General features: G+C 64.0%; 55 protein-coding genes (1 of these 55 cut by a window edge). 17 read left to right on the forward strand and 38 right to left on the reverse strand.

What is annotated here, in order from left to right; genetic code table 11:
* Nucleotides 1–290: 290 nt before the first annotated feature.
* The 13 genes from HNO88_RS10280 to HNO88_RS10340 form a co-directional block, all read right to left on the reverse strand.
* Nucleotides 291–857: a helix-turn-helix domain-containing protein gene (locus tag HNO88_RS10280; RefSeq protein ID WP_184244782.1), complete on the reverse strand. Its 567-nt coding sequence runs from the start codon at nt 855–857 to the stop codon at nt 291–293.
* A gap of 522 nt (nt 858–1,379) precedes the next feature.
* Complete coding sequence (locus tag HNO88_RS10285; protein WP_184244784.1) at nt 1,380–1,856, reverse strand: ester cyclase; 477 nt, start codon at nt 1,854–1,856, stop codon at nt 1,380–1,382.
* A 67-nt stretch (nt 1,857–1,923) separates the two neighbouring features.
* Entirely contained in the window at nt 1,924–2,877 is a 954-nt protein-coding gene (gene pip / locus HNO88_RS10290) for a prolyl aminopeptidase (RefSeq protein ID WP_221419962.1), read from the reverse strand.
* 1 nt (nt 2,878) lies between these two features.
* Nucleotides 2,879–3,976: a pyrroloquinoline quinone biosynthesis protein PqqE gene (pqqE, locus tag HNO88_RS10295; protein ID WP_184244788.1), complete on the reverse strand. Its 1,098-nt coding sequence runs from the start codon at nt 3,974–3,976 to the stop codon at nt 2,879–2,881.
* The gene (gene pqqD / locus HNO88_RS10300; protein ID WP_312857048.1) at nt 3,973–4,338 is read right to left on the reverse strand and encodes a pyrroloquinoline quinone biosynthesis peptide chaperone PqqD; all 366 of its coding nucleotides are present in this window, start codon (nt 4,336–4,338) and stop codon (nt 3,973–3,975) included. Before pqqD ends, pqqE begins: the two co-directional genes overlap by 4 nt.
* Nucleotides 4,242–4,964, reverse strand: coding sequence for a pyrroloquinoline-quinone synthase PqqC (gene pqqC / locus HNO88_RS10305; protein ID WP_184244792.1), 723 nt, complete (start codon nt 4,962–4,964; stop codon nt 4,242–4,244). The genes pqqD and pqqC overlap by 97 nt, the downstream gene beginning before the upstream one ends.
* Nucleotides 4,965–4,972: 8 nt before the next feature.
* On the reverse strand, nt 4,973–5,872 hold the full coding sequence (gene pqqB, locus HNO88_RS10310; RefSeq protein WP_184244794.1) for a pyrroloquinoline quinone biosynthesis protein PqqB: 900 nt from the start codon (nt 5,870–5,872) through the stop codon (nt 4,973–4,975).
* A gap of 7 nt (nt 5,873–5,879) precedes the next feature.
* A complete protein-coding gene (pqqA, locus tag HNO88_RS22995; RefSeq protein ID WP_184245103.1) occupies nt 5,880–5,963 on the reverse strand; it encodes a pyrroloquinoline quinone precursor peptide PqqA in 84 nt (27 codons plus the stop codon).
* Nucleotides 5,964–6,547: 584 nt separating this feature from the next.
* Nucleotides 6,548–7,528, reverse strand: coding sequence for an SMP-30/gluconolactonase/LRE family protein (locus HNO88_RS10320; RefSeq protein ID WP_184244795.1), 981 nt, complete (start codon nt 7,526–7,528; stop codon nt 6,548–6,550).
* Entirely contained in the window at nt 7,525–8,361 is an 837-nt protein-coding gene (locus tag HNO88_RS10325) for a DODA-type extradiol aromatic ring-opening family dioxygenase (RefSeq protein ID WP_312857049.1), read from the reverse strand. Before HNO88_RS10325 ends, HNO88_RS10320 begins: the two co-directional genes overlap by 4 nt.
* A gap of 135 nt (nt 8,362–8,496) precedes the next feature.
* The gene (locus tag HNO88_RS10330; RefSeq protein ID WP_184244799.1) at nt 8,497–10,230 is read right to left on the reverse strand and encodes a pyrroloquinoline quinone-dependent dehydrogenase; all 1,734 of its coding nucleotides are present in this window, start codon (nt 10,228–10,230) and stop codon (nt 8,497–8,499) included.
* A gap of 154 nt (nt 10,231–10,384) precedes the next feature.
* Nucleotides 10,385–11,281, reverse strand: coding sequence for a LysR family transcriptional regulator (locus HNO88_RS10335; protein ID WP_184244801.1), 897 nt, complete (start codon nt 11,279–11,281; stop codon nt 10,385–10,387).
* A gap of 192 nt (nt 11,282–11,473) precedes the next feature.
* Nucleotides 11,474–12,364 carry a LysR family transcriptional regulator gene (locus HNO88_RS10340; RefSeq protein WP_184244803.1) on the reverse strand — a complete coding sequence of 297 codons (891 nt, stop codon included), beginning with the start codon at nt 12,362–12,364 and terminating at the stop codon, nt 11,474–11,476.
* A gap of 143 nt (nt 12,365–12,507) precedes the next feature.
* Between HNO88_RS10340 and HNO88_RS10345 the strand changes: the two genes are divergently transcribed.
* Complete coding sequence (locus HNO88_RS10345) at nt 12,508–13,161, forward strand: hydrolase (RefSeq protein ID WP_184244805.1); 654 nt, start codon at nt 12,508–12,510, stop codon at nt 13,159–13,161.
* Nucleotides 13,162–13,373: 212 nt separating this feature from the next.
* Nucleotides 13,374–14,708: an alginate export family protein gene (locus HNO88_RS10350; RefSeq protein ID WP_312857050.1), complete on the forward strand. Its 1,335-nt coding sequence runs from the start codon at nt 13,374–13,376 to the stop codon at nt 14,706–14,708.
* A 568-nt stretch (nt 14,709–15,276) separates the two neighbouring features.
* Here HNO88_RS10350 and HNO88_RS10355 read toward each other — a convergent pair.
* Together HNO88_RS10355 and HNO88_RS10360 are read right to left on the reverse strand one after the other, a co-directional pair.
* A complete protein-coding gene (locus tag HNO88_RS10355; RefSeq protein WP_184244807.1) occupies nt 15,277–16,221 on the reverse strand; it encodes a LysR family transcriptional regulator in 945 nt (314 codons plus the stop codon).
* A 49-nt stretch (nt 16,222–16,270) separates the two neighbouring features.
* Nucleotides 16,271–18,040 (reverse strand): monovalent cation:proton antiporter-2 (CPA2) family protein, encoded by a 1,770-nt coding sequence (locus tag HNO88_RS10360; protein ID WP_184244809.1) that lies wholly within the window; start codon nt 18,038–18,040, stop codon nt 16,271–16,273.
* 628 nt (nt 18,041–18,668) lie between these two features.
* Between HNO88_RS10360 and HNO88_RS22015 the strand changes: the two genes are divergently transcribed.
* The 7 genes from HNO88_RS22015 to HNO88_RS10395 all read left to right on the forward strand — a co-directional run bounded on the left by HNO88_RS22015 (nt 18,669) and on the right by HNO88_RS10395 (nt 23,118).
* Nucleotides 18,669–18,938: an SURF1 family protein gene (locus tag HNO88_RS22015; RefSeq protein WP_221419949.1), complete on the forward strand. Its 270-nt coding sequence runs from the start codon at nt 18,669–18,671 to the stop codon at nt 18,936–18,938.
* Between the two features lie 30 nt (nt 18,939–18,968).
* Nucleotides 18,969–19,754: an SDR family NAD(P)-dependent oxidoreductase gene (locus tag HNO88_RS10370; RefSeq protein WP_184244813.1), complete on the forward strand. Its 786-nt coding sequence runs from the start codon at nt 18,969–18,971 to the stop codon at nt 19,752–19,754.
* 204 nt (nt 19,755–19,958) lie between these two features.
* Nucleotides 19,959–20,456 (forward strand): FMN-dependent NADH-azoreductase, encoded by a 498-nt coding sequence (locus HNO88_RS10375; protein WP_184244815.1) that lies wholly within the window; start codon nt 19,959–19,961, stop codon nt 20,454–20,456.
* Nucleotides 20,453–20,749 (forward strand): GNAT family N-acetyltransferase, encoded by a 297-nt coding sequence (locus HNO88_RS10380; protein WP_184244817.1) that lies wholly within the window; start codon nt 20,453–20,455, stop codon nt 20,747–20,749. The genes HNO88_RS10375 and HNO88_RS10380 overlap by 4 nt, the downstream gene beginning before the upstream one ends.
* Nucleotides 20,742–21,635, forward strand: coding sequence for a pirin family protein (locus tag HNO88_RS10385; protein ID WP_184244819.1), 894 nt, complete (start codon nt 20,742–20,744; stop codon nt 21,633–21,635). Before HNO88_RS10380 ends, HNO88_RS10385 begins: the two co-directional genes overlap by 8 nt.
* A gap of 176 nt (nt 21,636–21,811) precedes the next feature.
* A complete protein-coding gene (locus HNO88_RS10390) occupies nt 21,812–22,108 on the forward strand; it encodes an OsmC family protein (protein WP_281384005.1) in 297 nt (98 codons plus the stop codon).
* A gap of 308 nt (nt 22,109–22,416) precedes the next feature.
* Nucleotides 22,417–23,118: a CPBP family intramembrane glutamic endopeptidase gene (locus tag HNO88_RS10395; protein ID WP_221419950.1), complete on the forward strand. Its 702-nt coding sequence runs from the start codon at nt 22,417–22,419 to the stop codon at nt 23,116–23,118.
* A gap of 248 nt (nt 23,119–23,366) precedes the next feature.
* Here the strand turns inward: HNO88_RS10395 and HNO88_RS10400 are convergent, their stop codons facing one another.
* The 4 genes from HNO88_RS10400 to HNO88_RS10415 all read right to left on the reverse strand — a co-directional run bounded on the left by HNO88_RS10400 (nt 23,367) and on the right by HNO88_RS10415 (nt 26,495).
* Nucleotides 23,367–24,365 carry a retropepsin-like aspartic protease gene (locus HNO88_RS10400; RefSeq protein ID WP_184244822.1) on the reverse strand — a complete coding sequence of 333 codons (999 nt, stop codon included), beginning with the start codon at nt 24,363–24,365 and terminating at the stop codon, nt 23,367–23,369.
* A 70-nt stretch (nt 24,366–24,435) separates the two neighbouring features.
* On the reverse strand, nt 24,436–24,675 hold the full coding sequence (locus tag HNO88_RS10405; protein ID WP_184244824.1) for a hypothetical protein: 240 nt from the start codon (nt 24,673–24,675) through the stop codon (nt 24,436–24,438).
* Nucleotides 24,676–24,958: 283 nt separating this feature from the next.
* Nucleotides 24,959–25,699, reverse strand: coding sequence for an SDR family NAD(P)-dependent oxidoreductase (locus HNO88_RS10410; RefSeq protein WP_184244826.1), 741 nt, complete (start codon nt 25,697–25,699; stop codon nt 24,959–24,961).
* 637 nt (nt 25,700–26,336) lie between these two features.
* Nucleotides 26,337–26,495, reverse strand: a complete 159-nt coding sequence (locus HNO88_RS10415; protein WP_184244828.1) for a hypothetical protein — start codon at nt 26,493–26,495, stop codon at nt 26,337–26,339.
* Nucleotides 26,496–26,759: 264 nt separating this feature from the next.
* Between HNO88_RS10415 and HNO88_RS10420 the strand changes: the two genes are divergently transcribed.
* A complete protein-coding gene (locus HNO88_RS10420; protein ID WP_221419951.1) occupies nt 26,760–27,059 on the forward strand; it encodes a hypothetical protein in 300 nt (99 codons plus the stop codon).
* A 194-nt stretch (nt 27,060–27,253) separates the two neighbouring features.
* Here the strand turns inward: HNO88_RS10420 and HNO88_RS10425 are convergent, their stop codons facing one another.
* The 6 genes from HNO88_RS10425 to HNO88_RS10450 all read right to left on the reverse strand — a co-directional run bounded on the left by HNO88_RS10425 (nt 27,254) and on the right by HNO88_RS10450 (nt 33,122).
* Nucleotides 27,254–27,541, reverse strand: coding sequence for a DUF1330 domain-containing protein (locus HNO88_RS10425; RefSeq protein ID WP_184244830.1), 288 nt, complete (start codon nt 27,539–27,541; stop codon nt 27,254–27,256).
* Nucleotides 27,542–27,597: 56 nt separating this feature from the next.
* Nucleotides 27,598–29,151 carry an aminomethyl-transferring glycine dehydrogenase subunit GcvPB gene (gene gcvPB / locus HNO88_RS10430; RefSeq protein ID WP_184244832.1) on the reverse strand — a complete coding sequence of 518 codons (1,554 nt, stop codon included), beginning with the start codon at nt 29,149–29,151 and terminating at the stop codon, nt 27,598–27,600.
* Nucleotides 29,148–30,551 (reverse strand): aminomethyl-transferring glycine dehydrogenase subunit GcvPA, encoded by a 1,404-nt coding sequence (gcvPA, locus tag HNO88_RS10435; RefSeq protein WP_184244834.1) that lies wholly within the window; start codon nt 30,549–30,551, stop codon nt 29,148–29,150. The genes gcvPB and gcvPA overlap by 4 nt, the downstream gene beginning before the upstream one ends.
* Nucleotides 30,552–30,578: 27 nt before the next feature.
* Entirely contained in the window at nt 30,579–31,700 is a 1,122-nt protein-coding gene (locus HNO88_RS10440; RefSeq protein ID WP_184244836.1) for an ATP-NAD kinase family protein, read from the reverse strand.
* A gap of 260 nt (nt 31,701–31,960) precedes the next feature.
* A complete protein-coding gene (locus HNO88_RS10445; protein WP_246381542.1) occupies nt 31,961–32,122 on the reverse strand; it encodes a hypothetical protein in 162 nt (53 codons plus the stop codon).
* 97 nt (nt 32,123–32,219) lie between these two features.
* Nucleotides 32,220–33,122, reverse strand: coding sequence for a zinc-binding dehydrogenase (locus HNO88_RS10450; protein ID WP_184244838.1), 903 nt, complete (start codon nt 33,120–33,122; stop codon nt 32,220–32,222).
* Between the two features lie 141 nt (nt 33,123–33,263).
* Here HNO88_RS10450 and HNO88_RS10455 point away from each other — a divergent pair, with 141 nt between their 5' ends.
* From HNO88_RS10455 to HNO88_RS10470, 4 genes are all read left to right on the forward strand, one after another.
* Entirely contained in the window at nt 33,264–33,878 is a 615-nt protein-coding gene (locus tag HNO88_RS10455; RefSeq protein WP_184244840.1) for an RNA polymerase sigma factor, read from the forward strand.
* 60 nt (nt 33,879–33,938) lie between these two features.
* On the forward strand, nt 33,939–34,853 hold the full coding sequence (locus HNO88_RS10460; protein WP_184244842.1) for a FecR family protein: 915 nt from the start codon (nt 33,939–33,941) through the stop codon (nt 34,851–34,853).
* 28 nt (nt 34,854–34,881) lie between these two features.
* Nucleotides 34,882–37,275 (forward strand): TonB-dependent receptor, encoded by a 2,394-nt coding sequence (locus HNO88_RS10465; protein WP_184244844.1) that lies wholly within the window; start codon nt 34,882–34,884, stop codon nt 37,273–37,275.
* Nucleotides 37,276–37,345: 70 nt separating this feature from the next.
* Complete coding sequence (locus tag HNO88_RS10470) at nt 37,346–40,564, forward strand: autotransporter domain-containing protein (RefSeq protein ID WP_184244847.1); 3,219 nt, start codon at nt 37,346–37,348, stop codon at nt 40,562–40,564.
* A 290-nt stretch (nt 40,565–40,854) separates the two neighbouring features.
* On the opposite strand, the gene HNO88_RS10475 is transcribed toward HNO88_RS10470, so the two are convergent.
* The 3 genes from HNO88_RS10475 to HNO88_RS10485 are packed head-to-tail and all read right to left on the reverse strand — an operon-like array spanning nt 40,855 to nt 43,916.
* Nucleotides 40,855–41,592, reverse strand: a complete 738-nt coding sequence (locus HNO88_RS10475) for an SDR family oxidoreductase (RefSeq protein WP_184244849.1) — start codon at nt 41,590–41,592, stop codon at nt 40,855–40,857.
* 56 nt (nt 41,593–41,648) lie between these two features.
* Entirely contained in the window at nt 41,649–42,503 is an 855-nt protein-coding gene (locus HNO88_RS10480) for a TauD/TfdA dioxygenase family protein (protein ID WP_184244851.1), read from the reverse strand.
* A gap of 15 nt (nt 42,504–42,518) precedes the next feature.
* Nucleotides 42,519–43,916: a hypothetical protein gene (locus tag HNO88_RS10485; protein WP_184244853.1), complete on the reverse strand. Its 1,398-nt coding sequence runs from the start codon at nt 43,914–43,916 to the stop codon at nt 42,519–42,521.
* A 350-nt stretch (nt 43,917–44,266) separates the two neighbouring features.
* Between HNO88_RS10485 and HNO88_RS10490 the strand changes: the two genes are divergently transcribed.
* Entirely contained in the window at nt 44,267–44,851 is a 585-nt protein-coding gene (locus HNO88_RS10490) for a TetR/AcrR family transcriptional regulator (protein WP_184244855.1), read from the forward strand.
* Nucleotides 44,852–45,044: 193 nt separating this feature from the next.
* Nucleotides 45,045–46,520, forward strand: a complete 1,476-nt coding sequence (locus HNO88_RS10495; protein WP_184244857.1) for an acyl-CoA reductase — start codon at nt 45,045–45,047, stop codon at nt 46,518–46,520.
* A 118-nt stretch (nt 46,521–46,638) separates the two neighbouring features.
* Here HNO88_RS10495 and HNO88_RS10500 read toward each other — a convergent pair whose 3' ends face one another.
* Together HNO88_RS10500 and HNO88_RS10505 are read right to left on the reverse strand one after the other, a co-directional pair.
* Nucleotides 46,639–47,049 carry a VOC family protein gene (locus HNO88_RS10500; RefSeq protein ID WP_184244859.1) on the reverse strand — a complete coding sequence of 137 codons (411 nt, stop codon included), beginning with the start codon at nt 47,047–47,049 and terminating at the stop codon, nt 46,639–46,641.
* Nucleotides 47,046–47,654 (reverse strand): pyridoxamine 5'-phosphate oxidase family protein, encoded by a 609-nt coding sequence (locus HNO88_RS10505; protein WP_184244861.1) that lies wholly within the window; start codon nt 47,652–47,654, stop codon nt 47,046–47,048. Before HNO88_RS10505 ends, HNO88_RS10500 begins: the two co-directional genes overlap by 4 nt.
* A 76-nt stretch (nt 47,655–47,730) precedes the next feature.
* On the opposite strand from HNO88_RS10505, the gene HNO88_RS10510 reads away from it, so the two are divergent.
* On the forward strand, nt 47,731–48,621 hold the full coding sequence (locus HNO88_RS10510) for a LysR family transcriptional regulator (protein WP_184244863.1): 891 nt from the start codon (nt 47,731–47,733) through the stop codon (nt 48,619–48,621).
* A 233-nt stretch (nt 48,622–48,854) separates the two neighbouring features.
* Here the strand turns inward: HNO88_RS10510 and HNO88_RS10515 are convergent, their stop codons facing one another.
* From HNO88_RS10515 to HNO88_RS10550, 8 genes are all read right to left on the reverse strand, one after another.
* Nucleotides 48,855–49,757, reverse strand: a complete 903-nt coding sequence (locus HNO88_RS10515) for a hypothetical protein (RefSeq protein WP_184244865.1) — start codon at nt 49,755–49,757, stop codon at nt 48,855–48,857.
* Between the two features lie 19 nt (nt 49,758–49,776).
* Nucleotides 49,777–51,513 carry a LysM peptidoglycan-binding domain-containing protein gene (locus HNO88_RS10520; protein WP_184244867.1) on the reverse strand — a complete coding sequence of 579 codons (1,737 nt, stop codon included), beginning with the start codon at nt 51,511–51,513 and terminating at the stop codon, nt 49,777–49,779.
* A gap of 78 nt (nt 51,514–51,591) precedes the next feature.
* Nucleotides 51,592–52,023, reverse strand: a complete 432-nt coding sequence (locus HNO88_RS10525; RefSeq protein ID WP_184244869.1) for a hypothetical protein — start codon at nt 52,021–52,023, stop codon at nt 51,592–51,594.
* Nucleotides 52,024–52,053: 30 nt separating this feature from the next.
* Entirely contained in the window at nt 52,054–53,496 is a 1,443-nt protein-coding gene (locus tag HNO88_RS10530) for a hypothetical protein (protein WP_184244871.1), read from the reverse strand.
* A 712-nt stretch (nt 53,497–54,208) separates the two neighbouring features.
* Entirely contained in the window at nt 54,209–54,604 is a 396-nt protein-coding gene (locus tag HNO88_RS10535; protein WP_184244872.1) for a hypothetical protein, read from the reverse strand.
* A gap of 20 nt (nt 54,605–54,624) precedes the next feature.
* Nucleotides 54,625–55,920 (reverse strand): DNA/RNA non-specific endonuclease, encoded by a 1,296-nt coding sequence (locus tag HNO88_RS10540; RefSeq protein ID WP_184244874.1) that lies wholly within the window; start codon nt 55,918–55,920, stop codon nt 54,625–54,627.
* A 28-nt stretch (nt 55,921–55,948) separates the two neighbouring features.
* Complete coding sequence (locus HNO88_RS10545) at nt 55,949–56,863, reverse strand: DUF1521 domain-containing protein (RefSeq protein ID WP_184244876.1); 915 nt, start codon at nt 56,861–56,863, stop codon at nt 55,949–55,951.
* Nucleotides 56,864–56,918: 55 nt separating this feature from the next.
* Nucleotides 56,919–56,935: the final stretch of a hypothetical protein gene (locus HNO88_RS10550; RefSeq protein ID WP_184244878.1), read on the reverse strand. It continues 418 nt past the right edge of the window; only the last 17 of its 435 coding nucleotides appear in the window; its start codon lies off the right edge, out of view; the stop codon is at nt 56,919–56,921.

Genomic DNA, 56,935 nt, shown 5'->3' on the forward strand with positions numbered 1-56,935 from the left:
CAACCGCATCGCCGACCACCCCAACCGTCAAATCGACGATCTCTTGCCTTGGAACTACCGCGCCGCCTGAGCAGAACCGCTCACCGGACGCTTACGATCGAGACCATGTTCACCTTGCGGCACACGGCATTGATTATGGCCGTCTCCGCTGCGCCGGTCTCCCGCCGTCGTCATGCTGCGCGCTCAGCGAAGCCCCGCCCGTATGGCCAAGTTTCTCGTCACGCCGACGACGCTTGACCCATTCGCTGACCACACGCAACGAGCCAGCAAAGCCACATGCCTTATCACCGCTACAGTTCGGCGCCCACCCGGCATCCTGCAGCCCACTCGGCCTCGAGCGTTAGCGACCAGGCATCCAGCGAGCTCTGGCGGCAGCGGCAAGTATTATGACGCTGGCCGCATAGAACCTTCCGGATTGTCTGACGCGAAACGCTAGTGATGCGGGCCACGGCCTTGATCGGTACGCCTTGCGCGCTGAGGTTCTCAATGCGCCGGTTGAGCGCCTCGCGCACCTCGGCGCCGTCCCACTGAATGCGTTCGGCACGGGTCAGGGTCGCCGGATTGACTGGGCCGCTGGGTCCAAGCGCTTGGCGCAAACTTGGCATTTCGGAACGGACAGCCGCCACGAACGCTGCCGACGCGTTTTCGGACAGTTGCCAGCGATCGGCCACCTGCCGCGCCTGAGGTGCCGCTTCGGTGGCGGCAGCACCATAGCCCAGCCCGCGATGCCGGCAGATGATCTCGACCTGTGGGTTGTTACGAAGCCTGGCCACTACGGTCTCACGCTGCCTGTCGGGCAAAAGTTCGATGGCTTGGCGACGTTCGAGATCGACGACGATGCTGCCGTAGCTGTCCACGCCGCCAGGCGAAATCATCGATGCCGATCACCCGCGCCGCGGGCGGGGTCTGTGCTGTCGGCTCTCCGCGTCGCAGAACACGCAGCATCGTGTCCCGGGACCATGGCACCGCCAGTCGTAGATACCGCGCGCGCAACGTGGGAGAGCGCCTCGGCACACGGCAAGCCGAAATGGAAGCTAATCACAGGAGGCTTCAGCGCCAGCAGTGTCGCGACATGTCGGGATCCTCGGCATTGGGCACACACGTGGGTTCGATTGCTAGGCGCGGATTCGCACTCATCGCATTTGACCCAGGAATCAAAAGAGAAAATTTAAAGAGGTCTAAGCCGAGGCACCCGACCAGAAACATGGACATAAAGATCTTATCCCTCATGATGTTAGGCGCACAATTCGAATCCCACCCTCTCTGCCAGACGCTGCTTTCGTGATCCCGTGATCTAAATATAAGACTGTGGTTTGGATCCGATTGTGTAGACGTGTGTCGGGCGGCGAAGGTCGGCGGCATGATCGCATAATAGTGCGTCAACGGCACGCGTTGAGCTGCTGCTGTATCGCAAGAGCGTCGAGGAGAAAGTTTTGCTCGATGAAGCGGCCGTCCCGTATTTTGTGGAACACGTGTTCGACGTATTCGACAGTCGCTCCGCTCGGAGGTGACCCGAGCCATTCTTTGACAGGGGTGCCCTTATTAAAGAAGCGAGCTGCGACCCGATCGCCGTCGATTGCAAGATCCTGAGGACGCCAGATCAAATCAGGAACCGCTTCGACGTGACCTTCGAGCACTGTAACCATTTGCTCCCGGGTCATCGGCTGTCCGTTTACGATCATGTCGTCATGCATGAACTCGCTGAGGTGCTCAAAGTCATGCGAATTAAGCGCGGCGATGTAGCGTTCAAATAAATCGCGCAGAACGACTTCTTTCATCGGCTTTTCCTCTCGATTGGTGAGTTCATGTGTGCCAGTCACGTCGAGTGCAGCTGGAGAAACATGGTCGAATAACATTCATTCCGCCGCGAGAGGGTGGATTGAGGCAACGAGGTTCATCGCTAGCCGCGATGCCGAATAGCACCTAGCTGGGTTCCGCTGCCGCATAGGCGTCCGTTGTCCGGATGATCTCATCGAGTATCTTGGGTTCAGACCAGGCATGGCCGGCGCCCTCAACCATTCGAAGTCTCGCCTGCGGCCAAGCGCGATGCAACTCCCAGGCGGTACGCGGCGGGCAAACCATATCGTATCGACCTTGAATGATCGTGCCGGGTATTGCCCGCAATCGGGCTCCCTCGCGGATTAATTGCCCATCTTCAAGCCAGCCGCCGTGAACGAAAAAGTGGTTCTCGATGCGTGCAAACGCGAGCGCGAAGCGTGGATCGGCAAAGCCAGCACTGGTGTCTGGATCCGGCATCAGCGTTAGCGTCTTCCCTTCCCACATCGCCCAGGCCTGAGCGGCCTGTGCCTGAACGGCCGGATCGCTGCTCGTCAGTCTGCGACGATAGGCAGCGCGAAGATCTTGACGTTCCGCTGCTGGGATGGGCGCCACAAACGACTCCCAGTGATCCGGGAAAATCTCCGAAGCACCCTGCTGATAGTACCAGTCCAATTCCCGCCGACGGACAGTGAAGACCCCGCGCAGCACAAGCTCGCTCACTCGGTCCGGGTGCTTCTGCGCATAGGTCAGCGCTAGCGCCGAGCCCCAGGAGCCCCCGAACACAAGCCACCGCCTAGCGCCGATGAGAGTACGCAACTGCTCCATGTCGGCCACCAGATGCCAGGTCGTATTCGCTTCCAGGCTGGCGTAAGGAGTAGACTTTCCGCATCCACGCTGATCGAACAGCAACAGATCATATCGTGCCGGATCAAACAGGCGGCGGTGGCGCGGCGAGATGCCGCCGCCCGGTCCGCCGTGAAGGAACACAGCTGGCTTGCCCCCTGGAGTTCCACAGCGCTCATAGTAGAGGACGTGGCCATCGCCGACATCGAGGAACCCCGCTGCGTAGGGCTCGACCGGGGGGTACAACGAGCGCAGATCAGGCATCGGCTACGCGTCGCATTCGACGAGGAACAAGGTCGAGCGGTGCATCGACAGCGGCAGCGACCGCCTCGGCCATCAGCGCGTGATCGGGCGATTGGGCGCACGCCGGATCGGTAGCCGTGGCATCACCTGCCAGGGCCAGCGCCTGACAGCGGCAGCCGCCCCAGTCGATCTCCCGCCGGTCGCAGCTCCGGCATGGTGCTGGCATCCACTCGGTGCCTCTGAAACGCCGGAACGCCTCCGAGTCAGTCCAGATGTCTTTAAGCGACATGTCTCGCACCGACGGGAACGCGAGATCGGTCAGCGTTTCCGCCGCATGGCATGGTAGCGCTTTGCCGGAAGGCGATATGTTGATGAAGCGTTTGCCCCATCCCCCCATGCAGGCCTTGGGACGCGCAGCGTAGTAATCGGGAACAACATAGTCGATGGCAATGCGACCAGCGAGCCGGGTACGGGCAGTCGTAACGACCTTGTTGGTCGCCTCCAACTGCTCGCGACTGGGTAGCAGCGCGCTCCGATTCAGCAGCGCCCAGCCGTAATACTGTACATGCGCGATCTCGATACGTTCAGCCTGAAGCGCTTCACCCAAGGCGATCATCGCTTCGACCCGACCGACGTTCTGCCGATGCACAACGAAATTGGCGGTGAGCGGGAGCCCGGCTTCACGAATGCGGCGCGCGGCCTCCAGCTTACGTGCGTGGCCGCCACGGTAGCCACCGAAGCGGTCACCCTCCGCCAGAAGGGCGTCCTGGAAGGAAAGCTGTATGTGGTCGATACGGGCGTGCAGCAGATCGCTCATCGCCGCATCGGACAGCAACACGCCAGAAGTGATGATGTTGGTATATAAGCCTGCGCTCGAAGCATGCGCGACCAGCTGGACGAGGTCGGCGCGCGCCATCGGCTCGCCACCGGAAAAATGCACTTGCAGGATGCCCAGTGCCGCCGCCTGGTCGAGCACCCGCATCCAGTCGGCGGTGGTGAGCTCGCCAAGCGGTGGGTCAAGCGCGATCGGGTTGGAACAATAGGCACATTGCAAGGGGCAGCGATGCGTAAGCTCAGCAATAAGACCCATGGGAGGCTGGGTATAGTTCATAGTTCCAGCGCTCCGCGTAGTGACAGGTCTTCCAGCGCTGCTGCCGTGTCCCGAACAATGAGCTCACGCGGTGCGTCGAACCGCGAAGCGAGATCGTCGGCAATCAACGCGATTGAGCGCTCGCCATCCACCAACTTCAGAATTTCCACTGCAACTTCATCAGGCATGTACAGCTTCTCGGGCGCTAGAAGCACCCAAGCCCTGCGAATCTGGTCGTACCGGAACCGGACGCCCCGACGGAAGCGCGGAACGCGAGACTCACCGATCATGCGGCGTCCGGTACGAATGCGCCGGGCGGCACAAAGCCGGGAGCGACATAGGCATAGTATAGGCCGTTCAGCTGAGACCATAGCACGTCGCATTTGAACCGGAGCGCCGCTAGCACCGCCGCTTGCTTCTCTAAGGTGACTGCCTCCGACCTGACATAGGCGAGGGCCCAAGCGCTGTCCTGCGGCGCCTGGGTGAGCCGGGGCGTAAAATAGGCCAGTGTCTCGCGAGTTATGAAGTCGTAGTGCTTCAACATGCCCGAGACACGCTCTGCGATGATTGCCGGCGCGAACAACTCCGTGAGCGAAGATGCGATCGCTTCCAGCAGCGTGCGATCCCGAACGAAATGGACATAAGCGCCCACGGCAAAGCGCGTCTCGGGGAGAATGCCGCCAGCGCTTTCCACCAAGGCCCTATCGAGCCCAAGCCCTTCTGCCAGCTTCAGCCAGCGTTCTATGCCTCCCGGCGTGTCGCCATCACCGTCATGGTCCTCGATGCGGCGACGCCACTCACGGCGTTGCGCAGTAGAGGGAAGACGCGCCATCAGCATCGCATCCTTGGTTGGTATGCTTGCCTGGTAATAGTAGCGGTTGAGCGCCCACGCCTGTACCTGACCGCGGGTGAGTTTACCGGAGTGGAGCAGCTGATGGAAAGGGTGGAGGCTGTGATACCGTTCAGCGCCGATCGCGCGGAGCGCGGCTTCTAGCCCGTCAGGGGACATCACCGCACTCAAAGCGAAAACTCCATGCCGTCCTCGGCGATGATCCAGCCAGCAGCCTCCGCTTCGGCTCTCTCGGGCGAGTCCGCCAGCAGGACAGGGTTCGAGTTGTTCATGTGAATGATAATCTTGCGGCGCACCGTGATCGATTGGAATGCAGCCAGCGTGCCATCGGGCCCGGAGAGACTCATATGCCCCATCCTTCGGCCCGTTTTGCTACCGAGCTTCGCGGCGACCATCTCATCGTCGCGCCAGAGCGTGCCGTCGAAGAACACCATGTCCGCGCCGTTCAGCCGCGAGGCTAGCTCGTTCGTCATGGCTGCACAGCCGGGGATATAGAAGAGCCGATGCCGCCCGTCCGACACCAGCACGCCAACGGTCGTTTCGTCGACCTGGATGGTCGGCATCGTACCCGCCTCCTCCAAGAAGAGCGGCACCTTCCCCGGGACGGCAAACAGCTCGAGGGTGCAGCCGTACGCGGTTGCTGGAGCGTTCGGCTCCAACGCCTGCCTTGCCACGATGTCCCGACCAAGTACGTCGAAGATCGGGTTGGCATCGAGAAATCCGTGGACGCGCGGTGTCGCAAGAAGGGTGAATGCGTGGCGCTCTCTCAATGTCAGGAGGCCGGCAATCGCGTCCACATCGCCGCCAGACAGGACAACTGCAGCGATTGGGCTGGAGCGCATTCCGTCGCGAGGGTGCAGCTTTGGCGTGCGGTTGAGTTGCTCGCGAAGGTCTGGCGACGCGTTGAGAAGGATCCACTGATTGCCGTCCGCGCTGATGGCGAGGCCGGCCTGGGTCCTGGGGAGCGCTGCAGGATCGCCAGCGCGGGCGCGGCGGCAACCGGGAGCATCGGAATTCCACTGGGGGAATCCTCCGCCGGCAGCGGACCCCAGGATCAAAACCTGCACTGATAACTCAGGCGTTGAGCTCGGCAGAGGCGTAGCAGTTGATTTCCGCGCCCAACGCTACTTCGACGATCTTGGGGGTGTTCCAGGTCATGAGCTTGCTCCATTGGTGTTGCTGGCGCGAGATAGTGCCACTGCCATCCCACAGAATGTGGCAGCAGCTGGGGGGTGATCACTCGCACGCTGACAATGACACCTCGTAAGGTGCGGCGGTAGCGCCGCTACCGTATACTCTCTGTCACAGGTGGCGGAACGCTGGGCGGATAGCACGTGTCGCATTCGCGCCTCATCTCTGCTGGTGAGCCTCAGACTTTCACCATGGCGGATAGTGACCGAAGCCGAGGGTCCTCATTGGAAGGGCACAGGCTTCGTTGCCGCGCTTGTTCGTCCCGAAACAGGAGGAACGGTAGTAATCGTTCCCCGGGGGGATGGCTGACGCTCGGGGGGGGGGGGCGCCCTTTGCGACCGCGCTTAAGACCTGTTGGTCCGTCGCTATCGTGAATCGGCGTGGGAGCGCGCCGAGCGAAAATCTGCCGTCAGGCTCAGTCTGTTCGATCCTCAGCAGTTTATCCGCGAGACCGGCACCGCACGATCCATTCGCGCGGTGGTCGCGACGACGAGCTTCAGGTTCTGAGCTGTTGGGCGGTCACCCTTACGGTCGCGAAGCTTGAGCTCGGATCAGTAGGAGGGGAGAGTGATCGCGTAAGCTTTGAATGGAGCAGGATCGGTCTCTGGCTTGTCGCGCAGAGAGAGCTTCGATTCGAGCGCCCAGAGTGTGTTTCCTACAATCGTCACACCAGCGGGCCCGACCAGTCCCGAGCGGAGTGTCTGCACGGCGACGGTGTCGCCCTTGATGGTCAGCAGGTCGATGGTTCCCCCACCTTCAGCCAAGACCAACTGGGTCGCATTCAGGCGGCGCATCCCGTCTGGTCGTGTCAGCAGGCGCGATGTTTTCAAAACCACCGGCATGCCCGCAGACCCATCGGCCTTCAGCTCGATGCGCATAAGCTTTCCGGAAGTGAAGCTGTTCACGAACAGCAGACGGTCCTGAAAGGCGAGACCGTCGGCACCCTCAAGGTCGTTCGACCTCGACCATTCGGTTAGCTCCTGGCTGTCGGCAGCCAGGCGCAGGATGCGCCCGCCGGCAGTATCGGCGACATATGCGGCCTTGTCCGGCCCGATAGCGATATCGTTGCATAGTCCGCTGCCGCCGGGCAGCGGATGTTTGCTGCGGAAGGCGCCAGTCTTGAGATCGTATCTGAAGACCGCCGGCTTGGCTGTAACCTGTCTCGGGGCCGCAGGGTCGAGGCGCGAAGAGCAGACCCAAAGAATGTTGGAGGCTTCGTCGGCCAAAACTCCGAACGTGTCGAGAAGACCGTTGTCACCCGCCGCTATCCATTGCGTCGCAACTGCGGCTCCTGGCACCGCCCTGAAGATTCCACCTGACCCGACCGAGCCGGTGATGATGGTTCCGTCTTCGGTCGAGGTAATGTTCTCAGGAAAGGATTTCGGGCCGTCGATGACTATCTCGGAGCGCGAGGGTCCGGGCTGCGCAGCGCAACTGGAGGCTCCGGCGGCGATTGCGGCCGCCATGAGCGAGACAAATGCAATCTGACGTCTCGCGTGCTGGACGCTCATGATGTGAGGCGAGCAGATCATAGATCGTTTCGTTCGTGAGGGGGTTCGCCGAAGCGAAAGCTCGAAACCGATAGGCCCCCGAAGAAATCCGATTGGTGGTAGCTAAGGGATGCAGGTTCGGCGCCCGCCGCTCCGGCCACGACCATCAGCGGCAGGAGGTGATCCTCGCGGGGATGTACCGCGCGGGCAGAGGGAGCCCCAGTCCATTGTAGCAGTCGCCTCTCGCGCTCGTGAGGCGGCGTGTCGAGCATCGTTTCCCGCAACCACGCGTCAAACTGTCGGGAAGGTTCGTGCCCGGCTCCCGTCTGCATAGCTTGCAGATTATGGTAACTGAGCCCGCTGCCAATGATCAGAACACCCTCGTCTCGCAAGGGGGCAAGAGCCTTACCAGCGGCGATATGCAGGGCCGGGTCGAAGCTGGCATGTAGTGAAACCTGGACGACACGAACATCCTCCTCGGGATAGAGGGGCTTCATGATGCTGAAGGTGCCGTGATCGAAGCCGCGCTGAGGATCGAGATCGGTAGGGAGCCCTTGAGCCGCCAACAACCCGGCCGCCCGCTCGGCCAGTGCTGGCGAGCCGGGGGAGCGGTATGCGATTTCGTAGAGGTGGGGAGGAAAACCGTAGTAATCGTATTCCATGCCCGGTCGCGCGGCAGTCGAAAGGGTAAACGCTTCCTTTTCCCAGTGGCCCGACACCACCAGCACAGCCTTCGGAATGTTGTCGAGTTCAGCGCGCATCCGAACGAGTGAGCCCTCGAGCTCAGCGAAATGCCGCCGAAACTCGCCGTCCATGTAGGGCCAAGGGCCGCCGCCATGGCTCACGAAGTACGTTGGGAGAGGTTGGTTCGTCACGATGAGATCCTGAGGCTCGTTACTGGGCTTCGATAGTATGCAGGAAAACGGCCCACCGTCCGAATTCTTGGATGGTCGAGGTGGGTTGCAGTGGAGCATCCGCCTCGGCCACGTGAACGGTGGGCGTACCGCGCGCTACTTCAAGCCGTAGACAACGATGCTGGTGCGCGTGACAGGTGCGGGCCAGGCTCCGCCGCCGTTTCCGATTGCCGCTGCTACAAGCTGCTTGTCTCCGACGCGGTAGGTGATGATGCCGCCGCCGATCGGCTGTCCGACCTGCTCGTTCCAAAGCTTCCTGCCGCTGGTGGCATCCACGGCGAAAAAGTTGCCGGCCAGGTCAGAGGCGAAGACAAGTCCGCCGGCAGTGGGGGTGACCCCGCCGAGAACCGGCTTCGGTGCCTCAAGCTTCCAACGCACGGCACCAGTGTCCGCGTCGTAGGCGGTAAGCCAGCCGCGAGCAGTCGACCACGGCATCATCGCCTCGGTCATAGGCTCCTTGATGCCGAGCCAGATGTCGCCGGTTTTTGGCACAGGTGCGTCCTTGGGCGTCAGCGTCACGCGTGAACACCAATCCACCGCACCCACGAATATCGTATTGAGCTTGGGACTGAAGGCCGCGCCATTCCACTCATTCCCGCCGAACATACCCGGGCAGAATTCCGTGGCTCGCTCGCGCGACAGCGGCACATCCACATTCTTGCGGGTTGTTGTTGGCTGGCCGTAGAGGAGCGGGAGACCTGATTGCAGATCGCCGCGATCGAGCACTGACAGCATGCCATCCTTGTTCGCAGAGGCGACAACGCGCTTGCCCCCAGCGGTCGTGAACAGCGCCGGGGGGCCGCTCAGACCCCAGTCGTGGTAATCCTGCTTCACGACCTGGTTGTGGGCGATACGCCGGCCGGTCTTCCCGCCGATGGCAATGACTGAATTGACGTAAAGGTTATCACCCTGCCGGAGCTCGCCGTCGAAGTCCGGAGCGGGATTGCCTGTCGGAACGTAGACGACGCCGGCCGCTTCGTCATAGGTGAGCGAAGTCCAAATCCCACCGCCAGACAGAGGGTTACCTTTCGGCATCTTCCAGGTTGCACGGATCTCGGGGGTGTCGGGCACGACCTCGAAACGCCAGAGCATCTTGCCGGTCTTCGCATCGAACGCGTAGGCGTGGCCGGTCACATTCGCGCGGTCGCCGCCGGCATTGCCGATGAACACCTTACCATCAGCGGCGATCGGCGCCATCGGGATGCTGACCCCGGGCCCGGCGTCAGGGATCTGAACATCCCAGAGCGTGCGGCCGTCCTTCGGAGAGATCGCGAGGACGTGACCCTCCATCGTTCCGCGGAACAGGACACCGTCGTGGTACGCGAAACCGCGGTTAGCGGTGATGACACCTTCTCCAGTCGGCACCGGATGCGTGATGTGCCAGCGTTCCTTGCAGGTCCCGGCATCAACTGCGAACGAACCGCCGGGGGTGGTGAAGTAGAGGACCCCATCGATCGCGAGCGGGCCGGTTTGAAAAGATGACGGCTCGGACAGGGCATACTCGCACTTGCGGACGAGCGATGCGACGTTTTCCCGGGTGATATCAGCGAGAGGCGAAAATCTGTCCCCGGCCAAGGTCCGGTTGTACGACGCCCAGTTCCCATCGGATGCTGCACCCGGGTTGTCTTGGGTGGCGGCGCAAGCGGTCATTGCGAACGACGAAAGCGTAAGAGTGGCAAGGTAGCGGAAACCGCGACGCAGGTTCGCGGGCCTTTTCGGATCGAGCATCAAAGCAATGCTCGACAGCATGGAACTGGTCTGCGGGCCTCGACGTGTATCGACAGCGGTAACTTGTGTCTGAGGTTCAGTGATGACGATGTTGTGGCGCATGGGAGCCCCCTTTCGACTGCGCACGCTATCGTCGATGAGCGCCTTTCTGTAGTCGCGGCAGACAGTCAACTGTGTCGCAAAAACAGAGACGCGCGGCATTGAGAAGCATCATTCGTGTGGGTCTGCCAAACCTCATCCACGCTCGCCTCGGCTGTCAGCCTGACGGGTAATTAGACAGACTATCTGGTGCTCCAAGACGCTCGATCAAAAGCTCGGTGAGGGCTCGGACCTTGCGCAACGGGTGTTGCCCGGGTGGGCGAATAACGAAAATGCCGTACACTGGCTGCGGATAATGAGACATCACGCGCACGAGTGCTCCTGATGCCAAATGCTCGACAACCAAGCCGTCAGGCAGGCAAGCAATGCCGAGACCCGCGAGCGCTGCGGCTCTGATCGCGACTCCGTTATCAGCCTTGAAGCGACCCTGAACATTGAGCGTGACGGTCTCGTTGCCATCCACAAAGTCCCACGGCTCGGTGCCTTGGAGTAGCGCCTCATGACTCAGCAAATCTTCCAGCGTCTCTGGTGACCCACGCCTCGCGATATAGTCCGGGCTGGCCACGAGCGAAGCATAGAGCGGCGCAATGCGCCTGGCGAGAAGCGTCGATGGTGCGGGACGTCCAAACCGAATGGCGCAATCGAACCCCTCCTCTATCAGGTTCACGTGCCGGTCGCTGTAACACGTCTGAATGTGCAAAGACGGATGCAAGCGCCCAAGGTCAGCTAGGACAGGGGCCAGGTGCGTCGGTCCAAATGACAGCGGCGCCGCGATGCGAAGTCGACCCCGGAGCTCTCCGTTCGGTACGATTGTCTCTCGCGCAGTATCGAGATCCGCTATGACCTTTGCGGCGTATTCTCGGAACGTCGCGCCTGCCTCGGTCAGGGAGGCCCCCCGTGTTGTTCGGGCAAGCAGCTGGATCCCGAGATCCGCCTCCAAGCGCATTAGCTGCCGGCTGACGATCGCTTTCCCGATACCGAGGCGACGGGCAGCAGCCGTCACGCCGCCGGCATCCGCGACCTCCACGAAGGTTCGTAGGTCCTGGGTGTTCACGCTCGTCCTCGAATCTGTGACGCAAAGTAGCGAAATACGATGCTAGGGTATCGACATCAGGGATGCCAACGTCACGTAGCGGTATCTGACTGCCTCCAGCATGCTCCCCTTAGCGCGGGGCCGCGCCTCCTTGATCACTGCTGGGCTGAACGATCGGCGGCATCTGTGTCGCGGCCTCCGGAACGCCAGTGGCTAGTTTACGCTTTGGTCGGCTTTGTGCTCGCTGAAGCACTCGATCAGCATTTCGGTGAGCACGCGCACCTTTCGCGAAGGATGCTGCCCCGGGGGACGGACAACATAGATGGCGAGTTCGGGGATCGGATAGCGAGGCATCACGGGCACCAGAACGCCGGAAGCTAGATGTTCCTTGATCAGGTCGAGTGGGACACCGGCGATGCCGACGCCTGCGATCGCGGCGGCGATGAGGGCGACGGCGTTATCTGCTTTGAATCGCCCCCGCGGCCGCATCGCGATGATCTTCTCGCCGTCCACAGTCGGCCACGTCTCCGTGCCTTGCATGACCGCCTGATGAGTGACGAACTCCTCTGGGGTTTCTGGAGATCCGTACTTCTCGATGTAGGCGGGCGATGCGACGTACCCCGCGCGGATGGGGCCGATCCTCCTTGCGATCAGGTTCGAATCGGGCAACGTACCGACGCGTATCGCACAATCGTAACCCTCGGTAATGAGGTCGACGAACCGATCTGTGTAGCATGAATGGATATGAAGTTCCGGATGGCGCGCCGCCATTTCGGCAAGGACCGGCGCGAAATGCGTCGGCCCGAATGACAAGGGCGCTGCGACGCGCAGGCGGCCCCGCAGCTCGCCCGCCGGACGGATGACTTCCTTGGCGACATCGATTTCAGCGATCACCCGGGCGGCGTAGTCCCGGAACGTCGCTCCGGCCTCGGTAAGCGCGGCGCCCCGTGTGCTGCGCGCAAGTAGCTGGACGCTCAACTCCGTTTCCAGTCGGACAAGGCGCCGGCTAACCATCGACTTCGAGATGCCGAGCCGCCGCGAGGCGGGCGTGACGCCACCTGCGTCAGCGACCTCAACGAACGTCCGCAAGTCTTCAATGTCCATCCAGCGTTCCCCGTCCTGCGACACAGCATGTCACCTGACGATGCTACCGCTGCGGATACCGGAATGGCAACACTTCAACCGGGCTCGCGTCTCGTTCGATGTCCCAGCAACCAATGCAAGCACCTGCAGAAGAGAGAACCGCCATGACTTTCCGCAATGGGCTCAATTCGCTTCTTCGTCCCGAAGATTCAGTGCTCCTTTTGATCGATCACCAACCTTATCAGCTTGCCAATACGAACAGCCACGATCCGCAGGCGGTCGTGAACAACACGACCGCTCTTGCGAAGGCCGCCAAGGTGTTCAAGGTCCCAACGATCCTGACCAGCGTCATCGCCAACCGGGGTGGGCTACTCTTCAAGCAGCTCACCGACCTGTTCCCGGATCAGGAGGTGATCGACCGCACTTTGATCAATACCTGGGAAGACAAGCCCACTGTCGATGCGGTCAAGGCGACTGGCCGCAAGCAGCTCATCATTGCCGGTCTCTGGACCGAGGTCTGCGTAGCTATGCCAGCGCTTCACGCGGCCGGCGAGGGCTGGGATGTAACGGTCGTTACTGACGCCAGCGGCGGTGCATCGGTCGAGGCACACCAGGTCGCCATTCAGCGCCTGGTCGCCGGCGGAGTGAATGTGATGACCTGGATGGCCGTGGTCTCGGAGTGGCAGCGCGATTGGGCGCGGACCGACACCGCGGAACTTCTCCCGGAGATCCTGATCGACCACGCCGGAGGTGCCGGCATCGCCTATCTGTGGGAGCAGCAACTCTTGAAGACGCCCGTCGATAACGACGCGGGCTGATCGGTGTGATTGGCGAGCATCGACAAAACGCGTTGCGGCAGCCTGCGGGCATGTCGATGCTCGCCACCCACCCCTGCAAGGTCGGACATGCGCCAAGGCGGCCGACTTTCGATGAGCGCGATCGAGGTGGAGTCCCTCGGCTGGCGAACGCCGGACCTTGCCTAATCTTCGTCGCGGCCGCCTCGATATCGCCTTCCGCAGTGAGTGCGCAGGTGTCGACCAATCTGGAACGCGCTCCGACGCTCACCATCGATCGCTATTCAGAAAACTGGTCCACTCTCGCCGATCCCGCAGCCCGGACGGGCGATTGGGCCGAGCCGTTGAAGTATATCCCGCTGAACGAGGATGGCTCCATCTATCTGACCACAGGCCTGGAGGCGCGTTCACGCTACGAAGGCTATGAGAATGTGAACTGGGGAGCGTCGCCGAACGACGATTACGTCTGGAATCGGCTGATGCCTTATGCTGATCTTCATGTCGGCAAGCTGCGATTTTTCGCGATGCCGATCCTTTCGGCTATCTCCGGAACAGACCGCCGGAAGGGACCTGCGGACGCTACCGGCGTCGACATGCTACAGGCGTTTGTCGACGTAGACATCCCCGTACCGAGCGGGGATGTGCTTCGACTGTCTGCTGGGCGAAAGCTGATTTCGCTCGGTTCGGGACGGTTTATCGACAGGCGCTATGGAACCGGCGTTCCGCTGCCGTTTGACGGTTTCGAGGGTATCGCCACCGGTAAAAGCCGCCAGTTGACTGGCTTCTACCTTCAGCCGGTCGACACGAAGCTGGGCGCGTTCAACGACCGACGCTCGCGCAGTAAAGCAGTCTGGGGCGTCTACGCCACACAATGGCTCAACGCGAAGCACACATATGGTGTCGATATCTACTATATCGGTCTGCGAGACCGAAACGCCGTTTTCGACCAGGGCGCCGGGAGGCAGCTGGCGCACACCATCGGCACAAGGTTCTTCGGAGACAATGGTGCCTGGTATTGGAACGCCGAGGCAGCGGTGCAGCGCGGCACATTTGCCGGTTACCGCTCGGCGGCCTGGGGCGTCGGGGCAGAGGCAGGGTACCGCTTCCGGAACTCGTCACTCCGACCAGAGATCGCGCTTACTGCCGATGTTGTGTCTGGCGACGGTAACCCGAACGACCGGAAGCTGGGGACGCTGAATCCGCTCTTCCCGAACGGCAAGTATTTCGGAGCCCTTTCACCTATCGGTCCGCGGAACCTCATTCATCTTCGACCTTCGACCACGATTCATCCGCGCAAGGACATCGCCGTATCGCTGACCGGAGTCGCCTATTGGCGTGAGAGTGTACACGACGGGATCTACGCCATCCCAGGGTTTCTGGTACGAAGCGGCAAGACCAGCGACGCGCGCTTCATCGGAAAGCAGATCGAGCTTGCCGCCAGCTGGCAGGCGACACCGAAGCTGAACCTCGCCGCATCGCTGAGCGCTTTCGACCCCGGCTCATTCATTCGTGATACCGGCCCGGCGCGCACCATCAAGATGGTCGGCGCCCAGACCACCTTTAGGTTCTGACCATGCCGCTATCGGCCTCTCACTGCGCGCTGCCCCGTGCAGCAACCGAGAAGAAGCCGGGATTGGCCGCCGCCACATCGGCGCGGCCGAGCGGCCTGCGAGTTCGAAACCTCCATCCTCAATTCAACGGACAACGCCTGTACCTGACCCCACTCCGCCCGACTTTCGTGTGGTCGCCCAATGGGACTACGACGACCAGAGGCTCGGATATCTCGCTTGTCAATCGCCGGTTCCGAAGCCAGTCTTGCCGAGGGATAAGCTGCCCGGTTGGAGCAGATGGTCGCGTCTTGGGGACGTCGCTCTCATGCAGGATCAGCCGTTCCGTCTTGGAGCGCACTCGGACTCGCGGTCGGCCTCATCTGCCATATCGTGGCGCAGGCGTTGGCGGAGGAGATGATCGCGCTCATCATCTCGGGTCTATCGTTCGTGCTGCTCGCGCCGCTCTGGCTCCCAGCTCAGAGCGCGCGCTGATCGCTACGATAGCTGCAGATGCGAGCGCAGATGTTCGTCCCGACGAGGCACCTTCCTCCCTATCGATGATCGCCGCGGACGCGCCCAGGCCTGGAGACTAGCCGGGCGAGTTCGAAGTTTGACCGAACTGAACGCCATTTGCCCAATCGAATTTAAAACGAACGCCTGCGGGGAAGTTTCGCCCGAAGCACTCGATCAGCATCTCGGTGAGAATTCGGATCTTGCGCGCCGGATGCAGCCCAGGCGGTCGGACGACGTATATACCAGCAGGGGGGAGTGGAAACCTGGCCATGACGTGCACGAGGCGCCCAGCGGCGATATGCTCGTCGACGAACTCGTTCGGCAACCGGCCGATCCCGATGCCCGCCAATGCAGCAGCAATCAACGCGTTCCCGTTGTCACTCTTGAAGCGCCCTTGCGGCCGTAAGGTGACCATCTTCTGTCCGTCCAAGCACTGCCATGACTCTGTCCGCAGCATCAGGGCTTCGTGGCTCGCAAGATCTTCTGGTGTTTCCGGTGAGCCGTGCTTGGCAATGTATTCGGGGCTGGCCACGAGCTTGCCGTGCAGGGGAGCTACCTGCCTGACGACCAGGTTGGAGTTTTCAAGATAGCCGAACCGAATGCCGCAGTCGAAACCTTCGCCGATGAGATCCACGAAATGATCGTTATAGCTGGTGTGGATCTGGAGCCGCGGATGACGTCGCGCCATCTCAGCGAGAATCGGGGCAATGTGGGTAGGACCGTAAACGTACGGCGCAGCGATGCGAAGGCGACCGCGTAGCTCACCTTGAGGAAGAATGGTTTCCTTCGCGATGTCGATGGACGAGCAGGCCTGGGCGGCACAATCCCGGAATGTCACGCCGGCCTCCGTGAGGTTGGCACCTCGTGTATTGCGCGAGAGCAATTGAATGCCCAGCTCATCCTCAAGGCGCATGAGGCGACGACTTACGATCGACTTGGACACGCCCAATCGACGCGCCGCTGCCGAGATACCCCCTGAGTCCGCGACCTCGACGAACGTGCGCAATTCTTCGATTTCCACTCAGCACCTCACTTTTTCAATTCCCATGCAGTGCCCAGTTATTCTTCGGTCACTGTCGGATATTCGCGCCTGCGGGAAGCAGCGGCTCCGGAACAGGTTGAAGAATGAGACGATCGCTGCCTGAGAAGAAGTGTCCCTGCGTCTGTTCCGAGAGGCGTTCAGTATCCCGGCGGCGAATGTCTTCGTCCGCTTCTGCGATGTCGGCTTCGGCAAATCCTAGGGCGCGCAAGCCTTCGGCCCCCATCAGATACGCAGACTCTACGGTTTCCCTGATCTGGTAATCGACACCTGCGCGGATCAGTTCGATCGCATGTCCTCTATCGCGGCTGCGGATCAGAAGTCGGGCCTGAGGCGCTGCGGCCTGAGCCAACGTGACGATCTGCATGGCCGCCTTCGCGTCATCGATGCAGACCATGATCGCGTCAGCTTCGCCGGCCCCTGAATGGTGCAACGTATCGAGCCTTGCACCGTCACCAAAGAAGACCTTGAACCCGTATCGGGCCGCGTCGCGGATCCGGTCGGGATCGTTGTCGATGACGCTCAGGTCGACCCCGCGGAGCAGCAGCAGCTGTGATGCAATCTGGCCGAAACGTCCGAAGCCGATGAGGAGAACCCGCCCCCTGAGACCTTGTGCGGCCTCCACGCCGTCCATCGTCGGCTTCGACCTTTGCAGCCGCGCCATGGCAGCGGCAAGAGCCGGAATCAGCGACATGGACAAGATTACCAAGGTGGCGAAGATCGCGTTCTCCCGTGCGTCGATCACGCCGCTCGAAACCGCCGAGGTGTAAAGCACGAAGGCAAACTCTCCCCCCGGCAGGAAGAGCGACGTGCGGTGCAGCGCCTGATGATTGTCGCCGCCGAACAGGCGGGCGACCGCGTAGACGACCACCGCCTTGGTGAGCATGAATGCTGCCAGCATCGCCAGCAGGAGCCGCCATTCTGCCGCGACCACGGAGAGATCGAGCGACATGCCGACCGCAAGGAGGAACAGCCCCATCAGCAGTCCGCGGAATGGCTCGATATCGCTCTCTATCTGATGCCGGTAGCTCGAACTGGACAGCATCACGCCGGCGATAAAGGCGCCCATCGCCATCGAGAGTCCGGCCAGGTCCATGAGCAAGGCGGCGCCGAGCACCACCAGCAGCGCGCCAGCCGTAAGCACCTCACGCGTCCGCGCCCGAGCGAGCAGCGCGAAGAAAGGGTTTAGGGCCCAGCGCGCTATGCCCACCAATAGCAGCAATGCGCCAACCGCGGTCAGGGCGCCGGTCCACCCCGCCGCCTCGCGCGCAAGCGGCGACATGAAGGCCACTGCCGCCAACAGGGGCACGATCGTCAGATCCTCGAACAGCAGAATCGCGACCGCTTTCTGTCCTCCCGCGCCGGATATCTCGCCGCGATCCTGCAGCACCGACATGATGACGGCGGTGGAGGACAGAACCATACCTGCAGCCGCGACGAATGCGATCTGGAGTGGCAGGCCGAAGACCAGCGCTCCGGTGGCCGTGAGCGCGGCGATCGCGAGCAGCACCTGCGCTAATCCAAGGCCGAAGATCTCACCGCGCATCGCCCACAGCTTGATCGGTCGTAGTTCCAGCCCGATCACGAACAGGAACATGACGACGCCGAGCTCGGAAAAGTGCAGGATCGACTGAGTGTCGCGGAACAGGGCCAAGCCGGAAGGGCCGACCAGCACGCCGGCCGCGAAATAACCAAGTACCGATCCGAGACCTAACCGCCGGAATAGCGGCACCGCGATAACGGCGGCACCCATAAGCGCTACCGCTGGCCCGATCGTCTGTCCCAAGCTGGCATCGGACATTACTTCACTTCCCCAAGAATTCTGTCCGCCACTTGACCCGGTCGGGACAACCGCGTTTGCCGACGTCACGCGTCCGACCTTAGGGGAAGCTCGCAGTGGCCCCAGAACATCTCACAGGCCTTACGCGCGCGGTAGGTTCGACATTTGATGAGCTGTGTCGCAGTTTGTGGAACGCCGACTAGGAGAACGCCCGACCCAATCGAGGGCAAGGGGGCTGTCACCCCTTCCAACACCGGTCCAAACTCTTCTGTGTCCTGCGGATCGTGGTCTGGGTTGGCGTTGCCGTTCGGGCGACAGAGATTACCAGTAGGTGACGCTATCGCGGCTCTGTCCAAGATGGCAGTTGAGCGGGCACATGATGCCTTGTCGGCTGAGCCCTCGCGAACACAATCCGGTTCAGGGCGGAAGGAGGATGGGCTGTGATTTTCCCTTGGCCGGAGCTCGGCTGGATTAAATCTTGCAGACGCGAGGAAGTTTACCCTCAGACCGAACGGGGCGCCGATGTCCGAAGATCGGGGCAGGGCGATCCGATCGGAACCAGATCGGCGACATGGAAAGAGAGAGGCGTTTCCTCGGAGCCGCAGACGCCGAGGCGGCTGATGCCTTCTACCCGGGTTGGGCGCATCTAATGGCCATCGTAGGTCGCGAGCGCGGATGGGCGCCACCGACGCGCGCGAAGTTCGCAGACATGGCGGGTCCTGAAGGCGCGTACCTGGTAGGCGCGCCCGAGACTGTGGCCGACAAGGTACTGCGGGCGAACGAAGCGCTGGGCGGCATTTCTCGGATCACGTTCCAGATGAGCACCGCGTCGGTTGAGCCGCCAGCAATGCAACGCTCGATTGAGCTACTGGGCGGAGAGGTCGCTCCGACGGTGCGAGAACGCTCTTTCACCAAATGATCTTTGCCTCTGCGAACAAGGGTGTCCGACATGCGTCCGCTTCTTAGAACATCTGGCCGACCGGTCGTCGTTACCAACGCAGGTCACGGCCTCGGCCGCGAGATCGCGCTAATGCTTGCGAAGAGGCGATCCATTGTATTCGGCACCGCCGGCTCGGCGCAGGAGGTGGAAGATCTACGCAGTGCCTCCAGCGGCCGTGTCAGTCTTATCGCCTGCGATATGCAACAGACGCAGATGGTGAATGCCTGGGCCGCCGGTGTATCGGAGGCGATCGGTAGATCCGGGCTCGATCTTCTCATCAATACGGCAGTGCATCTGCCCTCCGGTCCCCTCGAATTGCTGCCTCTCGAAGAGGTGCGGCGTGGCTTCGAGGCAAATGTCTTCGGCGGACTGGCGGTCATCAACGCTTTCCTACCCGCGCTACGGATGGCTCAAGGCCGCATCGTTCAGATCAGCTCCTCCGGGCGGGACGAGCCGCCGCCTTGTGTCGGCCCGTCGGATGCCTCGCAGGCAGCCGTGGAAGCTTTTTCCGCCGCATACCGGGCCGAGCTCAAGCCATTCGGCATCGACGTGGTCATCGCATCATTGTGTGATCTCGAGGCGACCTCAACAGGTCCGGCCAACGATTTAACACGGCTCGACGACAGCATGACGGCGGCCCAGCGCAAGCTCTATGGAAAGCTACTACGTGTCTGGATGAAGAAGCTTTCCGAGGGCGAGGCGAGGGGGGATCCCGCCACAGCTGCGGCGCGCGTGCTCGATCTCGCTTTCCAAGGCCAGGTGCCGGTCAAAGCAGCGATCGACACTCGAGCCTGACGGCAGGGGGGGTGTTCGCTGAGACCATAGGTGGCTTCGGCTAGGAGCGTGGCTTGAGCTGCGGCCGCTGAGCATCGCAAGCGCGGCATAGGATGCGATCGGCCAAGAGTTGCTCTTTCTGCGACACAGCTTGTCACGTTGCGCCGCTACTTAGCCCGTCGCCGAGATGTTACGCAGGGTTCTGCAATCGAGGTGGGGCGCCGGGTGAACCAAATTCTTGCGATCAACAGCAGCATCTCACAGCGTCTGCTAGCGACGATCCCTGACTTGCTGGTCAACCGGAGCGACCTCAGCGACGTTCCGGTTCCGCATCTGACCCCGGACACCGTCGCCGGCATTCGTGCTGTTGCAACAACAAAAGACGAGCTTTCTGCGCAGGGGCTGTCGGACGATCTGAGCGCGGAGCTGCAGGAGGCGACGATCCTCGTGATCGGGGCACAGATGTACAATTTCAGCATCTCAACGACGCTGCGCAGCTGGCTCGATCATGTGCTGCGACCGCGCGTAACGTTCTCGTTCAGTGAATTATGCCCGCTGGGACTGCTCAGAGGCATCCGGGCCATTGTGATCCAGGCGCGGGGCGGCCTCTATGGCGAAGGGCCGAGCAAGGTCCTGGACTTCCAGGAGCCGTATCTGAAGCTGCTTCTCGGCTTCGTCAACGCCGACCTTTTGGCTTTTATCAAGGGGGAGAACCTCGCGTGAACGTCGTCGAAGACAATCCTGCTCAGCATCGCTTCGAACTGCCGATCGATGAGAGCTACGAAGTTGCCGCTGCTTATTACCGCATGGACGGTGATCAGGTCGTCCTGACCCACACGATCGTGCCGGAGCGGTTCTCCGGACAGGGTCTGGGCTCACAGCTCGCCCGCGGCACCTTCGACGCCATCCGTTCGTCCGGGCGCAAGGCGGTGCTGCTCTGCCCCTTCATGGCGGCCTTCTACGCGCGCCATCTCGAATATGCCGATATCGTCGCGACGGAGACCCAGAATGATTGAACTCGTCATCGATCAGCGACGCCGCGATCTAGGCGGTGGCTTCGAGGTCGGCCGCGTCCTGCCCTTCGCCAAGCGGCGCATGGTCGGACCCTTCATATTCTTCGATCACTTCGGGCCCATCGATCTGGCCCCCGGCCTCGGCCCCGAGTTCGATGTCCGGGCGCATCCGCACGTTGGCCTGTCGACGGTCAGTTACCTGTTCTCGGGCGAGATCATGCACCGCGACAGCCTCGGCTACGAAATGCCGATCCGGCCGAAAGAAGTGAATTGGATGACGGCCGGCCGCGGCATCACGCATAGCGAGCGCTTCGAACATGCCCGCGCCGTCGGCGACCAGCTGCATGGCATACAGGCCTGGGTCGCGCTACCGCAGGAATTCGAGGAAAGCGCCCCGTCCTTCACCCACCACTCGGGCACCGACCTGCCGCAATGGGAAAGCGGTGGAGTGGTCGGTCATCTCATCGCGGGCAGCGCCTACGGCCTCACCGCAAGTGCCAAGACCCACTCGCCGCTCTTCTACGCGCACCTCGAAATGGAGCCTGGCGCGGTTGCAGAAGTCCCCGCGGATCACAAAGAGCGAGCGCTCTACATCGCGGCGGGCGCGATCGAAATCCACGGCAATTGCTACGAGGCGGGACAGATGCTGGTTCTGGGCGCGGGCTCATCGCATTTTACGGCCAAGAAGGCTTCGACCGTCATGGTTCTTGGCGGCGAGCCGATCGGAGAGCGTTTCATCTACTGGAACTTCGTCTCCTCATCCAAGGACCGGCTCGCTCAGGCGGCGGCCGACTGGAAGGCGGGGCGCATGAAGCTGCCCGATGCCGACGATGCCGAGTTCATTCCGCTGCCGGACAAGCCCGTTCCGCCTCGGCCAGCGGCGTCATGAAGCCTTCTGTGATCTGCAGCATCGCTTTGCGAGGAGATGTCGCGATTGGCCTTGCAAGCACACGGCCCGCCTCGTGGTTTTTGCAAAGCCAGGCCTCTGCAGCACCCGCCCCCCGGATCTCGTGATGGCGGCCCTTCGCACCTGAGTATCGGCGATCGAAACCGGGAAGAGCCCGTTTGCGGTCCGCATCGCTAGCCGAATGCACCGTCATGACCGTGCGCTGGTTTGCGCTCCAGCAAGGCTGGCCGGTCGAGCATATCGAGGTTGTGGTGGATCATGTGAAGACGGTGATCACCGGTGCCGCTGCACCAATCGATATATTCGACAAGACCGTCTCAATCAGCGCTCCGCTACTCGGCGCCGATCAACTGGCCCGGTTGATGGAGATCGCGGGCAAGTGCCCGATCCAGCGCGTCCTGGAGGGCGCGCCCCTGATCCGGACGAAGGCTGGAGTGTCGATGCCGGAGCACTGATGGCGCAGATCGCAATGATGATGAGATCGCCCCGGGCGCTCTAAAGCCTTCAGCCTTGCGAGCGCCCTGCGGACCGCGCTCCAATTCATGCGACGCCGTGGCGCGTCCGGCGTGCCGCGTTGCGGAGACGGCGACACAGCTTCGCAGACCAGGAGCTTGATGCCGAAGTACGTTGCTTCGTTCGAACCAGCCGGGCCGAGTAATAGCGTGCGAGGCGCTTGCCGCGAAGCCTGATCTCCATCGCCAAACTCCCGCAATGTTCGAGGGCGACCGACACCGGCAGCCGGCGCGCTGAGGTTCGGCCGATGATGAGCGAGGCGACGATGACGGACGGGGTTAGAACAATGCGGCCGGGCTGGCCCGAGATCGTGGCCGGTCTCGTGACGTTCGCCGTGCTGCTGTTCGCCTTCGCGCTGGGTTTCAGCCAGCTGCCCGCCGATCGGCCGGTTCTTCTGGGAGTTGTCGGTTCGACCGTGGGCGGCTTCGCCGGCGTGGGCGCATTCGTCGCCGCCTGTGGATTGAGGATCCGGACCCTTCCGCCGTTCGGTTTCCGGCGGGTTGCGTCGCGCTGGCTGGTCATAGCGGCCGGCATGGGAGTGGCCGGATATGGCCTCAACTACATCATCCAAATGGTCTATGCGGCGTCCTTCGGATACGACGATCCTCAAGGCATTCTCCACGCAGCCGCACGTGGCGGCGCGCTCCCGTTCTTCGCATCGCTGCTTGGAGGTGCCACGTTCACGCCTTTCGGAGAGGAGATCCTTTTCCGGGGCGTCGTCGCAAACGCCCTGAACCGCTACGGAGCATGGGCAGGCATTGGCGTTAGCTCGGTCATTTTCGGGCTCGCTCACGGGATCAGCGTAGTCCTGCCTGTCGCGATCATGGTGGGCGTGCTTGCCGCGATACTGTTCCGCCATACCGGCTCGGTCTGGCCGGGGATCATTCTGCATTGTGTCTACAACGGCTCGAACAGCGTCGCTTCGGTTTCGGGCATCAGTCCGGTTTCCTGAGGCGGACCTGGCGGGTCCTGCCGATGTCAGCCGAACACTGTGAGCCGTAGGCGTTCCCCGACGCGCGACACGGCATCTCATCGCGCGGAGCTACCCGCTCGATCGTTGAAGTGGCAAACCGTCACCATTCGCTAGCTGTCAATTTGACCAGGACCATCGGAGACGGGCGTGGAGAAGATCGGCCGAGACCTTTCAGAAATGCAGCGGGTTCAGCACCGGGGCTTGCGTATGCCGTCTGCATGCGCTCGTTACCTCTCGATGCACAATGTTCTTGCCGGATAGTCGAACGTGACCCGGCCCTCTTTCCAAAATGGAACGCCCAAGGATCCGTCAGCCGCACCGGATTCGAAGACCGACGCACCGGAGGATAGCGCGACGTCCAAATCCTGAATTTCCAACATGCCGATCTTAACGTGCGCGACTTTAGCGATGCTTCCCTGGATCTCACCACCCGTCCCGTGTCCGATCTTTTGTGCCTGACCGGACTGCACCAGCGCCTTTCCCGCGTCGCTCCTGACGAATGGCCCACCAATGATCATCGCCTGGTGCCTCGTCCCAAGATCCACCACAAGCTTGAGACGTGCCGGTTCGGAGGACGGGGTCGCACGCAGCTCTACCTCGACGACCGGCACATCATGGACCAACGACATGGGGATGGGCGCTGCGCATTTGGGCGAGCTTCCGGTCGGACCAAATGTGACACGCTGCCGCTTGTAGTCGAACGTGATCGTTCCGTACTTGAACGCTGGCGCGCCGATCAGCAACCTCACTGGAAAGCCGGCGGACGAAGACAATTGCTCAAGGTTCACGGAATAGGCGTCGATACCGTCGAACGCGATTGGCCCAACGATCAGGCTGGAGATATTAACCGGGAGAAGCTGTTGAGCCTGAGCTCCCCCTCCGGCCACCTCGCCGACCGAATGGCCGGCCCTCAAGCCGAGGGCGCGCGTGAATTCTCGGTCGATGACGATCGCACCCGCGCCGCTGTCCAGGACCGCAATTTCGCTCTGGCCGTTTATCGTCGCCGAGACGGTTACAAGGTTGTCCCGCAGGTGAAACGGAATGCTGGTTGGCCTCGATGGCCTTCTCGAAGGCATATCGGCGCCTGTTGCAGGGGACTGGGCAGGCGCAGCCGACTTTTCCTGAGCCGCTAGTCCCTGGACGGCCGCGGAAGCGAGGACAATGACGCCGAGCGAGAGAATACACCGCATTCTGAAAAGACCTTCTTGGTTATAATTTGGCGTCACGGTGAGGGCGACTTCGGTTCAGTCGGAAAGAGGGCATTTGCGGCCAGAAGTGCCGTCGCCTGGCACCAGCTCAGGTCGCCTTTCCTGCACGGCGCGTGCCGACCCCGATCGTCACGGTTGTTTTTAGGATGAGCCTTCCGTGCAACGACCTTCGATCGACCGCCTCCAGAATGGATGCGTCTAGTAGCGCGCGGGCATCTGCGTCGAGAAGTGCATATGGCCCCATGAACCGATGGAAGCCTTGCAGTTCCTCGAGGTAGGCCGCGCCTGCAAGCCCTTCCCAGACTGCCTCGATCTCGTCGACCGACACATCCTTGAGACCTGCCGCGGCGAGTTCCTCTCGCGGAACATGTGGCTCGCAAGCGGAAAGCCGTGGAGGAGAAGCAGCACCGGAGCGTCGGCGGGACCAGCCTCCCGATAAGAGATCTCGACGTTGCCCACCGTCTGCCTGCGATAATGAATGGCTGCCATGCGGCTCCTCGCTTGAAGTGCGTTGTCCGTCGGCCTGCCCCGGCGTCACGCCGGGCTTTTGCTTCTATGCAACGTGCCGGCCGGTCCCTGGAGGCCACCGAGCTCGCTGCTCTGATCAGGCGTTAGGCGATCGCGCCGCCATCGACGGTAAGAGCCGCGCCCGTGATCATGCTCGCGGCCGGGCTGGCGAGATAAGCTACCGCATTGCCAATCTCGCGGGGCTCTGCGTAACGTCCGAGAGACGTGAGACTGCGTTGGAAATCGGCCGCCTCACCGTCGGCAGGGTTCGAGTCCGTGTTGGTGGCCCCCGGCTGAATGAGATTGACGGTGATGCCCGTTGGGCCGAGCTCTCGCGACAGGCCGCGGGTAAAGGATGTCAGCGCTGCTTTCGACATCGCGTAGATCGTGATTCCGGGAAAGGGCACTCTCTCGCCCAGTGCCGACCCGATCGTGATGATGCGGCCACCATCTTTGAGGTGGGGAATGACAGCCTTCGCAAACAGGACCGGTGCCCGCACGTTGACGTCCATCACGCGCTGATAGTCGGCGAGGTCCAGATCCGCGATCATGCCTGAGTGGCCGATCGCTGCGCTGTTGACGAGAATGTCGACTCCGCCGAGCTTCGAAACGACTTCATCCACCGAGCGGGCGATCGCCTGCGGATCTGCGCTATCAGCTTGGATCGCGATCGCACGGCATCCCGCGCCCTCGATGGACTTCACGACTTTTTGCGCCTCTTCAGCTGCGCTTTGATAGGTGAAGGCAACGTCGGCGCCGTTTTCAGCCAACACCAGAGCGATCGCCGCACCAATTCCTCGAGAACCGCCAGTTACGAGGGCTCGTTTTCCATTCAGATCAATCATCAATCGGTCCTACAGTACCATGTCTGGTTCAAACCACCCGCGGTGGGCCGCGGGATCGGAAAGGCCCAAGACTTTCTTCTCCGCAGACTTAGCATTTGCGAACAGCATTATTAGCACCGGGAAGTGCCAAACTGTGTTGCGTAGGGAGGAACGCTGCGCCTTCCCCGATTGTACTCCAGATTTCCCTGTTCCTGACAAACGCTATGTTGGGACGACGTCCGATGTTCAGAGCACGGTCTGTCGGGATCCCGCCGGAAGAACGCGAACGGGTTAAGCATCTTGCGGAACATACTTGCCGCTTCAGCAATGCGATTTGGCGTCTGACTCCAGCCGCAACGCCGCGGATGATCACGCTTCAATTAAGTGGAATTGGAAGCAGACGGGATCATCAGCCGCACTATCTTTCCCCGAAGTTTCGCCAAAGGTGGAGTACGAGCTGACGGAGCTTGGAAGAACCCTGGAGCCTGTGCAGATGGGGTGAGCGGCTGAAGGAGCTTAGCGGTATGCCGCTTGAAAATGGTAGCTGCAGAAGCACCTTTCGCCAACGAGAGCTGAAAGCCGGCTCATCATCCGAGCGCGCCTCAGAATCGTCGTGAACCTATCGTCGCAGCCCAGATGCGGCAGCGCCCGCCAGCCTTCACACATGAATGATGCCGCTGATCACCCGACGATCGTCGACCTGGGCCACACCGCGCACCTTGTCCGGCAGCAGTGTCCGAAGCCGCTCAAACTGTGCCTCACGCAACCAGAACTCGCTTGAATTGACGATTCTGCCGCCGCAGAGCCTGAGTCGCATCCGCGCCGCTATGGCAACCTCGTTTATGGGTCTTGACCCGAGGCGCAGGCAGAGGGGGCATCGGGTGGTCCTGTGCCGGCTATCCATGTGTCGCCGGGTCGTGGTGGCCATGTTCGCGCAATCTTCAGCTGCTTTCTAGGCGACAGCCGGCACTGCGCTGGATCGATGTCGGGCGGCTCGCCCGATCCCATCGGAAGATTCAGAACTTTCGGAAGAGGAATAGAGATGATCAAAAGCCATTTCGCTAGGACGCGCCCGGCGCTGATGTCGATCGGCCTGCTCGCGATCACAGCCCTTTGCGTTGCCGAAGGTCCCGCGCATGCTCAGAGCCGCAAGCATCGCGAGGACGCGCGCACCTGCGCCAGCTTCGGGTCGAGCTATGGCACGCCCGAATACAGCAACTGCATGCTGGAGCAGCAGCGCCGACGGGACTTCAAGCAGCAGAAAACGCTGGAAGAGATGGCGCTCACCTCACAGATCGCCAAGGACGGCCAAATCATGGCCGAGCGCGCGCGGCGGCAGCGTTGTGACCGCAAACCGGATCGTCGGGAGTGTCGCCGTTGACTGCGGCCGTATCGACGCACAACTGAACAGGCGGTCGCGCTGTGGCCCGTGTCAGGGGCTCCCGCGCGACCGCCCAGGGCGCTCCAGGCGGTCCTCATCGTAACGTTGGGGTCGGATCTTCTAGTCCACGCGGCTTGCGTAAAACGAACACAATCTACCAATTTGCAAGGATCGATAAGTAGAGCCGAGATGCGCTAGGGTCCCTCGACGATAAAGCCGCGATAGCGCGCGCCCCGGAAGCGATGCTGTGCGGTCGCCTGATATTCGGGACTGCGATACCATGTCCGGGCCGCGTCCATATCCGGGAATTCAAGGATGACCGCACCCTCGATCCCGGCGCCTTCCAACGTCTCGATCGTGCCGTAGTCGGCGAGGAACTTCACGTCATGCCCTTCGAAGCTCGCATCGACCTTGGCGGCGTATTCTTCGAACTCAACGCGATCGAGCATCTCGTCTCGCATAAAAACGACATAAGCTGGCATGGCAACTATCCTTGCTCGGGTCTGTGAAGGGCACAGTTCATCTGAATGGTTTTGTCTTAGCCAGTTGCGGCCATCTTTCGCTTGAAGGCACGCCACGTCATGGACCGACTGGAGGGATCGTCGATCATACCAGGCTTCAGGCGGTGGACTGCTTGATTATGAGGCGAAGTCTTGACGAGTTCCGGATCCGAGTAGGCCTCGTCGGAAATGCGAGCGATCACGGCGATCCATCGATCGAGCGCCTCCTTGCCGTACATCTCGCCGGCTTCCGGCGTGAAAGGTTCGGGCAACAACCAGGGCTCGTGGCTCGCCCACAACGGATCGATCCCGAAGTCGGACATCCGGTTCTGTACGTCGTGGATGTCGACCCCCGTCTCCTCCTTCATCTGCTGGAACGAGTAACGCGTCATCTCCATCCTCGGCGTCGTGGCTTCGGGATGGGAGCGGGTCACGCCACGGATGGCGAGCAGGCCTTTCTCCATGTAGTTGTTGGACAGGACCGAGATGTCGGATGCTTGCGCAATGCCTTCCGCGCCCATCGAGCGGGTCCATGCGTAGGCCTTCAGCACAACTTGAACATTGCCCAGGAACTCCCGGATCTTGCCGACGCTTTGGGGCCGGTCGGCGTCGAGGCGATAGCGGTCGCCATCGCGCACGACCAAAGGTGACGGCAGGAACGGCGCCAGTTCGGAGGAGACCCCATAAGCGCCGGTCGCCGGGCCGCCGACGCCGCTCTTCGGCGCGCCGAAGGTCTTGTGCAGCATGAACATGCAGGCGTCGAAGCCGATCTCGCGAGCGCGCAACTTGGACATGGTGCCGTTGAAGTTGGCGGCGTCGTAGAAGGCCAGACCGCCCGCTTCGTGAACGATGCGCACCCATTCCTTCATGTCGGGATTGTAGACGCCCATGTCGTCAGGATTGTTGACCATGATTGCAGCGGTGCGGTTGGACACCACCGCTTTGAGCGCGTCGAGCGACGGGTAGCCGCTCTCATCGAGCATCAGGGTGATGACCTTGAACCCGGCCGCTGCGGCAGTTGCCGGATTGCAGGGGTGGGTCTGGATCGTCACGATGACTTCGTCGCGCTGTTCGAGCTCGCCCTTCGAAGCGTGATAGGCGCGTGTCACCGCGCAGTTCGTAAAGGCTGCCTCGGAGCCGCCGCCGGCCTGGAACACGAACTGGTCCATCCCCGACAGTTCGCGCAGCATCAGATCCATGTTGTGCACGATCTCGAGCGCGCCCTGCATGGTGTCTTCATGCTGCAGCGGATGGAGCTCCGTGATCTCGGGGCGCCAGGCCATCGCTTCGTTGATCTGGGGGTTGTACTTCATGGTGCAGGTGCCGAAGAGGCTTATGCCCATCATGCCGAGCGTCTGCTGGGAGAGGCGCAGATAGTGGTAGAGAACTTCGGGTTCCGACAGCTCGGGCAGGGCCGGCCTGTCCTGCCTGCGCATGGCGAAGGGGATCAGGTCCGACGCGTCGCCGACATGCTGCCGGATCTCGGGTTCCACTGCCGCGAAGAGCACGCCGCGGCGACCGGGATACCCCATGTCAAGGATCACGGGCTCGTTCCAGACGGGTGCCTGGTATTGCTTGAGTTCGACGCTCATCGTGCGATCACCTTCTGAACGGCGCCGACCAGGCGCTCGATATCGGCATGGGTGTGGACCTCGGTGACGCAGTAGAGTGCGCTCTGGCCGAGTTCCGGGAAGTCGGAGGAAAGGTCGTGGCCGCCGAAGATGCCTTCGGCGCGCAGCGCGTCATTGATCTCGGAGACGCTCTTTTTGGTGTCGTCGAAGTTGACGACGAACTCCTTGAAGAAGCCCGAGGGGAAGGAGATCCGGACGCCTTCGAGATCGCCGAGGCGACTCGCGGCATGGTGGGCGCGCTGCAGGATGATCTCGCCGATCTCGACGAAACCCTGCGGCCCCATCGTCGCCATGTAGGCGGTCGCGGCGACCGCCCACATATAGACGGAGTGACCGATCCAGTCCTTGCCGTTTTCGCGTTGATCGTAGGATGACTGCTCGAGCAAGGCGCGCCCGAACCCGTACTCGCCCGGCTTGATGGTCTCGGCGATATTGATGAACAGCGTCGGATACTCCGCGGCGTAGCGAGGTTCGTCGCGCGTCGCGATGAATCCGCCGACCCCGCCGCCGGCATGGAGGTGGATGCCGAGGGGCTGAATGGTGCCGACGACTATGTCGGCGCCGTAGGCCGAAGGCGCGGACAGCACGCCCAGAGAGATCGGGTCGACCCCCACGATGGTCTGTGCACCGGCCACGCGGGCGATGGCGGCGATCTCGGCGGCCTGATGCTCGATCACGCCAAGGTAGCACGGCACTTCGAAATAGACGGCTGCTGTCTGCTGGCCGAGCGCGGCCCGCAGATCGTCTAGATCGATCAGCCCAGTCGCTGGATCGTAGTCTACGAGCCGTATCGCTATGTGGTTCGCCATCTCCGGCGGTTCGCAATAGTTGCGGATGATCGACAGCCGCTCCGGGTCGATCGCGCGAACGACCGCCACTTCGTTACGGCCGGTAAGCCGAGCTGCCATTCGAAGGGCGTGGCCGGCGGCGGTGCCCCAACTACGCACGGGCATGCCGACCAGATCGAGGTTCAGCAACTCGCCAAGCTGGCTGCAGAACTCGAACCATGCCTGGTAGAGACCATGGTCGGAACTGGGCTCGCCATAAATGGAGGTAAGCCATTCGTTGCGGCGGACGATCTCGTCCACCGCCGCCGGAACGTGATGCTGCCAGATGCCAGCGCCAAGGAAGCTTAGGTTGTCCTCGGTAGTGCTGTTCTTCGAAAGGATATCGAGGAGGTGCCGGCGCAGTTCCCGCTCGCTTAAAGCTGGAGGAAGGTGGAGCGGGCGCGATAGACGGTGGTCCTCGGGGATCTGGACAAACAGTTCCTCGACGGTGGCAACCCCTATTGAATCCAGCATCTCCTGCTGAATCGCGGGGACCGAATTGGCCATATAGGGGTGGGCTGAAACGTCTCGCATGGACGAAGCTCCTTCATGAGGGATTGGTCAGGCTTGAACTCGAACGAGCGTGGTGCGGCCGGGGCCGGTGAGAACGGGAAGGTGGCCCGCAAGCATCGCGTCCATCTCCGGATCGCCGGTGTCGACCTGCAGTGCGCCGGTGGACAAGGCGATCAACTTCTGGACGGTCGAGATCACCTGGATTCGATGCCTCCCGACGCGCCTGATCACTTCCGCGCTGATTTGCTGATTGCCGCGTCCAAACAGGCTGCCCTGGCCACCGAGCACCCCGACGATGATCTCGGTCTCGCGCCCTTCCATCGCGCGCAGCAGCGCCTGCTCGTCGAGGTCGAGGCCGATCGACTCGCCGTTCAGGACGGCATCGACGCCGAGCAGTGTCGAGGGGATGCCCAGCGCGTCCGCGACGCGACGCGTGGTGGTGCCCGGACCCAGGATGTAGAGATGGTCGGGCCGCATTTGCGCTGCCACTTGCCGGGCCACCGCGTCGAGTGATTCAGTCTCGCCAGGCACGGAGCCGGCCTTGGCATTCTGAACGAGGCGGCGCTCATATGGGCTGCGCGCATGGCCATGGAGATGCGCCGATACCCGGCCGGCTCGGATCGCGTCCTCGTCGAGGTCCATCACCTCTGCGTCGCGCAGTCGCGCGCTTGGGTGGCGGGCAAGGAACAGTGCCGCGAGATGCCCGGCATTGGCCGGCGTCGTGCCGAACACCGCGGAGTGCATCTTCACGCCTGCCGGTACGCCAAGTAGCGGCACGCGATCACTGGTTGCGCTGAGCACATCACGCGCGGTGCCATCGCCGCCGACGAACAGGATCAGGCTGACACCACGATCTGCCATTGTCGCTGCGGCACTGGCGGTGTCGGTCGCGCTTGTCTGTTCCTGATCCGCGTGGTGGATCACCGTGACATCGAGCCCGGTAGCGCGCGCCGCTGCTTCGCCCATTTCACCTGCGGCAGTCAGGATGCGCAGTCCTGATATCTCCCTTAGGCGCGCCAGCGCTGCAAGCGCGCGATCCTGTGCTGCGGGTCTCGCACAGCGGCGTCGTGCTTCTTGAAGGATGTTGAGTCCATCCGTACCCTTCAGGCCAACTCGCCCGCCCATCCCTGCGACTGGGTTGATAATAAGACCAAGCTCGGGCCCAGACATCAGAGATGACACCGGCGAGGTTGGCTAGAGGATCGACCGAGATCAGCCCCTTGATGATATGCTGACATGGCAACTAGTCCTTGCTGGGGGTTTTCAGTCGGACAGGAACCGTCCTTTTGTAGTTGACGCAGGCCGATGGCAGGCACTAGTCGGCCAAAGCGTTCCAAAGCGTCGCAGAATTAGCAACGCGGTGTCGCGCCGACCCGGCGGTTGATCTGCTCGTCGATGAGCGGGTCGTGTCGGGCATCCGGGTGCGTCGTTCAGAAGCCCTCGACGACGATCTTGCCTCGCGCCTTGCCGCTCTCGAGCAGAGAGTGAATGTGCTTGAGAACGGCGGCATTGATCGGCGACAGGCGCTCGGTCAGCGTGGTGCGCAGCTTGCCCGCATGGAACGACTTCGCTTCCGATCTCGTCGAGAACATCGGTGACGGGTCGCCGGCTGAACTTCATCTCTCGTTCCTTGGTTGTGGATGGCCGGGGTAGGGGGGCGGCCGTCCACGCGACGTCTCAGGCGGCGAGTTAGGCGCCCGCCTCACCTGACACGTCGATCACGACCTTACCGCGCAGGCCTCGCGCCGAGCCGTTTTCCAGCAGCTCGTGCGCTTCGCCCATGCGCGCGAGCGGCAGGGTGGCGCCGATCACGGGCTTGACCAGGCCGCGCTCGACAAGGTCAGTGAGCGCGTCGAGCTTGCCGCGGTTCTGGCGAGTGAACACGAAGTGATAAGCCGCGTTCTTGCCCCAAGCCTCGATCAGGTTCTGCGGCTGCGCGATATCGACCAGGCTGACCACCCGCCCGGCATCGGCCAGGGCAAGCGGGCTCTGCGTGAGCGTGTCGCCGCCGATCGTATCGAAGATGACGTTCACGCCCGCACCGTCGGTCACCCGGGCAACCGCTTCCACATAGTCTTCCGCGGTAAAGTCGATCGCCTCGTCCGCGCCGAGCGAACCGCCAGCGCCGCCGTGTATCAGGATCGTCTCCCCGGCCTGCAGTTGCGCGCGCTGGACGAACGCTTCCCAGACCGTGCCGCCGACCAGCGTCAGGCTCGCCGCCTCGAGGTGTGTGAGATTCCTGGGCTTGCGGCCGACCAATTCAACATCGGCGACATGCTGCTCGGCATAAGAGCCCGCCTCACCGAAGATCTTTGGTGTGTAATAGACTTCATCGCCCACCGCGAACTCGTGAACGTCCGAGCCAAGCTCTTCGATGACGCCCGAGATGTCATGGCCGATGATCGCGGGCAACGGGACATAGTTTGTATAGTCGCCGCGGCGGATCTGGTAATCGAGCGGATTGACGGCGGTTGCGTGCACTCGCACCCGCACTTGGCGCGGGCCGACTTCAGGCACGGCGACATCGCGGAGCTCGAACGAGTGAGGGCCGCCAAAGCGGGTGAGGACAGCTGCCTTCATGGTCTTGGCCACCACGAAATCCTTTCGAGTAGATGTTGCCGGGCTTCATGGCCCGGGAATCATTCTGGATGTCGCCTATTTGCGTTAGTCGGGATGCTCCCGGTAGTCGGTCTGATTCAGGATCAGTTTCAATAAAACTTTGAAAGCGACGCGATGGACGTGAACGGCCCCGCGTGCGCGACTTGTCTCGCGGTCGTTTGCCCTTTGTTGCGGACCATCACTCCGCCTTGTAGCAGTATCACTACCGTGATTGTCGAACCGCCCCGAGCCGGCCTGGAAGCCGCCTTCCTTGATAACCGGGACAAGCTGCTGCGGTTCTTGCGTGCACGTGGGGCAGGGGATAGCGCCGAAGATCTGGTTCAGGAGGTCTGGCTTAAGATCGCCGCTGGTCCGCCGGGACCCGTAGCCGCGCCGCTTTCCTATCTTTTTCGCACCGCAGACCTGCTGATGATCGACCGCTTTCGCTCGTCCCGTCAGTCTGGCGTGCGCGATCGGGATTGGGGTGAGTTGAACGCTGGCGACCCGCCGGGGGTCGCCAACGAGCCCTCGGCCGAGCGCTCGATCGCCGCCGCGCAGGAGGCAGCAAGCGTGCTGGCCATGCTCGAACGACTTGGCCCGCGCGTTGCCGCGATCTTCCGCCGTCATCGCATCGAAGGCGAGGCTCAGAAAGTCGTTGCAGAGAAGCTGGGCATCAGCGTCAGCACGGTCGAGGCAGACCTTCGCACGGCCTATCGCGCCTTGGCGGAGTGGAAGGACAAGTCAGGATGAGCCATTTCTCATCAAGGTTGATGGCGCTCGTCTCCGTCTTCTGCGCAGAAGGAGCGCGCAATGGCGAGTGACGAAGTCCGGGAACAGGCGCTGGCCTGGGCGGTGCGCGCGGGCGATCCCGCGTTCGCCGACTGGAACGGGTTCATGCTCTGGCTGGAGACCGACCCGGAACACGCGCGCGCCTATGACGAGGTCGCCGCCGGAGTAGTGGATGCGACAGACCTGATCGCGGCGGCGGCGCCCGCGAATGACGACGTGGCGGAAGCGGTTCCAGGGCGCCGGCGTCCCTGGTTCTTGGGCGGCATCGCGGCACTCTTGGCGGTGGTCGCAGCAACCTGGGTTCTGCAAGCCGAGCGCCGGGACCTCTATACGATCGAGACGGCGACGGGCGAGACGCGCGTCGTCGCGCTCGACAGTGGCACACACGTCACGCTCGCCGGTGGTTCCGCGCTCGCGTTCGACCGCAAGGACACGCGTTTTGCCCGGCTCGACCATGGGCAGGCGCTGTTCACCGTGCGCCATGACGCAGCACATCCGTTCCAGGTCGCCGTCGGAGACGAGCGGCTGGTGGACGTCGGTACCGTTTTCGATGTCCGGCACGATGGCAAGGAACTGATCGTCGCAGTCTCGGAAGGGGCGGTGCAGTTCAACCCTGGTGACGCCGACGTACGCATATCTGCCGGCGAGATGCTGCGTCACACGCAGGGTTCGGCCAATGCCGTGCTCTCGCGCGTCCCGGTCGAGCAAATCGGCGAATGGCGCGAGGGTCGCCTTACCTTCGAGACCGCATCGCTCGACGAGGTCGCCGCGCAGCTGAAGCGCGCGACCGGGATCGACTATGCCGCGCACGGCAGTGGCACGGTCTCAGGCTCGATCCTTACCGCCCCCTTGCGCAAGGATCCCGCCCAGCTAGGCCCGCTACTAGGCGTGTCCGTCCGTGCCGAGGGTGGGCGCTGGGTGATCGGCGCGCGCTGAGCCAGTGCGTTGTGCTGCAGCCTCCCTGATGGCCACGGCTGTCATGTTTTCGGCCATTGCCTCCCCGGCGCTGGCCAGGGAGGTCGTGGTATCGACCGATGCGGGAACCGTTGCCCAGGTGGCGATCGTGCTGGCGCGGCAGACCCGCACGAGCATCGTCATCGCCGATCCTCATGTCGCGCGGCGGACGGTGCAACCTCTGCGCGGTCGCATGGAGCCGCTGGAGGCGGTGAGGCGGCTGGCCCGCTCGGCCGATGGGCGAGCTGTCCTGGTGGCCCCGGGTGCTTGGCGCATCGAGGCCGCTCGCGTGGTCCAGCGGGTTGCGCGCGAAGCTGCGCCGGCGCGGCACCCAGCCCCGCCGAGCGAAACCGTCGCTGCCGCGCCGATCATCGTGATCGGCTCGAAGCGCGACCTCACGATTGCTCAGGTGCCCGGCCAGATCACCATTCTCGATGGCGCCTCGTTGGAGGCGGGCGGCATCGGTGGCACCGAGAAGATCACCCAACGCCTCGCCACGGTGACGTCGACACATTTGGGCAGCGGCCGCAACAAGCTGTTCATTCGCGGCATTGCCGATTCCAGCTTCACCGGACCGACCCAGGCCACTGTCGGACAGTACCTGGGCGACTTGCGCCTCACCTACAACGCGCCGGATCCGGACTTGCGGCTGTCGGACATGGCACGCGTCGAAGTGCTCGAGGGACCACAGGGTACGCTCTATGGAGCCGGATCGTTGGGCGGAATCATCCGCCTGGTGCCCAACCCGCCGATCATGGGCGAGGCCAGCGGGTCGATCGCAATTGGCGGCTCGCTGACACAGAGCGGATCCGGTGGCGGGGATGCGGCCGCGACGGTGAACCTGCCGGTGGCCGGTGCGATCGCCTTTCGGGCGACGGTCGATGCCGCATCGGCAGGTGGCTACATCGACAAGCCGATGTTGAAGCAGAGCGACGTCAACCGCACCCGCATCCTCGGCGGCCGGGCAAGCCTGCGGGCCGAGATCGCGCCCGAGTGGGCCCTGGATCTGATCGGCGTCGGCCAGTCTACCGATGCGCGCGACAGCCAGTACGCCGCGCGCGATGGTGACCCGCTCACCAGCAATGCGGCGCTGCGTGAAGGCGCCGATAGCGATTACGCGATGGGGCAGTTTGTCGTGTCCGGGCGGCTCGGCGACGTACGCCTACGCTCGACGACCGGACTCGTTCGTCAGCACTTGTCCGAGCGTTACGACGCCAGCCTGCCAGATGGGACGCCGCGCCTTTTTGCGCAGGAAAATCGCACGCGCATGTTCGCGCACGAAACCCGTGCATGGCAGCCCGAAACAGATGGGTTCGGTTGGCTGGTCGGTGCAAGCTTCACGCACAACCGCACCGTCCTTTCCAGACGCTTCGAGGTCGAGGATCAACGCCGCGATGCCACCGGTGTGCGCAACACGATCGACGAGGCGACGCTCTATGCCGAGGCTAGCCTGCGCATCCGTCCCGGCCTCACCGCCACCGCCGGTGGACGTATCACCCATTCTCGGCTTGGCGGCGCGGGCGAGGACGTGCCGCCATCGATCGCCTTCGCGCGTGCGCAAGTCACGGCCGGCCGCTCGATCATGACGGTGCTACCGTCCTTCGCCCTCGTGGGGCAGGTCCTGCCGGAAACCAGCCTCTACATGCGCTATCAGGAGGGTTTCCGGCCAGGAGGCCTTGCCATCGAAAGCGATTTCGTCCGCCGCTTCCGCCACGACCACACCGCGACATGGGAGTTCGGCGCGCGCCATGGCCGACCGGGATCCAGCCCCGTCGACCTGGCGGTGAGCGTATCGTTCACCAAGTGGCGCGACATCCAGGCCGACTTCATCGACGGATCGGGCCTGCCCAGCACCGCCAACATCGGTAACGGCACGGTCTGGTCCGCCAGCATGACCGGTGGGGTCGCACTGGCTCCCGGGCTCAGGCTGGAGGCGGGCGCAACCTGGAACCGCAGCGAGATCGACGAGCCGTCTGCCCAGATCGCCGAACTGGTTGCGCGATCGATACCGTTTCCTCTTTCCAGCGTCGCCGTTTCCGATGCGATCGCCGCCCGCTCGATGCAGGTGCCCAACATCGCCCAGTTCTCCGGGCGGGCCGGACTGAACTGGAGCCGAGAGATCGGCCCGGATCTGCGCCTCGCCGCAAACACCTGGGTAAGCTATGTCGGCAAGTCGCGCCTCGGTATCGGTCCCAGGCTGGGCGACGCGCAAGGCGACTACCTCGACAGCGGTGCGGACATGCGGATCGGCACTGAGCGCTACGGCGTGACGCTGGGGCTTAGCAACATCGCCAATACGCTGGGAAACCGCTTCTCGCTTGGCACCCCGTTCGGCAATGGGCGCGATCAGGTGACGCCCCTGCGCCCGCGCACGCTGCGCCTCGGAGTGGACGCCCGCTTCTAAGGAACTTTTTTCAAGGCTGACCGCGAAGGTCTCCGTCTGAGGTGTCGATACGCACCGCAAAGGGACGAAGATGCCGCGCTACTTGCCCAAGACCTTTCCCTATACTCTCCTGGCGACGACGGCGATGATGGCCGTTGCCACCGCTGCCCACGCCGAAGACGTGACCAACGCACGCACCACATCGCTGCGTACCTCGACGATCAAGAGCGGCGCCGCCGATACGATCAACGTCACGACTGCGGGATCGGTGGTCCTGTCTGGCGGCACGGCGATCACGCAGGACAGCAATCACGCCGTGACCAATGCCGGCGCACTGACCATCGCGAACGCGAACGGGGCCAGCGGTATCGTCTCGGTGGCAAACTCCAGCGGCGACATCGTCAATACCGGTACGATCACGATCGACGAGCCTTACACTCCGACCGACACCGACAACGATGGCGACATCGATGGGCCTTTCGCACTCGGCTCCAACCGAACAGGCATCCGCACCCAGGGCGCGCACGCCGGCAAAATCACGCAGAGCGGCACGATTTCAGTTGAAGGCAATGATTCCGCCGGCATCGCGCTGGACGGCAAGCTGACGGGCACCTTCACCCACGATGGCACCACCAAGGTGCTAGGCGACCGCTCGGTCGGCGTCTCCGCACAGGCGATCGATGGCAATGTACGTCTGGCGGGTACGGTTTCGGCACAAGGCAAGGATGCGATCGGCGCCCGCTTTGCCGGAGACGTGGCTGGCGCCATGGTGGTGCAAGGCACCGTCACTTCGACCGGCTATCGCTATACCGCCGCTCCTGCCGATGCCACCAAGTTGGACGCGGACGATCTGTTGCAGGGCGGCCCGGCGCTGCTGGTGGAGGGCAACGTCAGCGGCGGCATCGTGCTCGCTGTCGCGCCAAAGGACACCGACACCACCAAGCCCGACGAGGACAATGACGGCATCGAAGATGCCAAGGAAGGCGCCGCCAAGGTCGTGTCCTACGGCGCCGCGCCGGCCATGCAGATCGGCGCCACCGATCGCGCGATTACCCTTGGCCCGGTCGCCAGCACAGCGAGCAAGTTCGGGCTGATCGTCGATGGGTCGATCGAAGGTATCGGTGTCTACTCCGGCGTCAATGCCAGTGGACTGGTCGTCGGCGGGCGCGGCGGCGCGGTTGGTATCGACAACGGCATCGGCGTCTCGGGGACCATCACTGCCGCTTCGAATGGCGCGAGTGCCACCGCGTTGCGGATCGGCTCGGGAGCCACGACGCCCTTGCTGCAGAACGCCGGCACGATTGCGGCGAGCGGCGGAAACGCCACGAACGCGCTCGCGACAGCAATCCGCATAGACGCGGGTGGCAGCCTGCCGGTCATCCGCAACAGTGGCACGATCAAGTCGGTGGCCGGGGAGAACGGCTCGGCAACCGCAATCTCCGACGCCAGCGGATCGGTCACTTCGATCGAGAACGCCGGCACGATCTCGGCAACCGGGGCGAAGGCCGGCGCAGGGCGCAACATCGCGATCGACCTTACAGGCGCCACCGGCAAGGTCACCCTCAAGCAAACCCAGGTCGCCGCTGGCTTCGCTGCACCCTCGATCGTCGGTGACGTGCGCCTCGGCGCGGGCGACGACCTGCTCGACCTTGCCGACGGCACGCTGACCGGCGACGTCCGGTTCGGCACCGGCGCGAACACGCTGAGCCTCTCGGGCGATGCGGTTCAGACAGGCGCGGTGACCTTCGGCACCGGCAACGACACCATGTCGCTTGCGGGAAGCAGTGCCTACAGCGGCGCGGTCGATTTCGGCGGCGGCTTGGACGTGCTCACTCTTGCCGGAACGTCGCGCTTCAGCGGCTCGTTCGCGAATTCGAACAACCTGGCCGTCAGGATCGCGGGCGGAACTCTCGACATCAACAAGCCGGTTTCGATCGCCTCGCTCGATGTCGGCGCAACCGGCGTGCTGGTGGTCACCCTCGACAAGTCAGCGGGCGCGGGATCGGGCTACAATGTCGCAGGCAATGCCAATTTCGCCGAGGGCGCCAAGCTCGGTATCCGGCTCGCCGACATCTCGACCGCAGAGGGCAGCTACCAGGTCCTGACAGCCGGCAGTCTGACCGGCCGCGAAAAGCTGACGACCATGACCGACCTGGTTCCCTTCATGTTCAAGGCCGAGCTGAACAAGAATGCGGCGGCGAACACGATCGTGGTGGATGTCGCGCGGCGCACCGCCACCGAACTCGGCCTCAACCGCTCGGCGACGGCGGCCTACGACGCGGTCTACGCGGTGTTGGGCAAGGACCAGAAGATCGAGGACGTGTTCCTGGGCATCACCAACGGCGAGCAATTCCGCGGTGCCGTGGCTCAGTTGCTGCCCGATCACGCGGGCGGCGCCTTCGAAGGGGTCAGTCTGGGCGCGCGCGCTCTGGCGCGACAGATGCAGGATCCGACCGGACCAATCGTCGGCTCTGGCCGGTTCAGCACTACGGTCAACATGACGTTCTGGGACAGCGACCGCAAAGCCGGAGAGAGCGCCGCATACAAGCTGAAAGGCTATGCCTGGTCCGCGACAGGCGAGTACCAGACCGCAGTAGGACGCTTCGGCGCGACGCTCGCGTACGTGAACAACGATCACGCGAATGGCGATGTGTCGGACGTGGAGTCCACCGGCTTCGAAGTGGCGGCGCACTGGCGCGGCAAGCTCGGCCCGGTCAGCGCATTCGCCCGCGGCGCCGTCGGCAAGATGAACTTCGATGGCAAGCGGACATTCACCGGCAAGGCCGGTGCCGAGACCATCAGTCGCACCATGGATGCGGACTGGGACGGCAACTACGTGACGGCCTCGGGCGGCGTCTTTGTCGAGGGCGGCTCGCAGTTCTTTTTCTTCCGGCCCGGCGTAACCGTGGATTACACTCGGCTGAAGGAAGACGGCTACGCGGAAACCGGCGGCGAGACGCTGAACCTGATCGTGGATGCGCGCACCAGCGACGAACTGGCCGTGAACCCCAGCCTTACCGTGGGCGTGGACTTCCTCGGCATGCGCGCGAGAGACGAAAATTGGTTCCGCGTCGAGACCGAAGGCGGCTGGCGCGAGATCGTCGGAGGCGGCCTCGGTTCGACGACCGCACACTTCGACGGTGGCAACAACTTTACCCTCGACGGCAGCGAAGCGGACAGCGGCTGGTTTGCTCGCCTGCGCGCGATTGGCGGCTCCGCAGGCTTCACGATGGGCGGTGAACTTTCCGGTGAAGACCGCCACGGCCGTGTCGGCCTGGCCGTGCGTGGCTCTGTCACGATCGGCTGGTGAACCCTTGAGGACGGCGGTATCCCCTCATCGCACCGTCGTCCCAGGCACCGGGGTACCGTCCTTTGCCCCCCGCACGCGTACTCCGGTGCCGAAATTCCAATCAGCATGGTAACAATGCAAGTGCCGCCTACCATGCTGGCGTTAGGTAAGTGAAATTAGTAAGGAGAGTATCGTTGAACCGGCTCGGCTGAACATACCGGACGATCTCGCGCTGCCGGCAAGCCTCAGACTTCTTTTGACCGCACGTACTGCGGTGCTGGTCCGACGATCTGCGATTGAAAGGCGAGGCTCTATGTATTGGCCGCGCCGTTCGCCAGGATTTGACCGCCTGTCACCCAGCTGGCTTCCTCCGACGCCAGGAACGAGACGATGGACGCGATCTCGGTCGCCTTGCCGATCCGGCCGAAGGGCGATGCGGCGATCATATGCGGAAGGTACTGCGGTGAGGCATCCATCATGCCGGGGCTGACGGCACCTGGCACGATGGCGTTCACCGTGATGTTCCGCGGGGCGAGGGCACGGGCCCAGCTTTCGGTAAAGCTCTCCAGCGCCTTCTTGGCGGCCGAGTAGATGCCCGCGCTCGCCAGCGGGTACTTCGCGACGCTGGAGCTGAAGTTGATGATCCGTCCGCCGTCGCGAATGCGTTTGATCGCCTCGTCGACGATGTAGAGCGGACCGAAGACGTTCACGCCGAAGACCAGGTCCACCTGCTCGGTCGAGAGATCGCCGAAGTTCGACGTCGTCATCACGCCGCTGTTGTTGACGACGATGTCGAGCACGCCGGGCCGTTCGTCGATCTGCTGGAACATGCGGACGATCTCGTCGCGCTTGCAGATGTCGGCCTGATAGGCGACCGCCGTGCCGCCATTCGCCTGGATCTGCTGCACAACCTCCTCCGCGCCGGCTTTGGTGCCGGAGTAGTGCGCGATGATCGAGGCCCCGTCTTCCGCAAGCCGCAGCGCGACCTCTCTGCCGATGCCGCGTCCGCTGCCGGTGACCAGCGCCACCTTGCCCGTGAGATTGCCCATGTCCGTGATGTCGCTTTCGATAATGAGTTCAAGTGGATGGTGGGGGTCGTTATGTGTCAGGTTGCGGCGAGCATCTCGCGATTGCCGAGGCTCTCGCCGATGCCCAGGTCGGTGGGGTACTGGTCGGCATAGCCCAGCCTGGTGATCGTCACGCGCTGCAGCGTGCGCACGCCGGTGCCCGCCTTGCCCCGCGCGTGCTGCACCGCCAGATTGTCCCACAGCACGATGTCGCCTTCGGCCCAGGCGTGTTTGTAGACGTTGTCCTGCGCGTAAAAGTGATCGTGCAGCTCGAGCATGAGCGCATTCTCGTCCACCTCGGAGAGGCCGATGATCTGGGCCGTCCAGGCCTGGTTGACGAACAGGTACTTGCGGCCCGTCGCCGCAGCTTCGCGCACCACCGCATGGACCGTGCACATGTCGCCTTCCTCCAGGTCGGTTAGGCGGTTCCGGCGATCGTACACGCGCTCGCGCACATGCAGCGCCTTGAGGCCGGCGATCCGCTGCTTCAGCGCCTCGGGCAGCTTCTCGTACGCGCGATATCCGCTGGCGAACCGCGTGCCGACGGCCTCGGGGTCGACGCGCAGGCCGTGGAGGCAGCCCGCGAGATAGGGCGAGGGAAGGTAGGGCACATCGTTATGCCACAGCAGCTCGCGCGTGCCGAGGTGACCGTCGGCCTCCACGTTCGATACGATGAAGTTCTCGTACGGCGTAGGCAGCACCGGCCCGAACAGCCGGCAGAAATCCACTTGCCTGTCGTGATCCAGCTTCAGACCACGCACAACCAGCAGGCCATCCTCCTGGTACAGCTCAAGCAGACGCGCGGCATCGGCCGAGCCTTCGGAGGGCAATGCGGTGAGTTCCACTGCATTGCCGAACGGTGCGATCTTCTCGACATCGACGATCATCGTCATTCCCTCCCGCCAGCTTCAGGTTTGCGACACGAAGTCCATGAAGTCGTTATAGGCCTGCGCCGTGCCGGCGCAGGTGATCTTGTCGTCACCGCCTTCCATCTCGGAATAGCGGCGGATTCCCGGCCCGACATAAGGCTGCTTCCAGCCGCAGCGGCAGTCCTCGTCCCAGTGCAGGGTGACTTCGTCGCCCGAGATGAAGCCTCCCCAATACGTCTGCGCCATCAGGTCGAAGAAGGCATAGCGCCCGGTCTGAGCCCCTTCGCGCGGCAGCAGCTTCATGTCGCGGTCGAACAGCAGGGGGATGGTGACGGGCAGGATATGGAAGTTGCCCTGGCTGCAGCGCGGCGACATGCTCATGACTTCGGACATGCCATAGAACATGCCGATGTTGTCGATGCCGAAGTAATCCCCGACGTAGCCTTCCCAGTCGTCGGGTGCGCCGGCAAAGCCCTTCATGCCGCCGCCGGTCATGATGAACGATCCCTCGCCGAAGTCGGGTTTCAGCCCCTTTTCGATACCGCTGGTCGCGGTCCGGATCAGGTCGGCGAAGGAGCCGCCCAGCTTCACGCGTCGACCGCGAAACTCTTCGAACAGCTTGAAGAACCAGGCCTCGATATCCTGCTCGCGCCGCTTGCCCTGAGCGATCATGTCCTCGCGGGCCTTCAGCAGCGCCGGTTCCAGACCGAGCTGCGCAAGCTCGCCGCGATCCTCGGCCACCTGCATCCGGCCCGCCAGCGACATCAGGTCGGCGGGAATATGGGTCTGGTAGAGCGTATGATAGTGCTCGGGACCGCCGGCCGCAGGGATGTTGAACAGGCTCAGCATCTTGAGCAGCATGTGATGGCCGCCCCGATAGCCTGGAAAGAAGGTGTCGACGTGATCGGTATAGGCATCGACGCCGGTGGTCGCGCGCTGCGCCTCGAAATAGGAATGCTTCCACGATGGCAGTTCGACCTTGGAACGAGGCACGAAGCTGAGCTTGCCGGTGGTGCCCGATGAAGTGCCAACCAGCATCCCGAAATCGTCCAGCCGGTCGAGCCACTGGTCGATCATGGTCAGCCCGGTCAGGTCGAGCTTGGTCAGGTCATGCGTCGTCAGCCGATCGAGCCACGCGTTGAGCTTGCCGATCTGGCGCTTTTCGATGATCGAGAGCGGGTAGCTCTTGTAGATGCGATGATCGAACAGCAGCGGCAGCGCATCCTCCACGCTGTCGACCGAGCTGATGCCCTCACGCTTGGCGAGCTTCTCGAGCGCCGCGACCTGGCCGCTCATCTTGTCGAACTGCAGTTTGAGCGCGGCAAGCTGCGCGTCCTCGCACTCGCGCCAACTCATTGCGTACAGGGGTTCGAAACCGTCGTCGATCCAGGTCCACGGGCGCTCCGGGGCAAGCGGCTTGTTCAGTACCTCGGTCATGCATCTCTCCCACGATAGCCGGATTGTCGACGGTTCAGCCGTTCACCGCATCCGCAGTTTGCGCGATGCCGGCGGGTGCGTGCGGCATTGCGAGTGCTGCGGCTGCTCCAAGGAAAATGCGACTCCCCGCTCGGGTTGTTGATCACATTGTTAGCATTCGTTCGATGGCCATGTAAGCGCCTTTCGACGGCGCAGGTGTCGCATCGCCGGAGCGACCGCCCCCGCCAAAGCCCGCTGCGGCCTTTCGGCCCGATGGCGGTAGACACGCCGGCTCGGGTGGCGCCGAGGCGCGCGGCTTGAAATCGGGCTCGCTCCCGAGGATAGAAGACGGCCGCCCTCAGGACAGGAGAATGGAAGTGACGCCGCCGCGCCGAAGAATGGGATCGCCCGACTCCGCGGTTTCGAACCAGTTGCTCGATGCGACGGAGCGGGTCATGCGTGAGGAAGGCTATGCGGCCGCAACGTCACGGCGGATCGCGGAGGAAGCCGGCCTCAAGCAGCAGCTGGTGTACTACTATTTCGAGACGATGGATGATCTCCTGCTCGCGGCCTTCAAGCGGCGTACCAGCCGCGCGCTCGAACGGATCGACGAAGAAGCCGCATCGCGGCAGCCGATCCAGACGATCTGGGAGAGTTGGAACAGCACGGTGGACGCCAAGCTGGTGTTCGAGTTCTTCGCATTGGCCAACCACCATGACGGGGTGCGTGAAGAGGTGAACCGCTTCATGGCTGCCGCGCGGCGCAAGCATGCGGAGGCCATCGCCCGGCAAGTCGATGAGCATGGCCTGGACCTGGGGCCTTTCTCGCCCGAAGCGCTGTCATTCATGCTGTTCAGCACCGCGCTCCTGCTGGGCCGCGAGGAAGCCATGGGGCTGACGATCGGTCACACGGATGTGCGCAAGCTGTTCGACTGGGGCATCGCACGCATCGGCTGAGCCGTCGTCCATGCGCGAGACAGACGTGCGCCGTCCCGACAGTCCGCTGCTAACAAGATGACAAAAATTGGTTTGCTCCTGGCACGCGTTTGACGCAGACTGGCGTCCAAACGGTGGCCATGGCCGGCGTCGCACGTATCGTCGGACCGCTGGCCCGACCGACGGTCTTACGCCGGCATCCAGGAAGCAGATCATGACAGACGCTTACGAGATCCCGATCATCGCGCGCGGCCGCATCATCGTGCCGGGCGAGGATGCCATCGCGTTCAAGGGCCGCGGGGGCGCCACGTTCCGCGCGCCCGATCCTCACAAGCACATCCACGACCTGGTGCTCGGCAATCCTTTGCTGCTCGCCGATCTGCAGCAAGTCCCCGTCCGCGAGATCGTCGACTTTCTTGCGGAACTCGGCAAGCGGCTGGTCCTGGTGGACAACCCCTATCTTCAGGAGAGCTTCGCACTGGCGCTGAAGGCAGGTGGGCTGGCAGAGCCAATCCTCAAGGGCGTGTATGACGACCTGCCGCTGATGTTCGATCCCGACTCCCTGTTCGCGCAAGTCGACAGCACCATCGGTGCCGATTACCTCGACGGCTGGATTCCGGCGCCGAGCGGACCCTATTGCCGCGTCCGGGCGATCGGCACGCGCCAGTTGCATATCACCGCCGGCAACGTGCCCGTGGTCGCCGCGCTCACCATCGTGCGCGGCGCGTTGACCAAGTCCGACATCCTGATCAAGGCGCCGTCCAACGATCCGCTGACCGCCAATGCGATCGTGCGCACGCTGCTCGATCTCGATGCGTCGCATCCGGTCAGCAAGCACATCGCGGTCGCCTACTGGAAGGGCGGCGACGAGTTCATGGAATCGCAGATCGTGCGCACCACGCGGATCGACAAGATCACCGCGTGGGGCGGGGTGAGTTCGGTCAAGCACATCCAGAAATTCCTCACGCCCGGCATCGACCTGACCGCTCTCAATCCCAAGTTCTCGGTTTCGGTCATCGGCAAGGAAGCGCTCGCGACCGAAACCGCGATGGCCGAGGCTGCGACCGGAGTCGCGGTGATCTCGGGCTTCTACAACCAGACGGCCTGCGTGAATTCGCGCCTCGTCTATGTCGAGAGCGGCACCGAGGAGCCCGATATCGAGCGCCTGGTGGCATTCGGGCGGCGAATCGTGGCTGCATACCAGACGCTGCCGGCGATCCTGTCGACACCGGCACTAGCGCCCAACCGCGAACTGGAAGCCGAGATGGAAGCGGTCGCGTTCGAGGACGACTTCTACCATGTCGAGGGCGACACCGTGAATGGCGGAGTCGTGATCTCGAAGTTTCCCGACCGCGTCGACTTCTACGATCAACTCAACAACCGCGTCGTCAACATCGTGCCGGTCGAGAACCTGCTCGATATCGTGCAATGGTGCGACGACACCACCCAGACGGTCGGCGTCTACCCGGAAAGCCTGCGCGACCGCCTGCTCGATCCGCTGGCCCTCGCCGGCGTCCAGCGGCTGGTCCCGCTTGGCGGAGGCGATGTCTGGCGGATCTATCGCGAGATACAAAGCATGCCTCCGGGCATGCCGCACGACGGCATCGAGCCGCTGCGCCGGAACGTGCGGTGGGTCATCGATCAGCGACCCACGGGTGAGCAAGTGCCGCTCAGCATCGCGGCCGAGTGAACTCGGCAGGCGGTGGGCGCCACAAGCCCATCGCCCTCCGACCCCAGCGCGCTGTCAGGCCGCGCGGCGTAACCGCCCTTAGCGCTGGAAGCGGTCGCAATCGCCTGAAGCGGACGACTCAGGCGAAGGGCGTGGCGAACTCGATGCGAATGCCGCCTGGAATGAAGATCAGGAAGTGGCGCGTGGCCGAGCCCGGCCGCATCGCGGACGGAGGGGCATCGACCACGACTTGCGGATGTGCGCTGACCTTCGCCCACAGCGCGTCGAGGGCGTCATCGTCCGCGACTGCCAACGAGAGGTGGTGCAGGCCGATGTTCGCGCGCCGATCGAAGGCCCGTGCGGTGTCGGGATCGGCAGCCCGCCACAAGGTGAGCAGGATCGCGCCGTCGGACACGAAGATCGCCGGGTAGCTCGGCACGCCGCCGACTTCGTCGAAGCCCAGGACCCCGCAGAAGAAGGCGCGCGCCTGATCGAGGTCGGGCACGGTGAGGCCGACATGGTGCACACCGCGGGTCAGCTTTTGCGTCATGATGTCGGTCCTTCCAGTTCGGCGATGCGAGCGCGCAGCCGGGCGAGTTCCTCACGCATGGCTTCGGTGCCTTGCTGGATCTCGGCTTCGGTGAAGCGCGGAACGATATGCTGTGGGCAGTTCCAATCGAAGCCGACCACATCGATCAGAAACATCCGCTCGGGCTGGGCCGTGTAGCCGGGGATCATCAGCGCGGCGATGTGCGCGGGATCGTCGCTGGCATGCGCATGGCCGATCAGTTTGAGCCGGCGCCGATTGGGATAATCCATCAGGAACAGCGAGACGCGATCGTCCGCGGCGATGTTCGCCGTCGAGAGATACTGCCGGTTACCCGTGAAATCCGCGAACCCGATCCGATTGCCGCCGATCGGTCGCAGGAAGCCCGGCGGACCGCCGCGATGCTGGATGTAAGGCCAACCGTGTTCGCTCACCGTCGCCATGTAGAAGCTGTCACGCGCACGGATGAAGTCGGTTTCGCGCGCGCTCAGCATGTCCCGCTCGCCCGCATGCGCCTCCATCCGGGCGTAGGATGCGCGCGATCCTGCCGCTTCCTGCAGGATGCGGGATCGAGGACCGAACATGGTCTTGAGATAGGTCGCTGCCATGCCCGGTTAACTAGCGCTTTCCCGTCGTTATGATAATCCAGCCTCAGAGACATTCACTATTTCACCTGGGCGAATGATGGACCGGTTCGAGACGTTGACTGCGTTCGTCGCGGTCGCCGATCAGCGGGGCTTCGCGGCGGCGGCCCGCGCGCTCGCGGTGTCGCCGCCGGCCGTGACCCGCGCAGTGGCTGCGCTGGAGCGGCACCTGGGCGTCACGCTGTTCCATCGCTCGACCCGAGCCGTCTCGCTCACCGACGAAGGAGCGGCCTTCCTGGATCGAGCACGGCGGGTGCTGCACGACTTGCGCGAAGCCGAGCAGGTCGTGATGGGCGGGAGGTCCGTACCGCGTGGACAGCTGTACGTCACCGCGCCGGTCGTGTTCGGGCGTTTGCATGTGCTTCCCACCATCGGCGCGCTGCTTGCCAGGCACGAAGGACTGAGCGCGCGCATGATGCTGCTCGATCGCAACGTCCGTATAGTCGAGGAGGGGATCGACGTGGCAGTGCGGATCGGTGCGCTTGCGAACAGCGCCCTGCGCATGGTGACGATCGGGTCGGTGCGGCAGACGATCGTGGCGAGCCCGGACTACCTGGCTGCACATGGGGTACCCGCCGACCCAGAGGATATGACCGGGCACCACTGCATAGCGGGCAGCAGCGTGCGTGGCGGCAACGCCTGGTCATTCGCGGGCAGAGGCTCCCCTGTCGAAGTCGTGCCCCGCCTGACCATCAACACGATCGATGGAGCGATCGCGGCGGCCGAGGCGGGCATGGGGCTGGCCAACGTGCTCAGCTATCAATCCGCCGACGCGATAGCGAGTGGGAGACTGGTGCAAGTGCTGGAGGAGCACGCGCCGCCGCCGATGCCGGTAAGCCTCCTTTACGATGCGGGTCGCGCCGCGATGCCGGCGGTGCGCGCGTTCATAGACGCGATGCGAGAACGGGCACGCGGTTCCGCGTGGTGCTGAACGACAGGGGCGAACAACGCTGAACGCACACCGCCAGTCGGCAGGAGCGTTCGTGCGGCGGGTGGCCGCCACAGGCGCCATCGTTGTCGAGGCTACAGCGCTCGTCCTGGTGCGGTTCAACCGGCGGAACATCGTGCCGGATGAACGGACTTCAGCTTGTCGGAATTTCAGAGTGGCGTGGCGTCCCGATTGGTAGCCCCTCCGTCTCCGGCTCCGGGTGCGATCGCCTCGCGCTACCCTGGCGTTCCATCGAGATAGGCGCGGACCTGCGCGTGCAGGCGTCGCGCGGCCTCGGCGGCGGGATCGGCGCTCTTGCCCAGGTCCTCCAGCGCTCGCAGGGCTGCGGCGCCGTGGCGTTTGCTGGCGAAGAGGGCCAGCCCGTTCTCGACCACGACCGGGTCGTAGTCGGTCGCGCCGGCCACGCAGGCCAGGTACCGCACGACGTTGTCGAGCGCCGCCGCGTCGAGCGGCATGGCCTCGACGCTCTGCTCTCCGGCCAGGCTCTTGGGGTAACGCGCGTAGAACGCGTCGGCGAGCGCGCTGCCGACCTTGCCTTCGGCATGGAGCTGCGCACAGGTCGGCAGGGGCAGGCCGCTGGCCGGGGCGGGTCTGGTCATGGCGGCCTCCTTCGCCGGGGTGTCGAGAAGCGCAAGCAGCGCATCGTAGCGGGCCGCGCATCGCGGCACCGGGTGTTCACGGCAGCTGAGGTCGCGGCTGCGGGACCATGCCGGGTGCGGCGTCCCGGATGAGGGGAGGGGCGCCTTGCCGGTGACCGCGCCTGCAAGCAATTCGGCCCTGCGGCGTGCCAGGCGGACGGCGCGGTCGGCGAAGGTCACTTGCGCGGCCTGTCCGCCGTCCGGCCCGGCGTACGCATCGCCAAGCTGCTGGAGCGCGGCCTGGAACGCGGCGGCCGCCTCCGGGCTATCGACAGCGCTGCCGACGCGGGCGATCTCGGCATCGGCGCAGGCGATCATGGCGGAAGGCGTTCCGCCCGCCGCGTCTCGGCAAGCGGCGTAATCCGGAGCCGCTTGCTCCTGGTCCGCCACCGGTGCTTGCGAGGCCGTTGCGCCCGGGGATCCCCCGCCGCACGCAGCGAGGGCAAGACCGAGCAGGCTGACGTATCGGCGCAGGCGCATGCCGTCAGCCTAGCGCCTCTCAGCGATAAAGCGAGCGGACCGGCGGCACGGAGACGCCCTGCGCGTCGCCCATGAAGCGCGTCACGTCGATATTCCGGTCGATGTAGTCGGACAGCCAGTTGCGATAGGCGTTCCCCTGGTCGCCGCCGGCCGCGCCCATGTAGTCGTCGCGCTGGCGAGCGGGCACGTTGGCCTCGAAGGTGCCGGGCCGCAGGTACGACATGTCGCCGCTCAGGAACCCGCGCGCGCCGGCCAGGCCCTCGTGATGCGCGATGTAGGCGTACTTGGCGACTGCCGCGGGGGAGGCGTCCGCCGCGATGTGCCCGCTCTCGCGCAAGGCGGAGAGGTTGTGCCTGGCGTAGTCCGCGCCCGCGAGCACCGACAGACGCGGGTCGTTGCGCGCGGACAGCAAGGCGCTGCGGTCCACCACTTGGTTGCGCTCATTCACCAGACCGAGCGCTTTGGCTTCCTGGTTGAGCAGGCTGCCGGGCCGGGTCGCCTCGCCCATCCAGGTGCCCGAGAGGAACTGCGTCAGCCCGGTGGCGGAGGAGGTGCCCGCCCGGGCGTTGGCCTGCCACACCCCGCCGACCTTCGAGGCCTCGGCATCGATGATCGCGGCAACAGTCTGCGGCGCCATGCCGGTGCGGTCGGCGGCCTCGAGGATCGCCGTGCGATAGCCTTCGTTCCTGCCCAGCGAGAGGTTGCCGGCGGCATAGGCTTGTCCGGCAGGAAGGGCTTGTCCAGCTGGAACGTTCGGCGGGGCTTGCGTCGGCGCCGTGCCCTGCGCGCCCGCATCGGGCTTGACGTAGACGCCGATCAGCGTCCGGCCACGCCCGGTAAGGCCATTGGCCGCCGCGCCGGTCCGCGCGTTGGCGGAGGCGTAGTCGCTGGCGAAGCCGCCGTCGGTGCGGATCTCGATATGGCCGTACCGGGCGTTGCGGTCGGTCGCGCCCGGGGCCGCGCCATAGACCAGCACCGCACCCTTGGGAGCATCGTAGGCCGAGCGGATCGCGGTGCCGGGGCGGCCCAGGATGTTGACGAAGCCGCGTTGCTCCAGCGCCGGTCCCGCGTCCTTGGCCGCGACCCCGGGAATGTAGTCGTTCACCGCGCCGGATTTCTGCAGCGCCGTCTTCACCCAGGCATAGCAGCGCCCGATCGAAGAGCGCCCCGCCGCCCGCTGTGCCGCGATGTCGGCGGCTTCGACCGAGGCGGCGCCCGGCTGCGGTACGCCTGCCTGCTCCGGGCGGGCGGAGGCGGGGGCGGCGGGTGCCGGTGCTTGCGCTCGGGCAGGGGCGGAAGGTGATGGACCGCCGAGATTGAGCGCTTGTCCGGGATAGATCCGGTCCGGATCGGCGATCCGGTTGCGGCCCGCGATCGCGGCGACAGTCGTGCCGCTGGCCTGCGCGATGGCCGAGAGCGTTTCGCCCGGCTTCACCACATGGGTGGTGGAGGCAGGGCTCGGCAGGCGGATGTGCTGGCCGACCTGGATGCGGTCCGGATCGGCGATGCCGTTGATGTCGGCCAGCCGCTGCCACGTGGTGCCGCTGCGCGCCGCGATCCGCGACAGGGTCTCGCCGCGCTGGACCACATGCACGTTCGCGCCGGGGCCCAGGTGCGAGAGCGTGTCGGGCGCACTCAGCAGGCGGTCGAGGGCCGAGCCGCCGAGCGACCTCTCACCACCCGCGCCCGCCAGCAAACCTTCGAGGGTCAGGTTGGTGCGCGTTCCCGACGCGGAAAGATTGGTCTGCATGTTCATGGATCGCTCCATCTACCGATGTGGGCAGTTTCGACCTTGCGGGGGCAAGTGTCTGTAATCGATGCGACTACGAGGACGTCAGCGCGGCCTCGTACCCTGCGCTCGCATGGCTTGCGCCAGCGGATCGTTGCGCAGGACCAGCACCGGCACCACCGACGTGTCGCCGGGCTCGACGATGACCGCCGCGAACAGCTTGTCGCCGTTCGAGAAGGCGATCAGTCGCGCATGGCGGAGCGCACCGCCCACGGCCTCCTCCTTCCAGCCCGCCGGCATCGCGGCGCGCAGGGCTTGCGGTATCTGCGCCTGCTGCGAGGCTGCGGTGGTGTAGATCGCGGGGCTGAACTTGCCCCACTGCGGCTCCAGCCGTTCGAGCGCCTGGGCCGATGCCTGGACCAGCCGGCCGTTCAGCTCCGTGCCGAGCGGCGGCTCGGGGTGCTGCACCAGCAGCGCGGGCACTTGCGGCAGCGGGGCGTCTTCGTGCCCGCAGCCGTTGGCAAGTAGCAGCACCATCGATGCCAAGAGCGCCAGCCGCCGCGTCATTCAGGGACGGGCGAACTGCGACACGAACGAAAGCGTGTCCTCGAAGTCGCTCATGACGGCCGAACCCACGCCGGTCTCCCCCGTGCTTGCATCGATCGGCAGCGCGGCGCGCGCGAGCGTCACCGCGGCGTCCGCGTTGGGGTTCTCGATAGCCGAGTTCACCGCGAACTGCACCCACTCCTTGGCGACGCTCGCCGCGGTTCCGACCGCCAGCGCAGCCGGTCCGCCGACCCGCGCCTTGTCGACGACGGTGAGGGCGGACTTGAGCACGGCGGTAGTGCTCGCCTGCTGGCTCGCGACATCGGCGTCGATCGACTTGACCGCAGCGGAGACGCCGCCGACGAAGTAGCCGAGCGCGGCTGCGTTGGGCAGCCGGGTCTGGCGATCGGTGTTGGGCACCACTTCGCTGCGATACAGCCGGTCGACGGCGTTCTCGGTGCCGTCGTTGCCCACTTGCAGGCGGCCCATCTGCGTGCCCAGTTCCGCCTCGCGACCCTGGTTCAGCATTTCCTTGGCGTAGGCGGCGAAGTCGCTGCCATCACGCGTGGTGCCGTTCATCGTCAGCTCGCGCATGACGCCGGTGGTGTCACTGTCGACGATCGCGGTCAGGCCATCGGTCATCGTGCGCAGGGCGTCGTCCTTGCCGACGACGGTGAGCCCGCCGATGATCGTGTTGGTGTCGCGGACCGAGCGCAGCGTGTCGACGCCGGCATCGAAGACCTGGGCCTTCAGATCGGCATCGCCGGTGCTGGCCGCCGCGCCCATGATCGCCTCGAAGTTGTCCGCGTTCCAGCTTACCGTCGTGGCCGAGCCGCCCATTCCTGCGACCGTGGTCATGTCGCCATCGATGGCGGAGGTGAGCACGTCGGGCAAGCGGCTGCCCAGCGCCTGGAAGCCGCTTTGCGCGAAGCTGCCTTGCAGCGAGCCGAGCACTTCGCCCGCCGCGCGCGCCTCGGCATCGACCAGGTTGACGCCGCTGTAGCCGAAGCCAACGTCGCTATGGCTCCCGGTTCCGGCGCCGCCCGCGATCTGCCCCAGGTAGTCCACTCTGGTCTGCGGCGCGGCATGGGTCGCGATCGCCGATCCCAACTCGGTCACCGGCGTGTAGCCTTGCGAATCGCCGCCTGTCTTGGCGAAGGCGTTGCTCAGCGTGGCCAGGCTGGCGCCGTCCAGCTTGTCCGCCATGTCGGCGAAGAAGCTCTGCCGCTCGTCGGTGCTGAGCCCGCCCATGCCCAGGATCGAGCCGTCCATCGCCTCCTCGGCGATGCGGTCGAGCCTGCCTTCGGCGGCGAGCTGATCGACCAACCGGTCCGCGTCGGCTGCGGGTAGGGCGGAGATCTGGTCGGTGACCGCGCGGATGTCGTCGTGGGTGACCGGGTTCAGGAACCCGCTGGACATGCGGCAGTCGATGACCTGGGTGGCGCTCTGGATGGGATCGGTCATGGCTAAGGCACCTGGTTGTGGCGTTCGCAGGGCGGATCATGGCCGATCGCGGCGGGGAAGTGGCTGCGCGATCCGATTAGAGGGCGTAGTCGGATCGATTAGGGTGAGGTGGATGGGTTTGAACGCTCCCCTTCCTCGTGCTGGTCGCGGTACTTCTTATGTTGGTCATCCCGGCGAAGGCGGGGGTCCATCTCCCGAGGTGGCGTAAAAGGATTCACCTGGAGATGGATTCCCGCTTTCGCGGGAATGACGAAAAGAAAGTGCGGCAAGAAAGCTTGACAGAAAGTGCCAATCGGGTTACAAGCCGCAGCGTTGGAGCGATCCGACACACGGCGGGTGCGGGTGAGCGAAGACGTTCTCTCTCCAGACCCGCACCATGCGGACGGCGCTCCAGACGGGCGCCTGCACCCGATGCGAAGCTATATCCATCCCGGCCCGCCCATCTTCCGCTGAAGATACGCCGCCCGGGAAAAGGGCCGGCGCTATCTTGCGAGCCTCTCACGCCGGCGCTTCGCGAACAGAGGTCGAGCTGACGGTCCGCTTTCGCGTTCCCCCGTCGGCCGGTCGCGAGATGGAACGCGAGCCAAGCCTGTCGTGCCAGGCCAGCGCCGGCCGCACGTCCGTCGTGTTTTCCCATTGGCGTAAGATCCGCGCTCGCCAGCGGAGACGGAGCCGTGCCCAGACCCCTCCTCTGAAGATGAGGGAGCGGATATCAACCGCGCTTGGCGGGCTTCAGCCCCATTGCGAAAGCACCGGGATCGGCCATGTCCGGCACCCACTTGGAGCCATCGTAGTCGAAGTCGATGTCGATCTTCGCGCTCGCGCGGTCGATGGTGACAAGGCACTTCTTCCAGGGCGCCTTGCCTTGCAGCTGCATGGCCTCGCGCAGCTTGCCCGCCGTCTCGAGCGGCTCGATCCCGTCGGGCCCGGCGGCTTCCCAGTCGCCCGCGCTGTATACGTAGCCGAACATGCGCTTGCGCCCGTCCAGCTCGATCACCAGCGAAAGCTGGTCCCACGGCTCCGACTGGTAGAACGGATCGCGCACGATCTGGCCGCCCAATTGGGTGACGAGCGCGCTGGCGGCTTCGGAATCGAACTGAACGGTCATGGCTTCAGCCTGTACCGGAGTCATCGGCTCTGCAACAGGCTGGCGATGTTGTCGGTCGGCACCCGGTCGAAGCTCTGGCCCGCGGCGTTGTCGAATACGTCCGTGTTGCGGAAGACGCGCTTGCCGGCATCGTTGAACACTTCGTAGGTCACCTTGACCTGGTCGGGCCGCTCGGCCGTGCCGCCCAGCAGGTCGACTTTGGCCTTCACCGTGCCGCCATGGTCGATCCAGGCGGCCCACTCGTTCTCCATCGTCTTGTAGGCGCCCCGGTTGAAGTTGAATTGCTGCGGGAACATGTTGCGCGTGCCCTGGTCGCCCAGGAAGCGGTGGCCAATGACATGGCCGGCATCGTCGCCGTCGATCCCGCGCCCGCGCACCTGGTCCTGCGCCGTGGTCTCGGCCGAGGAGCGCGGCGTGCCCGAAGGCTGCAACTCTGACAGCGTCGCCTCGACATGCTTGGGATAGCCGTTGGCATCGACGGTCCACTCGACGCTGTTGGCACCGACCTTCGCGGTGTGGACGCCCGCCTGCGCCACGTCGGCGGCGCGTGCCGAGGTCGTGCCCGAAGTCGTCGAGGCAGGCGGCGCGAAGTGGTCGTCCAGCTGGCGCTTCATGCCTTCGATCGACTCGCGCGCGCTGGAGGGGAGGGCATCGAGCGCGGACTGCGGGATCTTGTCGATCGCATCCCTGATGGTGCGCAGCGCCGGTTCGAGCGCGGCGCGAGCCGCCGGGTTGTGGGCGATGGCGCTGACGCTGTCGGCCACGGTCTGCGCCCACTTGCCGATCTTGCCCGCCTTGGCGACATCGCCCAGCGCCGGAACGATCGCCACGGCCGAGATGCCGGCGTTCAGCAAGTGACCGCCCGCTTCGCCGAAGTCGCCCGAGAACAGCGAGCCGATCGACCGGCCGACCGAGATCACCGCATTGCTGCCGTCCGAAACCGGAGTGGGATCGACGATGCCGGTGATGTCGAGCGCCATCTGCCCGAGGTCGAGCCCGAGCTGTACCGGATCGGGGCCCGCCGGCGCCGCAGTGGGCGCAGGAGCCGGCGTGCTGCCCACGTTGTCGTTGGCCGCATCGACCGCGGCGGCGAACTGGCCGCGCTCGACCGGGGTCATCAGCCCCTCGAGCTGCGCCATCGTGCGCGCGGCGCCGGCCGGATCGCTCTGCTGCTGCTGCGAGAGGTTGGAGGCGAGACCCGCCATGTCGTAGCCGCCCGGCCCGGAATACTGCGCCGCAAGGTGCTGCGCGGTGTTGCTCGTGCTCGAAGCGCCGGTGGCCGAGGCGTTGGCCGCACTATCGGTGGCTGAAATCATGGCAGGTCTCGCTTGTATCAAGTCGGGTTCAGGCGAACAGGGCCTGGAAGTTCAGCTGGTCCGACGGGCGGCCGCTGCCGCGCACCGCATCGCCCAGATCCGCGGCGAAGCCGAAGAACAGGAAGGTGGAGAGCACGTCGCTCAGCTCGCCGAGGCCTGGCGTGTCGCTGCCCGGGCCATAGAGCGCGCCCGGCTTGGTCGCGTTGAGATCGGCCTGGGTGGCGACTTGGCCGGTCAGCTCCGAACGCCAGCCCGAACCGCTGGCGTTCTCGTGCAGGACGAAGCCATCGCCCGTCGCTGCATCGAGCGCCTGGCCGTTGTTCGACAGCGAGACCGAGAGGTCGCCCTTGGTCTGCTGGCTGACCCCGTCGATCACCAGCGCCTGGTCGCCCTTGGTGACGGTCAGCTTCGAGGCGAAGTAGACGTCCGGGTTGCCGTGGCCCTGCTCGGTGTCGATGGTGATCTTGGTGCCGTTCTCCAGCGTGAAGGTGGTCTTGCCCCAGAAATCGTAGACGTGCTTGCCGTCCACATCGACATGCGGGTCGCCCCAGATGCGGGTGGTCTCGCCGGTCTCGGCATTGGTGATCAGGATCTGCGAGTTGGACTCGTCGATGTCGAGCGAGTAGCCATCGCCCAGGTCGATCGCGGCCTGGCCTTCGCCTTGCAGCGAGGCGGTCCACTGCGCGTCGGGCGCCGGCTGGAAGACGGGCGCCTGGTTCTGCGCCGCCTGCGCGAACATGCCGCCGACGATAGAGAACAGGCTGGGCAGCATGGGGCTGGCGAATGGCCCGGACGCGAGCTTGGCGGCGAACAGCGCGTTGATGCCGTTGCCCAGCGCGGTCTGGAAGCCCTCGACCGGGCGGCCGCCGAAGAGGCCGGCGCCGGCTTGCGCGCCGAAGAATGCGTTCACGGTGATGTTGGTGTTGAACTGGATGTCGGTCATTGTCCTGGTCCTTTGCCGTGAGGGGCCGGATGGCCGGCGGGTCGTGCGGGGGTGGTCAGCGGGCTTGCGCGA

It is taken from the genome of Novosphingobium chloroacetimidivorans (assembly GCF_014204535.1).
Classification (GTDB): Bacteria; Pseudomonadota; Alphaproteobacteria; order Sphingomonadales; family Sphingomonadaceae; genus Novosphingobium; species Novosphingobium chloroacetimidivorans.

Excerpts from the sequence above, each read along its gene's own strand:
- HNO88_RS10490 (WP_184244855.1), top strand. The coding sequence starts at position 44,267 with ATGGAAGTGACGCCGCCGCGCCGAAGAATGGGATCGCCCGACTCCGCG.
- pqqA (WP_184245103.1), bottom strand. The coding sequence starts at position 5,963 with ATGACCTGGAACACCCCCAAGATCGTCGAAGTAGCGTTGGGCGCGGAA.
- HNO88_RS10340 (WP_184244803.1), bottom strand. The coding sequence starts at position 12,364 with ATGGACATTGAAGACTTGCGGACGTTCGTTGAGGTCGCTGACGCAGGT.
- HNO88_RS10485 (WP_184244853.1), bottom strand. The coding sequence starts at position 43,916 with ATGACCGAGGTACTGAACAAGCCGCTTGCCCCGGAGCGCCCGTGGACC.
- HNO88_RS10510 (WP_184244863.1), top strand. The coding sequence starts at position 47,731 with ATGGACCGGTTCGAGACGTTGACTGCGTTCGTCGCGGTCGCCGATCAG.
- HNO88_RS10320 (WP_184244795.1), bottom strand. The coding sequence starts at position 7,528 with ATGATCTGCTCGCCTCACATCATGAGCGTCCAGCACGCGAGACGTCAG.
- HNO88_RS10495 (WP_184244857.1), top strand. The coding sequence starts at position 45,045 with ATGACAGACGCTTACGAGATCCCGATCATCGCGCGCGGCCGCATCATC.
- HNO88_RS10360 (WP_184244809.1), bottom strand. The coding sequence starts at position 18,040 with ATGTCCGATGCCAGCTTGGGACAGACGATCGGGCCAGCGGTAGCGCTT.
- HNO88_RS10415 (WP_184244828.1), bottom strand. The coding sequence starts at position 26,495 with ATGCGACTCAGGCTCTGCGGCGGCAGAATCGTCAATTCAAGCGAGTTC.
- HNO88_RS10500 (WP_184244859.1), bottom strand. The coding sequence starts at position 47,049 with ATGACGCAAAAGCTGACCCGCGGTGTGCACCATGTCGGCCTCACCGTG.
- HNO88_RS10545 (WP_184244876.1), bottom strand. The coding sequence starts at position 56,863 with ATGACCGACATCCAGTTCAACACCAACATCACCGTGAACGCATTCTTC.
- HNO88_RS10440 (WP_184244836.1), bottom strand. The coding sequence starts at position 31,700 with ATGTCTGGGCCCGAGCTTGGTCTTATTATCAACCCAGTCGCAGGGATG.
- HNO88_RS10515 (WP_184244865.1), bottom strand. The coding sequence starts at position 49,757 with ATGCGCCTGCGCCGATACGTCAGCCTGCTCGGTCTTGCCCTCGCTGCG.
- HNO88_RS10460 (WP_184244842.1), top strand. The coding sequence starts at position 33,939 with ATGGCGAGTGACGAAGTCCGGGAACAGGCGCTGGCCTGGGCGGTGCGC.
- pqqE (WP_184244788.1), bottom strand. The coding sequence starts at position 3,976 with ATGAACTATACCCAGCCTCCCATGGGTCTTATTGCTGAGCTTACGCAT.
- HNO88_RS10455 (WP_184244840.1), top strand. The coding sequence starts at position 33,264 with ATGGACGTGAACGGCCCCGCGTGCGCGACTTGTCTCGCGGTCGTTTGC.
- gcvPB (WP_184244832.1), bottom strand. The coding sequence starts at position 29,151 with ATGAGCGTCGAACTCAAGCAATACCAGGCACCCGTCTGGAACGAGCCC.
- HNO88_RS10285 (WP_184244784.1), bottom strand. The coding sequence starts at position 1,856 with ATGTTATTCGACCATGTTTCTCCAGCTGCACTCGACGTGACTGGCACA.
- HNO88_RS10530 (WP_184244871.1), bottom strand. The coding sequence starts at position 53,496 with ATGACCGATCCCATCCAGAGCGCCACCCAGGTCATCGACTGCCGCATG.
- HNO88_RS10480 (WP_184244851.1), bottom strand. The coding sequence starts at position 42,503 with ATGACGATGATCGTCGATGTCGAGAAGATCGCACCGTTCGGCAATGCA.
- HNO88_RS10475 (WP_184244849.1), bottom strand. The coding sequence starts at position 41,592 with ATGGGCAATCTCACGGGCAAGGTGGCGCTGGTCACCGGCAGCGGACGC.
- HNO88_RS10370 (WP_184244813.1), top strand. The coding sequence starts at position 18,969 with ATGCGTCCGCTTCTTAGAACATCTGGCCGACCGGTCGTCGTTACCAAC.
- HNO88_RS10535 (WP_184244872.1), bottom strand. The coding sequence starts at position 54,604 with ATGACCGTTCAGTTCGATTCCGAAGCCGCCAGCGCGCTCGTCACCCAA.
- HNO88_RS10330 (WP_184244799.1), bottom strand. The coding sequence starts at position 10,230 with ATGCGCCACAACATCGTCATCACTGAACCTCAGACACAAGTTACCGCT.
- HNO88_RS10345 (WP_184244805.1), top strand. The coding sequence starts at position 12,508 with ATGACTTTCCGCAATGGGCTCAATTCGCTTCTTCGTCCCGAAGATTCA.
- HNO88_RS10520 (WP_184244867.1), bottom strand. The coding sequence starts at position 51,513 with ATGAACATGCAGACCAATCTTTCCGCGTCGGGAACGCGCACCAACCTG.
- HNO88_RS22015 (WP_221419949.1), top strand. The coding sequence starts at position 18,669 with ATGGCCATCGTAGGTCGCGAGCGCGGATGGGCGCCACCGACGCGCGCG.
- HNO88_RS10425 (WP_184244830.1), bottom strand. The coding sequence starts at position 27,541 with ATGCCAGCTTATGTCGTTTTTATGCGAGACGAGATGCTCGATCGCGTT.
- HNO88_RS10385 (WP_184244819.1), top strand. The coding sequence starts at position 20,742 with ATGATTGAACTCGTCATCGATCAGCGACGCCGCGATCTAGGCGGTGGC.
- HNO88_RS10505 (WP_184244861.1), bottom strand. The coding sequence starts at position 47,654 with ATGGCAGCGACCTATCTCAAGACCATGTTCGGTCCTCGATCCCGCATC.
- pqqD (WP_312857048.1), bottom strand. The coding sequence starts at position 4,338 with ATGCGACGTGCTATGGTCTCAGCTGAACGGCCTATACTATGCCTATGT.
- HNO88_RS10420 (WP_221419951.1), top strand. The coding sequence starts at position 26,760 with ATGTCGATCGGCCTGCTCGCGATCACAGCCCTTTGCGTTGCCGAAGGT.
- HNO88_RS10445 (WP_246381542.1), bottom strand. The coding sequence starts at position 32,122 with ATGTTCTCGACGAGATCGGAAGCGAAGTCGTTCCATGCGGGCAAGCTG.
- HNO88_RS10525 (WP_184244869.1), bottom strand. The coding sequence starts at position 52,023 with ATGGTGCTGCTACTTGCCAACGGCTGCGGGCACGAAGACGCCCCGCTG.
- HNO88_RS10540 (WP_184244874.1), bottom strand. The coding sequence starts at position 55,920 with ATGATTTCAGCCACCGATAGTGCGGCCAACGCCTCGGCCACCGGCGCT.
- gcvPA (WP_184244834.1), bottom strand. The coding sequence starts at position 30,551 with ATGCGAGACGTTTCAGCCCACCCCTATATGGCCAATTCGGTCCCCGCG.
- HNO88_RS10465 (WP_184244844.1), top strand. The coding sequence starts at position 34,882 with ATGGCCACGGCTGTCATGTTTTCGGCCATTGCCTCCCCGGCGCTGGCC.
- pqqC (WP_184244792.1), bottom strand. The coding sequence starts at position 4,964 with ATGTCCCCTGACGGGCTAGAAGCCGCGCTCCGCGCGATCGGCGCTGAA.
- HNO88_RS10470 (WP_184244847.1), top strand. The coding sequence starts at position 37,346 with ATGCCGCGCTACTTGCCCAAGACCTTTCCCTATACTCTCCTGGCGACG.
- HNO88_RS10395 (WP_221419950.1), top strand. The coding sequence starts at position 22,417 with ATGAGCGAGGCGACGATGACGGACGGGGTTAGAACAATGCGGCCGGGC.
- HNO88_RS10410 (WP_184244826.1), bottom strand. The coding sequence starts at position 25,699 with ATGATTGATCTGAATGGAAAACGAGCCCTCGTAACTGGCGGTTCTCGA.